The organism is Streptomyces sp. Da 82-17, assembly GCF_046098215.1.
In the GTDB taxonomy this organism is placed as follows: Bacteria; Actinomycetota; Actinomycetes; order Streptomycetales; family Streptomycetaceae; genus Streptomyces.
The window spans coordinates 55,297-109,645 of record NZ_JBJURH010000014.1 but is presented as its reverse complement, the minus strand read 5'-3'; the positions used below and the strand labels follow the sequence as shown (position 1 = coordinate 109,645).

Below are 54,349 nucleotides of genomic sequence, written 5' to 3'. Positions count from 1 at the left end.
ACGGTCGGAGCGGTCGAAGGAGAGCGGATGACTGAGCACAGCGGACAGGTCGCGCACAACGCCCGGGTCTGGAACTACTGGCTCGGCGGCAAGGACCACTACGACGTGGACAAGGAGGTCGGCGACCGCGTCACCTCCATGTACCCGAGCATCGGCCAAGTCGCCCGCGCCGACCGCGAGTTCCTCGGCCGCGTCGTCACGTACCTCGCGGGGGAGGCGGGCATCCGCCAGTTCCTCGACATCGGCACGGGCCTGCCCACGGCGGAGAACACCCACGAGGTCGCCCAGCGCATCGCCCCCGACTCCCGCATCGTCTACGTCGACAACGACCCGACGGTCCTCGCCCACGCCCGCGCGCTGCTCACCAGCTCCCCGGAGGGCGCCACGCAGTACGTCGACGCGGACGCGCACGACCCGGACGCGATCCTGCGGGCCGCCACCGAGACACTCGACTTCGACCGCCCGGTCGCCGTGATACTGCTCGGCATCCTCAACTTCGTCCTGGACACCGAGAAGGCCACGGACATCGTCCGGCGCCTCGTGGCCGCGGTCCCGTCCGGCAGCTACCTGGTGGTCACGCACCCGACCCTGGAGCTGGGCGGCGCGGGCAACGCGGAGGCCATGGCGTTCTGGAACGAGAACGCCAAGCCCCCGATCACCGCCCGCACCGGCCAGGAGATCGCCGCGTTCTTCGACGGCCTCGAACTCCTCCCGCCCGGCCTGGTCTCCTGCAGCCGCTGGCACGCGGAGCCGGGCACGGAGCCGGAGCAGGTCGCGCAGTACGGGGCGGTGGGGCGCAAGCCGTGATCCCGCGTGGTCCGTCGGGGGCGCCGTCGACCGGGGCTCGGTACCTGGGGGCTCCGCCCCCAGACCCCCGGATCATCGGCCTTCGGCCTCGTCCTCAAGCTCCCCCAGCCGCTGGCCGGGAGGTGCCCCCAGACGGGCTGTTTCTGAGCCGCGCGTACTCCTCGGCCATCGCCTCCACCGTCCACCGCGCGTTCAGCCCGCTCGGGTTGGGCAGCACCCACACCCCGCTCCCGCCGACCGTCCGCTCCTGCGGCCCGATCCGGGCCTTGCGGTCGCCGAAGGCCGCGCGGTAGGCGGTCACGCCGACGACCGCGAGCCACTCCGGCCGCAGCCGCGCCACCTTCGCCTCGAGGAGCCGCCCGCCCTCGACGTACTCCTCCAAGGACAGCTCGTCGGCGCGGGCGGTGGCGCGGGCCACGACGTTCGTGATGCCGAGCCCGTACGACAGCAACTCCCGCTGTTCGTCCGGGCGGAGCTGCCGCGGCGTGAAGCCGGAGCGGTGCAGCACCGGCCAGAAGCGGTTGCCGGGACGGGCGAAGTGGTGGCCCGTCACCGCCGTCATCAGGGACGGGTTGATCCCGCAGAACAGCACACGCAGGCCTCCCGCCCGCCCACTGCCGCCCTCGACCGAGGCGCTGCGCGCCACCTCGCCATCTGGGACGACGTCCGGAACGACGCTGTCGCGGGCGGCCTCGAGTTCGTCCCGGCCGGGGAGCGTCAGAGGATCGCCCCCGGCGCGTACGCGGCGGCCTCCGGGTGCTGCTTCACGATCTCCTCGACGCGGGCCACGACCTGCGCCACCTGACCGGCCGCCGCACCCGTGAAGGACAGCTTGTCCGCCATCAGCTCGTCGAGCTGCGCACGGTCGAGCGGGATACGGGAGTCCGCGGCCAGCTTGTCGAGCAGTTCGTTGCGCTCGGCGCCCTGCTCGCGCATCGCCAGGGCGGAGGCGACGGCGTTCTCCTTGATCGCCTCGTGCGCCTCCTCGCGGCCCACGCCCGCACGCACCGAGGCCATCAGGACCTTCGTGGTGGCGAGGAACGGCAGGTAGCGGTCCAGCTCACGGGCGACGACGGCGGGGAACGCACCGAACTCGTCGAGCACCGTCAGGAACGTCTCCAGGAGGCCGTCGAGCGCGAAGAACGCGTCCGGCAGCGCCACCCGGCGGACCACCGAGCAGGACACGTCGCCCTCGTTCCACTGGTCGCCCGCCAGCTCGCCGGTCATCGACGCGTACCCGCGCAGGATCACCATCAGGCCGTTGACGCGCTCGCAGGAGCGGGTGTTCATCTTGTGCGGCATCGCCGACGAGCCGACCTGGCCCGGCTTGAAGCCCTCGGTGACCAGCTCGTGCCCGGCCATCAGGCGGATCGTCTTCGCCAGCGACGACGGCGCCGCGGCGAGCTGCACCAGCGAGGTCACGACCTCGTAGTCGAGGGAGCGCGGGTAGACCTGGCCGACCGAGGTGAAGGCCTGCGCGAAGCCCAGGTGCCCGGCGATCCGCTGCTCCAGGTCGGCCAGCTTGTCGGCGTCGCCGCCGAGCAGGTCCAGCATGTCCTGCGCGGTGCCGACGGGGCCCTTGATGCCGCGCAGCGGGTACCGGCCGAGCAGCTCCTCCAGGCGGCCGTACGCGACGAGCAGCTCGTCCGTGGCCGTCGCGAAGCGCTTGCCGAGGGTGGTGGCCTGGGCGGCGACGTTGTGCGAGCGGCCGGCCATGACCAGCTCGCCGTACTCGCCGGCGAGCTTGCCGAGGCGGGCCAGGACGGCGACCGTGCGGTCCCGCATCAGCTCCAGGGAGAGGCGGACCTGCAGCTGCTCGACGTTCTCCGTCAGGTCGCGGGACGTCATGCCCTTGTGGACCTGCTCGTGCCCGGCGAGGGCGTTGAACTCCTCGATCCGGGCCTTCACGTCGTGCCGCGTGACCTTCTCGCGCTCGGCGATCGAGGCGAGGTCGACCTGGTCGAGGACCCGCTCGTAGTCGTCGAGGGCGGCCTGCGGCACCTCGATCCCGAGGTCCTTCTGGGCACGCAGCACGGCCAGCCACAGCTGGCGCTCCAGCTTCACCTTCTGCTCGGGGGACCACAGCGCGGCGAGCTCGACGGAGGCGTAGCGGCCGGCCAGGACGTTGGGGATGCGGGGCTTTGCAGTCACAGTCGGCCAGTTTACTGGCGCTTTCTGCAGGTCCACGCCCCGGTCCCGTTCGTCGGAACCTACGAGGGCCCCGACCGGGCCGTCGGGGTGCTCACTCGCGTCAGAGTCAGGCGCTCACTCGAGAGTCAGGTGCTCACTCGCGCCACACCGGCCCCTCCGCGTACGGGAACGAAGCCTGCCACTCCTCGTCCGTGGCCGGATGGTCGGGTTCCAGGCGGAGCCGCCGGACCCGCTCGACCGGCAGGATGCCCGCGAGCTGCGCCGGGTCGAGCTGCCCCTTGACGTGCAGATGGGCACGGCCGCCGAGGTCGGCGAGGGCGCGGGCCTCGTGCAGGTCGGAGACCGGGAAGTAGAGGCCGCCGCTCTCGTCGAGGTGGGCGATGACCTCCTGCGCGTAGCGGGCCGTGTCGTACCGGGGCCAGGCGGCGGCCAGCTGCATGCGGATGTCCATCCGCTCCCGCTCGCGCAGGCCCGCGAGGTAGTCGATCGCCATGTCGTCGGCGACGGAGGACGCGGTGATCGCGAGGATGTACGCCCGGTCGTCGGAGACCGTGCGCGGATCGGGCAGCATCTCCAGGACGATCGGGCCGATCCAGCCGAGCGCGCGGGCGCCCGCGGGGTGCGCCGGGTTCACCATCTGCTGGGTGGCCCGCTGCACCAACTGCCGTACCTCCGGGTCGATTTCGCTGACGTGCTCCAGACAGGCCGCGGCGAGCAGCTTGCTGTGCCGGGCGTGCGCGGTGCGCAGGCCCGGGCGGCGGGAGACCATGCCGCGCAGCAGCTCGGCGACCTCGTTCGGCCGGGACAGCGAGACCGCCATCCGCACCACGTCCTCCCACTCGGTGAGGTGGGAGTGGTCGAGCAGGACGCCGAAATCGTGCTGCTGCACCATCGCGTCGGCGGCGAGATAGTCCTGGAAGGTGCGGTGGATGAAGTCCACGGAACCGGCGGTCGGCTCGCGCAACAGGCCCGTGCGGTTGAGGAGATGACGGTAGATCGTCTCCGCGTCGCCCTGCCGGGCCGCGGCCGGCACGGCGGGCAGATGCCGGTGCAGGATGCCGACGGCGGTGTCCCGGTCCATCTCCGACTTGCCGTTGACCAGCATCCAGTGCGCCAGCTTCTGCAGCAGCTGGATCTTCGGCTGCCGGTTGAGGGAGATCCCGTCGTCCGGCACGACCCGCTGCCGGTCCCGCAGTTCGAGCAGCATCGACATGGCCGCGTCGTACAACTCCTTGCGTCCGCTGGGGAGATAGCCGCGCAGATGCCGGTGCAGCGCGCAGAGCAGTCCGCACATCAGCGGGTTCGTGGCGAGCCGGCCGAGGTCGCGGGTGAGGCGCAGCGCGTCGATCAGCGTCTGCTCGTACCGGGCGAGGACCGCCGGGTCGGCGCCCGGTTCCTGGCCCGCGGCGGCGTGCCAGCGGGTGACGAACGCGCCGACCTCGTCCCGGCTCATCGGGGCGAGCTGCACCTCGGCGAACTCCTCGGCGGCCAGCCAGTCGTCGGGTACGGCGGAGGGGCGGGTGGTGACCAGCCAGACGTTGCCGGGGTAGAGCGCCGCCCAGTCGCGCAGGGTGTCGCGCAGGCGGTCGCGGGCCGGCTCGGGCGCCTCGTCGACGCCGTCGATGAGCAGCAGCCCGCGCCCCTGTCTGAGCACCCGGTCCGCCCAGCCGTCGGGCTGCGCGTCGGCCCCCGGGTAGCCGCTCACGTCGAGGAACTCGCCCGGCACGGGCGGCGCCTCGCGGCCGAAGCGGCGCACCGGAAGCACGAACGGCACCCGCCCGCGCAACCCCGCCAGCTGCTGCGGCAGCTCGCCCTTGGCGGTGGCGACGGCCAGCCACTGCAGCAGCGTCGTCTTCCCCGAACCGGCCACTCCGCGCACCAGGATGCGGCTCCGCCCGGCCAGCGCCCGCGACACCGGCACCGGCGTCGCCGACCCCTGCGGACCGCCGCCGGGCTCGCAGCGCAGACCGAGGTACGTGGTGTCGAGCGGCCAGGAGTCCGGGGCGTTGGCGAGGTCTATGCCGAAGATCGTCAGCCGGTTGTGCAGGATCGCCGTGTCCCGCCCGAAGCGCTCCTCGAACGCGGCGTCGGCCGCCCCCTGCGACGGCACGCGCGCCTCCAACTGCTCGTACCGCTTGCAGAGTTCGGCGAGGAACGCGCCGTGCTCGACGAGGGTCTTCGGCACGGCCTGCGAGCGGTCGGTGAGGAACTCCAGGACGTGCCGCGCGGTCACCTCCAGGAGCAGCGCGTACAGCAGCGCCCCCTCCTCGGACAGCTCCCGGTCCGCGTCCGGGACGAGCGAGCGGAGGTGCTGCGCGAACCCGTCGGCCTGCAGTTCCACCGCCTGCACGTCGCTCACCTCGGCCGCCGCGAGCGCGTCCAGGGCCCGGGCGAGCGCGTCCGCGACCCGCGGGTCCTCGTCGGGCCGCACGGGCCGCTCCCCGGGCCCGCCCACGGCCTGCCGCACGAGCTGCGCGCCGAGGGCACGGGCGTCGCGCCGCGCGGCGAGCAGCTCCGGGACGGGAACGGGCACGGGTACGGGGGCGCGGTCGGCTTCCGAGGGCGCCCCCTCGGCGAACAACTGCCGCACGAGCGTGCCGACGAACGGCTGGGTGAGACGACTGAGGACGAGCGCGGGATCCACCTGCGTACCCCCGACAACTGGTGTTCCGGTGACGGCTGTCGGGTGGCAGACGGCTGAGCGCGCGGGAGAGTTCCCGCACGCGGCGGATCGACACAATCCCTTCGCAACGGCGCCGCGAAGCCCGGGCCCTTCGCAAGGGCCCGCGAAGCCCGGGCAGGCCTGCGGCCGTGAGGTCAGTCGGTGATCCGGCGCCAGCCGGTGACCGGGCCGGGCGCGGCGTCGTCCGCCGGGCTGATCCAGAACGCCCTGCCCTCGGCGGGATCGAACTGGGCGCCGTTGCGTCCGTCGCCGGAGGAACGGCCGGTCAGGCGGCGGCCGATCCACGGCACGAGGTGCTCCCGCGCGAACCGGGCGTCAGCCACCCGCCGCTGCGCCCAGCGGGGGCGCACGGCGGCGGGCAGGGGCGTACGCCAGTCCTCCTCCGCCGCGTACCCGAGCGTCTGCCACACCGCCTCCGCGACCCGGCGGTGCCCCTCGGCGGTGAGGTGCAGCCGGTCCACGTCCCACAGCCGCTGGTCGCCGAGTACGGGCGCCCCGTACAGGTCGACGACCAGCGCGCCGTGCCGTGCCGCCAAGGTGTCGATGTGCGCGAACAGCTCCTCCATCCGCGGCCGGAACCGTTCCAGCACAGGGCCCTGCCGGCCGGGGGAACGCATGAGGACGAGCTGCTTGCAGGCGGGCGCCAGCTTCTCCACGGCCTCGTCGAGCAGCGCCCGTACGCGGCCCATGTCGCACTTGGGGCGCAGGGTGTCGTTGAGCCCGCCCACCAGGGTCACGACGTCCGGCCGCAGCGCGGCCGCCGCGTCGGCCTGCTCGGCGGCGATCTGCCCGATGAGCTTGCCGCGCACGGCGAGGTTCGCGTACCGGAACCCCGGCTGCACGGCCGCCATCCGCGCGGCGAGCAGATCGGCCCAGCCGCGGTACGAGCCGTCGGGCAGCCGGTCCGACATCCCCTCGGTGAAGGAGTCGCCGACCGTGACGAGACTGGTGTATGTGGCATTCATCTCCATGACGAGCCCGATGCTATCCGCCCACCCACCTACCCGTACTCCCAGGTAGCCCCACCACTCCGGGGGCGGTACGGGGGCTCCACCCCCGACGAGGACGAGCGGCCCCAGCCACAACCCCGGCGGCTCCGCCCCCGAACCCCTGCTCCTCAAGCGCCGGAGGGGCTGGTTGATCGCCGGAGGGCTGATGGGTGCGAGGCGGGCGGGCCTCAGCTCAACCCCGGAACCCGCACTGCACCGACACGGTGGCTCCGCCCCCCGGACCCCTGCTCCTCAAGCGCCGGAGGGGCTGGTTGGCACCGGAGGGGTTGGTCGGGGCGAGCGGGCCCCAGCTCAACCGAACCATCACGCACTGACATGGTGGCTCCGCCCCCGGGCCCCGCTCATCAAACCCTGGAGGGCGTGGTTGGTCGCTGCAGGGGTTGATGGGGGCGAGCGGCCCTCAGCTCACCCCTGCCCCGAACGGTTGCCCTGCGGACGCGGAGGCTCCGCCCCCGGGCCCTCACTCCTCAAGCGCCGGAGGGGCTGGTTGATCGCCGGAGGGGCTGATGGGGGGGGCGGGGCGGGTCCCGGCTCAGCCCCGCCCGCGAACCGTGGCGCGCCGAGGTGGGGGCTCTGCCCCGGGATCGCTGTTCCTCAAGCGTCGGAGGGGCCGGGCGGTCGGGGTGAGCGGTCCCGGCGCAGACCGCGGCCTGAACCGGTGCCGTGCCGTGTCGACGTGGTGCCGACGTGGGCTCCGCCCCGGGACTCTTGCTCCTCAAGCGCCGGAGGGCTGATGGGAACGAGCGGGTCGCCCCGACCCACCCCGACCGTGGCGCGCTGACGCGGAGGTTCCGCCCCCCCCGGTCCCCCCCGGTCCCCCTCCCTGCTCCTCAAACGTTGCAGGAGGTGGTTGGTCGCCGGGGGAGCTGTTGAGGGCGAGCGGGTCCTGGCTCAGACCCGGCCTGAACCGGTGCCGTGCCGACACGGAGGCTGGGCCTCGGGTCCCTGCTCCTTAAGCGCTGGACGGGCTGGTTGGCCGCCTGAGGAGCCGGTCGGGCATCGGGTGGCCCTAGCTCAGGCCGCCATCCCGTCGCCGTGCCCGCGCGGGGCTCCGTCTACGTGCCGGGCAGCCTCAACTCACGTCCTGCTGGACGTCGGTGGGGTACGCCCTACAGCCGTGTCATGTCGCGGAGCCAGGGCGTCCGTGGGTCCCGGGGAGTGTCCGCCCGCCTCTGCGGACTCGCCTGCCGGGCCGTTGGGGGCCCGAGGGGCACCGCAGCACCCCCTGAGCCCGTCCGGTCGTCCGGCGATTGAGGACGAGGCCCCCGACGCGGATCCGCTCAGCTCAAGTTGCGTTCCCCGCCCCGGAATTCCCCCGCGACGAGCTCCAGGCGGTGGCCCTTGAAGGTGGCTCGTAGGCGGCGGTCGTGGGAGACGACGATCAGGGTGCCGGGGTAGGACGCGAGGGCCTGGTCCAGGTCTTCCGCGAGGGCGGGGGAGAGGTGGTTGGTGGGCTCGTCGAGGAGCAGGAGGTCGGCGGGGCGGGCGACGAGGCGGGCCAGTTCGAGGCGTCGGCGCTGCCCCACCGACAGCCCCTGCACCGGAACGTTCAGGTCCGCCTCCCGGAACAGGCCGAGCGCGAGGAGCTGTTCCGCGTACTCCTCCGGCGCCCCGCCGAACCCCGCCGCGAAGGCGTCGAGGAGCGACCGGCGGGCACGGCTTGAGCCCATACCCGCATCCGAATTCGAAGCCGAATCCGCACCGAGACCCACCCCCGCAACCGACCCCTCGAAGCCGACCTCCTGGCCCAAGTAGCCGATCCGTACCGGGCGTTGGAGTTCGCCGCTGTCGGGGGTGAGCGTGCCGGCCAGAACCCGCAGCAGGGTCGACTTGCCCGCGCCGTTGGGGCCGGTGATCAGGAGGCGGGCGCCCGGGGCGAGGCCGAGGCGGTCGACGGTCAGGCGGTGGTCCACCGACACGTCCGTCAGCTCGACCGGCAGCAGGAACGGATGGTCCCCGCCCTCCGGCGCCGCCGTGAAACGCAGTGGGTCCGGGGGCCGCGGCACCGGATCCGCCCGCAGCCGCCGCAGCCGCTCCCGCGCGTTCCGTACGACCCCCGACACCTGACCCTCGACCGACCGCTGGTGCTTGGAGAACTTCGCGAACGTGCTGCTGTCCCGCATCCGCCAGCCCGAGGAGAGCCGGTCCGCCGCGCCCTCGGCGATCTTCTCCTGGCGCTCCAGCTCGTCCCGCCACTCGCGGTAGCGCTGCTCCCAGCGCTGTCGGGCCGCCGTGCGCTGCGCGAGATAGCCGGACCAGCCGCCGCCGTACCGGTCGACGCTGTTCCGGTCGCCGTCGACCTCGACGATCGCGTCCGCGACCCGGTCGAGGAACACCCGGTCGTGGGTGACCGCCACCACCGTGCCGCGGTGGCCGCGCAGCCGCTCCTCCAGCCAGTCGAGGGCGGCCGCGTCGAGGTGGTTGGTGGGCTCGTCGAGCAGCAGCAGCTCGGGCGCGGCGGCGAGGACGCAGGCCAGCGCGAGCCGCGCGGCCTCCCCGCCGGACAGCGAGCCGAGGGTCCGCTCCCGCCCGAGGTGCGCGGCGCCCAGCCCGTGCAGGGCCGCGTCGAGCCGGGCGTCGGCCCGGTAGCCGTCGCGGGCCTCGAAGGCGGCCACCAGGTCGGCGTACGCGGTGAGTTCGGCCGGGCCCGCCGAGCCGAGGGACTCCTCGGCGAGCCGGATCCGCCGCTCCAGGTCGCGCAGCTCGGCGAGCGCGTCGTCCACCGCGTCCTGCACGGTGGCGTGCGGGGGCAGTTCGAGGGTCTGTGCGAGATACCCGGTGCCGCCGTCCGCGACCACCCGCACCTCGCCCTCGGCGGGCACGGCGCGACCGGCGATCAGGCGCAGCAGCGTCGACTTCCCGGAGCCGTTCTCGCCGATCACGCCGACGTGCTCGCCGGGCCGCACGGACAGCGAGACCCGCTCCAGGACCGGCCGCTCGGGATACCCGAACGACACGTCCCGCAGCACCAGTTGACTCACCCGTACCCCTCTCCCGTACACGGACTGCCCGGTTCCAGCGCGGTGCGGCCGGGCCCCCGGCGGCCGGGGCGACCTCCGCTCCGGCCGCCGGCCCGCCGTACGCCGGCCGCCGTACGCAGTGACTCTCCCGTACGACGGCCGCTCCCGCCCACGGCAACGCGCCCCGGGACGTCCCGCCGGTCAGGCGGGCTGGCCGAACAGCTCCCGCAGGACGTCCTCCATCGTCACGAGCCCCGCGAGCCGCCCGTCCTCGCCGAGGACCGCGGCCACGTGCGTGCGGCTGCGGCGCATCGCGGTCAGCACGTCGTCGAGCGGCGTGGCCTCCCGTACGCGGGCGATCGGGCGCATGTCGCGGACCTGGAACGGCAGGTCGCGCGGCGACGCGTCGAGGGCGTCCTTGACGTGCAGATAGCCCACGATGCGGCGGCTCTCGTCGACGACCGGGAACCGGGAGAACCCGGACCGGGTCGACAGCTCCTCCAACTGCTCGGGGGTGACGCCGACCTCCGCGTACACCACCTGCTCCAGCGGCAGCACCACGTCACGGACCGGGCGGCGGCCCAGTTCGAGCGCGTCGTGCAGGCGCTCCTGCGCGCGGTCGTCGATCAGGCCCGCGGCGCCGGAGTCCTTCACGAGCCGGGCCAGCTGGTCGTCGGAGAACGTCGCCTCGACCTCGTCCTTCGGCTCGACCCTGAGCAGCTTGAGCAGGGCGTTCGCGAACGCGTTGATCGTGAAGATCACCGGGCGCAGGGCCCGCGTGAGCGCCACCAGCGGCGGGCCGAGGAGCAGCGCGCTGCGCACCGGCTCGGCGAGCGCGATGTTCTTCGGGATCATCTCGCCGGTCAGCATGTGCAGGTACGTGGCCACGGCCAGCGCGATCACGAACGACAGCGGGTGCACCAGGCCGTGCGGCACGCCCACCGCGTCGAAGACCGGCTCCAGGAGATGAGCGATCGCCGGCTCGGCGACGATGCCGAGGACCAGGGTGCACAGCGTGATGCCGAGCTGGGCCGCCGCCATCAGATGGGAGACGTGCTGCAGGCCCCACATGACGCTGCGGGCCCGCCGGTCGCCCTCCTCGGCGTGGGGCTCGATCTGGCTGCGGCGCACCGAGATCAGCGCGAACTCGGCGCCCACGAAGAAGGCGTTGACCACGAGGGTGGCCAGGCCGATCAGGAGTTGGATTCCGGTCATCGCGCGCCCTCCCCGTCGACCGACGTGCTAGGTGTGCCCGTCGCGGCTGCCGACGCGGGGCCGTGCCCGGGCAGTTCCTGCGGCGCGTGCAGCAGCAGCCGGGCCGCCCGGTGTCCGCTCGCGTCGACGACGTCGAGCCGCCAGCCGTCGACCTCCACCACGTCCCCGGTCGCCGGGATCCGCCCCAGCTCGCAGGCGACGAGCCCGGCCAGCGTCTCGTACGGGCCCTCCGGCGCGCGCAGGCCTATCTTCGCGAGCTGGTCGGTGCGGGCGGCGCCGTCGGCGGAGTACAGCCTGCGGCCGTGCTCGTCGACGCCGGCGGGCGCGAGGTCGGGGGTCTCGTGCGGGTCGTGCTCGTCGCGGACCTCGCCGACGACCTCCTCGACGATGTCCTCCAGGGTGGCGACGCCGGCGGTGCCGCCGTACTCGTCGATGACGACGGCCATCGTGCGCTTGCCGGAGAGGCGGTCCAGGAGCCGGTCCACGGTGAGCGTCTCGGGCACGAGCAGCGGCTCGCGCAGCAGCTCGGCGACGGGGAAGCGGGGCCTGCGCTCGGCCGGGATCGCCAGCACGTCCTTGATGTGCGCGACGCCGACGACGGAGTCGAGGTTGCCGCGGTAGACGGGGAAGCGGGACAGGCCCGTGGCGCGGGTCGCGGACGCGACGTCCTCGGCGGTGGCCTGGATGTCCAGGGCCATCACCTGCACGCGCGGCGTCATCACGTTCTCCGCGGTGAGGTCCGCCAGGTTGAGCGTACGGACGAACAGCTCGGCCGTGTCCGCCTCCAGGGCGCCCTCCTTCGCCGAGTGCCGGGCGAGGGCGACCAGCTCCTGCGGGCCGCGCGCGGACGCCAGCTCCTCCGCGGGCTCCAGGCCGAGACGGCGCACGGAGCGGTTCGCGGTGTTGTTGAGATGCGTGATCAGCGGCTTGAACGCGGCACTGAACCAGCGCTGCGCGGTGGCCACCCGCTTGGCGACGGCCAGCGGCGAGGAGATCGCCCAGTTCTTCGGCACGAGCTCGCCGACGACCATCAGGACGACCGTGGACAGCACCGTGCCGAGCGTCAGGGCGACGCCGTCGGCGGTGCTCTTCGACAGGCCGAGGTCGTCGAGCGGGCCGGACAGCAGCGTGCCGATCGACGGCTTGGCGAGCATGCCGATGACCAGGCCGGTCACGGTGATGCCGAGCTGGGCGCCGGACAGCTGGAAGGTCAGGCTGCGGACGGCCTTGAGGGCGCTGTCCGCACCGCGCTCGCCGTCGGCGGCGGCACGCTCCAGGCTGCTGCGCTCGACGGTGGTGAGGGAGAACTCGGCGGCGACGAACACGCCGCAGGCCAGGGTGAGCAGCAGCGCGGCACCGAGCAGGAGCAGTTCGGTCATCGGGTCACCTCCGTCCCATGATCGGGCAGGGTGGGGACGACCGCGCGGTGTCGTCGGTATGCGCAACTGGGAGGCTCGCCCATGGGCGGACGCTCACACCTTTCCTTCGGGTACGGGTGCTCCGCGCGCGGTACGTGCGGAGACGGAGACTCCAGAGTAAAGGATCAGCAAAGGAAGCGGCGGGGCCGAGCGGCCGTCGCCCCCTGACCTGCTGCTATCCCCGGCCCGCGAGCGGCTTCACCCAGCGGCGCCAGTGGTCCTCGCGGTGGTATCCGGCCGCGGCCCACGCGTGCTGCGCGCGTTCGTTCGCCTCCAGGACCATCGCGTCCCCGCGCCGCCCGCCGAGCGCCACGAACCGTTCCTCGGCCGCCGCGAGCAGCGCCGTCGCGACGCCCCGCCTGCGGTGCGAGGGCAGCACGGCCAGCCGGTACAGGCTGCACCGCCACCCGTCGTAGCCCGCGATCACGGAGCCGACGAGCGCACCGTCGGCCTCCGCGAGCAGCAGCGCCCCCGGGTCGCGCGCGATCAGCCCGGTGACCCCGGCCTCGTCGTCGCTGACGCTCGTCCCCTCGGCGGCCTCCTTCCAGAAGGCGAGGACGTCGGTGGCGTCGGCGGTCTCGGCGGTGCGGATACGGATCGTCAGAGCGCTCATGATCGCCAGCGAAGCACGCGCCGCTCGGCCCCCGCGAGGAATTCCGCAGATCGAGACGCCGGACGCCGGACGCCGGACGCCGGGCAGGGCAGGCCTTGTCGGCGCTAGCGTTCCGGCGCTAGCTTGAAGGGGTGGCCAAGACTCAGTTGAACGTACGCGTGGACGAGAACACCGCCCGCGCCGCCCGCGAGCGCGCCCTGGCCCGCGGCATGAGCGTGAACCGGTACATCGAGGAGCTGGTCCGCCAGGACGTCGGCGAGGTCGGCCAGACCTTCGTGGACGCGGCGGCGGACTTCATGAAGCAGTACGAGTCGGTGTTCGCGCAGGAGTTCGCGGTCGCCGACACCCCCGACTCCGGCCCGGGCGCCGCCCCGAAGCGTTCCGAGGGCAGCCGTTGAGCCTGCGGATCGACCTCGCCTGGCTGCTGATGATCGCCGAACAGAAGACACCGTCCGACCCGCAGGTCGCGGACTGGGGCTCGCTCGTCGCCGCGGTCGCCCGGCACGAGGCGGAGATCTTCGGCGTGCCCGTCTACGACGACCCGCACACCCGCGCCGCCGCCCTGCTGCAGCAGCTCCTGCACATCCCGGCCCTGGAGCGGGCCAACGCGATGTTCGCCTCTGCGGTCGCGTACGGCTATCTCGTCGCCGACGGCCAGAAGGTCGTCACCTCGCCCGAACAGGTCCGCGACCTGGCCCGACTCGTCAAGGACGGCACGGCCGACGTCCACGCGATCGCGGACGAGCTCCGCCGGTGGACCGACTGAGCGCTATCCGTCTCCCAGCGGTTTCCGTGCCGTGCCGAGCACGCAGTACGACGAGGGCAGCTTCGGCCCCCGCGCCGGCACGAGCAGGCGGTGGTACGAGGTCACCTCGAAGCCCGCCGACCCGATCGCGGCGAGCGGATCCCGGCCCACATGGCAGCCGCCGAAGAGCCGCGGCCACACCGTACGGTCGAGGCCCTGCTGCACGGCCTGCATCGCGCGGCCCTCCGGCGCCCGCCCGTGCTCGAAGAACCGCAGCTCACCGCCCGGCCGCAGCACTCTGCGCAGCTCGGCGAGCGCGCGCGGCACGTCCCGCACGCTGCACAGCACCAGCGACAGGACGGCCGCGTCGAACGCCTCGCTCTTGACCGGCAGCGCCTCGGCCGCACCCGGCACGACGTCCACCGGCACCTCGGCCCGCAACGCAGCCTCGACCGCGTGCCGCCGCAGCACCTTCTCCGGCTCGATCGCGACGACCTCGGAGACGGTGTTCGGGTAGCGCGCGAAGTTCAGGCCGTTGCCCGCGCCGATCTCGATCACCCGCCCGGACAGCCCGGCGAGCAGCTCGTCCCGCCGGGGCCCGATCACCGACTCGGCGGCCTTGCTCTGCCAGGCGTAGAACCGGGCGAAGAGCGGATGGTGAACGCTGTCGTTCGCGGGCGGGCAGAGACGCGGAAGCATGGCGAACCTCCTCGACAAGGACTCACTCCGCATTCTCCCCGCCCAGCCCTCCCCGAAAGCCCCGACAGGGGCGCGGGGCTGTGACATCAGCGGCTCCGCCGCGGGGCGCGACCAGCCACGACGGTGGGAAAGCCGAACGACAGCCCCGGGGCCTGGGGCGGAGCCCCGGGGCGGTCCGCAGGACTTCAGGGAAGGGGCGGGGCGGGGAAGAACCACCCCGGCGCAGCCACCCGGAACCGCTCGGGCGCGAGCGCCCCCGCCCCCTCCGGAACCTTCCCCAACAGCGGTGCGCCCGCCGCCACGGGCAGATCATCCACATTGCACCGCTCCGCAAGCCCCGGCACGGCGGGCCAACTCCCCACCACCACCCCGGCCTGCTCGATCCCGCGGGCCCGCAACGCCTCACCGGTGAGCGCCGTGGCGTTCAACGTGCCGAGTCCCGCCGCCGCGACGACAAGCACCGGCGCCCCGAGCAGCCGCGCCGCGTCCGCCAGCGTCCCGCCCTCCGCGTCGAACCGTACGAGCAGTCCGCCCGCGCCCTCGACGAGGACCAGGTCGTGCTCGACGGCCAGCTTCTGCGCCGCGTCCGCGACCTCGTACGGCCGTACCGGCGGCAGTCCGGCGCGGCGCGCGGCCGTGTCGGGGGCCAACGGCTCGGGGTAGCGGGCGAGTTCGAGCGCGGTCACCGCGTCGCCGGCGAGCCGCACCACCTCGTCCGCGTCGCCCCGCTCGTCCGCCGTCACTCCGGTCTGTGCCGGTTTGAGTACGGCCACCGAACGGCCCTCGGCGAGTGCGGCGGCGGCGAGCGCGGCCGTCGTCACCGTCTTGCCGACCTCGGTCCCAGTCCCGCTGACCACCAGAATCGTCATCTCAACCCGCCTTCGCCGCAGCGCCGACCGCCCGGCAGATGCGGTCCACGTCCGCGTCGCCGGTGATGAACGGCGGCATCGTGTAGATCAGGTCGCGGAACGGCCGCAGCCACACGCCCTCCGCGACCGCCGCCCGGGTGGCCGCCGCCATGTCCACCTCGTGGTCGAGCTGGACGACGCCGATCGCGCCGAGCACCCGCACGTCCCGCACGCCCGGCGTGCCCGTCAACTCGCCGAGCCCGAGGGTGAGTTGGGACTCGATCCGCTTCACCTCGGCGAGCCAGTCCTGCCCGAGCAGCAGCTCGATGGACGCGCACGCCACCGCCGCCGCCAGCGGGTTGCCCATGAACGTCGGCCCGTGCGCGAGCACCGGCACCTCGCCCCGCGAGATCCCGTCCGCGACCCGCGCCGTGCACAGCGTCGCCGCGAGCGTCAGGTAGCCGCCGGTCAGCGCCTTGCCCAGGCACATCACATCGGGTGTGACCGACGCGTGGTCGGCGGCGAAGAGCGCGCCCGTACGCCCGAAGCCCGTGGCGATCTCGTCGAAGACGAGCAGCACGCCGTGTTCGTCGCACGCCTCCCGCAGCACCCGCAGATACGCGGGGGAGTGGAAGCGCATGCCGCCCGCGCCCTGCACCACCGGCTCCACGATCACCGCGGCCACCTCGTGCGCGTGCCCGGCGATCGACTTCCGCAACTGCTCCGCGTACGACTCCTCGTACGCGGCGGGCGGCGGGTCGGCGAAGATCTGCCGGGGGAGCGCGCCCGACCACAGCTCGTGCATGCCGCCCTCGGGGTCGCAGACCGACATCGGCTGCCAGGTGTCCCCGTGGTAACCGCCGCGCCAGGTCAGCAGCTTGTGCTTCTCGGGCCGGCCGAGCGAGCGCCAGTACTGCAGGCACATCTTCACGGCCACCTCGACGGACACCGAGCCCGAGTCGGCCAGGAAGACATGCTCCAGACCTTCGGGCGACATGTCGACAAGGTGCTTCGCGAGCCGTACGGCGGGCTCGTGCGTGAGCCCGCCGAACATCACATGGCTCATCCGGTCCAGCTGACCGCGCGCCGCGTCGTTGAGCACCGGGTGGTTGTAGCCGTGGATCGCCGACCACCACGACGACATGCCGTCCACCAACTCGCCGCCGCCGTCGGCCAGTCGGAGCCGCACGCCGGAGGCGGACTCGACCAGGAGCGGCTCCTGCCGGCCCGGCATCGGACCGTACGGGTGCCACACGTGGCGGCGGTCGAGGTCGAGCAGGTCCTGCGTTCCGTACGAAGGGCGTGCAGGCTCAGGCATTGGGCGCCAGGTCCGTGCCCGCCCCGCGACGGCGCACCGCCACCAGATCCGTACGCGCCTCGTCCGCCGCCGCGGTCTCGGCGGGTTCCTCGGCACCCGGGCCGCAGGGGCCGCAACCGCCGGCGCCCTCGTGGGACCCGCACCCCGAGTCCGCGTGCGAACCGCAGCCCGAGGCGCCGTGTGCGCGCCGGTGCTCCGGCAGCGTCACCTTGTCGGCGCCCTCCACCTCGAACCCGGCGTCGGCGATCATCTCCAGGTCGGCCTTGCCCGCCTGGCCCTCACTGGTCAGGTAGTCGCCCAGGAAGATGGAGTTGGCCAGGTGCAGCGCCAGCGGCTGGAGCGTGCGCAGATGCACCTCGCGCCCGCCCGCGAGCCGTACCTCCACGTCCGGGCAGACGAACCGGACCATCGCCAGGATGCGCAGCGCCCGCTGCGGCGTCAGGTTCCACTCCTTGGCGAGCGGCGTGCCCTCGAACGGGATCAGGAAGTTCACCGGCACCGAGTCCGGGTCCAGCTCGCGCAGCGAGAACACCACGTCGACCAGGTCCTCGTCGCTCTCGCCCATGCCCGCGATCAGCCCGGAGCACGCCGAGAGCCCGGCCGACTGCGCCTGCTGCACGGTGTCCACCCGGTCCTGGTACGTGTGCGTGGTGGTGATCTCGCCGTACGTCGACTCGGAGGTGTTGAGGTTGTGGTTGTACGCGTCGGCGCCCGCGGCGCGCAGCCGTTCGGCCTGGCCCTCGGAGAGCAGACCGAGGCACGCGCAGACCTCGACGTCCTCGTTCTGTTCCTTGATCGCCTCGATGGTCTTCGAGACGCGGTCCACGTCCCGGTCCGTCGGCCCGCGGCCGCTCGCCACCAGACAGACCCGCTTCGCGCCGCCCGCGACTCCGGCTGCGGCCGCCTCGGAGGCCTGGTCGGGCTTCAGCCAGGTGTACTTGAGGATGTCCGCCTTCGAGCCGAGCCGCTGCGAGCAGTACGAGCAGTCCTCGGGGCACAGGCCGGACTTGAGGTTGACCAGATAGTTGAGTTTCACCCGCCGCCCGAACCACTGGCGGCGCACCTTGCCCGCCGCGGCCACCACGTCCAGGAGTTCGTCGTCGGTCGTCGCCAGGACGGCGAGCGCCTCTTCACGGGTCGGCAGTTCGCGCCTGAGTCCCTTGTCCACCAGCGTGTTCAGCAGGTCCATGGAGTGAGATCCTCGCTTACGGCAGGGCCCGCGGCCAAGTAGGAACCTCACAATAGGGCGGCCGTGGGGTGTGGGTATTGCCACACCCTGACCGGGCCTTTCGGCAACTAGTGTCTGTTGACTGCAGACAAAGCGACCGGGACGATCAAGGCGAGCGGAACCGGGCGGTCCACGCCCCGCACGCGCGCCGCGCGAGGGATGGCCGATGCACCGCCAGGAGACCCACGACCGCAGCGCCGCAGACGCGTTCGGCGGTCCTCGTCGCGATCCCTTCGGCTGGCTCGACGAGCAGTCCGAACGCCGCCGCGCCGCCGGACTCGTACGCAGGCTCAGGCCCCGCGCGGCCGACAGCGAGCAGCTCGACCTCGCGAGCAACGACTACCTCGGTCTCGCCCTGCACCCCGAGGTCACCGAGGGGGCGGCCGCGGCGGCCCGGCGCTGGGGCGGCGGCGCGACCGGCTCCCGCCTGGTCACCGGCTCGACCGCCCTGCACGCCGAACTGGAGCGGGAACTGGCCGAGTTCTGCGGTTTCGAGGCGGCGCTCGTGCTGTCCTCCGGGTACGCCGCGAACCTCGCCGCCGTCACCGCGCTCGCCCCGCACGGCGGCCTGATCGTCTCCGACGCCGGCAACCACGCCTCGCTCATCGACGGCTGCCGGCTCGCCCGCGCCGCCACCTCCGTCGTCGCGCACGCCGACCCGGACGCGGCCCGCAAGGCCTTCGACGGCCACGACAGCCACGACGGCCCGGCGGTCGCCGTCACCGACTCGGTGTTCTCCGTCGACGGCGACGCGGCCCCGCTGCCCCAACTCGCCGACGTCTGCCGCTCGTTCGGCGCCGCCCTGATCCTCGACGACGCGCACGGCCTCGGCGTCCTCGGCGACGGCGGCCGGGGCGCTGCGCACGCGGCGGGCCTCGCGGGCGCACCCGACGTGGTCGCCACCCTCACCCTGTCCAAGTCGCTCGGCAGCCAGGGCGGCGCGGTCCTCGGCCCGGCCCGGGTGATCGACCACCTGGTCAACACGGCCCGTACGTTCATCTTCGACACCGGCCTCGCCCCGGCCGCCACCGGCGCCGCCCTCGCCGCACTCCGGCTGCTGCGCCGAGAACCCGAACGCGCCGCCCGCGCCCGGTCGGTGGCGGGCGCCCTGCACGCCCAGCTGACGGCGGCCGGCCTGACGACGGTGCGCCCGGACGCCGCGGTGGTCTCGGTGCACGCGCCCACCCCGGACGAGGCGGTCGCGTGGGCTGCGGACTGCCGTACGGCGGGGCTTGTCGTGGGCTGCTTCCGCCCGCCGTCCGTGCCCGACGGGATCTCCCGCCTCCGCCTCACGGCCCGCGCCGACCTGACCGACGCTCAAGTGACGGACGCGGTGCGCACGATCGTGCGCACCGCGCCCGCGGGTGCCTTCAAGGCCTGACCGCTAAATGCCGCGGGACCCCTCGCCTCGGACGGCGGCGAGGAAGGAGTCCCAGGCGGCGGCCGTGAACAACAGGGCCGGCCCCGACGTGCGCTTCGAGTCGCGGACGGCCAGCCGGTCGGCCAGCGGGCCCCGGCGGATCGGGGCGGTCTCCACGCAGTTGTTCATCCCGGTGCTGCGGCTGCTGCGCCGCCAACGGGCGTCGTGCGGTGCGCTGTTCAACGAAGTGCTGGTGGGTACGTACCGAGGCAGAGCGGGCATGGTGCCTCCTTACGTGCCATCACCGATCCCGGCGATGAATTCCAGGCTGTCATCGGGCGGAAGCGCGTGTTCTCCCAGCGAGTCGAAGGCCTCGCTGTAGGCCTGGAGGTCTTCTTTCCGCTCCAGATAGAGGCTACTCACCAAGTGGTCGAGAACGACCACGTCCAGATCGGCGATGTTCGGAAACGAGAAGATGACGAAAGGCCCCGTCAACCCGATGTGCGCCCCGGCCGCGAACGGCAGCACCTGAAGCCGTACGTGCGGCAGCCGCCGCGCCGTCTCCACGAGGTGCCTCAACTGCCGTGCCATCACGCCGTATCCGCCGACGGGACGGCGCAGGACGGCCTCGTCGAGGACCGCGCTCAGCTGAAGCGGCGGGTCCCCGCGGAGCACCTCCTGCCGGGCGAGCCGGATCTCCACGAGCGTGTCCACCTGGTCGTCCGGCAGCCCGTCGAGGGAGGCGCGGGTGACCGCCCGTGCGTACTCCGGCGTCTGCAGCAGACCCGGCACCACGGAGGTCTCCAGCGTACGAAGACGGCAGGCCTGCGCCTCCAGGCTGATGAAGTCCCGGTACGCGGGCGGCAGTAGGCCCTTGTAGGCGTGCCACCACTGCTGCCGCGCGCCCCGCTCGCCCTCGGCCCCGCCCGCCAACGCCTCCAGAAGCGCCCGGAGTTGGGCGTCGGCCACCTCGTACGCGTCGAGGAGCAGCCGTACGTCGGCCGGCTTCGCGGCGCTGCGGCCGGTCTCGATACGGCTGACCTTCGACTGGTGCCAGCCCACCCGCAGCGCTGCCTGACCGCTGGTGAGGCCCGCGCGGTCCCGCAGCGCCCGCAGCTCCGAGCCGAGCTTGCGACGCCGCACGGCGGGTCCGTACTGCATGGCCGACTCCTCCCCGGCGGCTGCGGCGGGCCGTGCCGCCGACCCGGTCGTCGGCGCACCTCGATCCGCCAGTCTGCCGTCTGGCGGCCAAATACGGTCTTCCGTCGCAGAGTTCACCGCTTTGAGCGACAGATATATGCATATCTTGGGGGATCGGCACGTCGGGCCGCCGGGGAGTGGCAGTCTGGCGCGGAGCACCATTCCGGGTCCGTCGGACATTCGGTGACCCCAGGTCTGCGCACAGGCCTGAAACCAGGTCGTCGACCGCGTGCCGGATGCCGGCCCCGGTGGGAAAGGGACAGCGTCGCCATGGCAGATCACAAGGAAGCCTCCGTCACTCTGCCGAGCGATCCCGCCTCGGTCTCCCGGGCACGGGCATACGTGACGGAGGTGCTGGCCGACTGGGGCCTGCCGGACGGCGCGGAGATCGCCGACACGGTCCGCCTGATCGTCTCCGAGCTGGCCACCAACGCGGTGCAGCACACCCTCGGGCAGTCGCCGACGTTCACGGTCGACGTCGAGCTGGAGCGGGACGAGCAGCTCCGCATCGGCGTCACCGACAGCCATCCGCGCCTGCCGAGGCGGCTTCCGGCGGCGGTTCAGCAGGACAACGGCCGCGGCATGGTCATCATCCGCTGGCTCGCGGCGGAGTGCGGCGGCAGGCTGTCGGTCAAGCCCACGGAGGAGGGCGGCAAGACGGTGTGGATCGCCCTGCCGTGGACGGCCCCGGTGCAGAGCTGACCGCTCCTGCCGCCTGTACCTGCTGTGCTTCCTGCTACTTCGGCGGGGTCTCGTCCTCGCGTTGTCGGCGTGCGCCCCCGGTGTTGATCATCCGCGGCAGCACGCCCCACAGCCCGACGCACAGCACGAACGTCCCCACGGCGCAGATCACCCCGACCGTACGCCCCGCCACGACGTCCACGACGAGCAGCACCGAGCCCGTCAGCGCGAGCACGAGCACCGCCATGCCGATCGCCGCGAGCCGTGAGGAGACCTGCACGATCTGCGGCTTGGCGTGCTTCTGGAACAGCACGCGGTGCACGGCGGCCGGGGCGGTGAAGAGCGCGGCCGCGGTGACGGCGAGCAGCAGCGTCGCGACGTACGTGCCCCGCTGCACGGAGTCGAGCGAGGGGAAGCGGGGCGTGAACGCGAGGGTCAGCAGGAACGCGAAGAGGATCTGCACGCCGGTCTGCGTGACCCGCAACTCCTGCAGCAGCTCACCGAAGTTGCGGTCGGCCCGCTCGAACAGCGTCTCGTTACGGGAGTCGTCCCTGGATTCATCGGCCATGGCGGACGAGTATCCCGGCTGCCGGGGCGCATCCCTGGGAATGCACCCCGGCCAGGGCGTTTTGAGGCCGGGAGGTCGCGGGAGGGGGGCGAGGCCGCTGGGTGTGGGAGGCCACGGGGTGCGCGTACCGGGGGAGGTTCCCGCCGGTGCGCGCTCGGGGCTAGTGCACGCGCCCGTACGAGACGCTGCTCGTCCAGATCTTCTGCAGGCGCACCACGTCGCCCGTCTTCGGGGCGTGCCAGATGCGGCCCTTCCCGGCGTAGATACCGACGTGGTAGACGCTGCGGCCGGAGTGGAAGAAGACGAGGTCGCCGCGTTCACGGCGGTCCGCGGCGACGCGGCGGGTGCGGTTGAACTGCTGGGCCGCCGTGCGCGGCAGCTTCTTGCCGGCCTTCTTGAAGGAGTAGAGGGTCAGCCCGGAGCAGTCGAAGCGGCGTGGCCCGGTGGCGCCCCAGCGGTAGGGGGAGCCCTTCTTGGCCGCCGCGACCTGCAGGGCCCGCGCCGACACCGAGGCGGCCTCGGCCTCGGTGACGGCTCCGGGAGTGAGTGCGGTACCGCCCACCGCGGCGAGCGTGAGGGCCGATGCGGTCCCGGCTCGGGAGAGCAGGGAGGGGATCCGAATTCGCGCGGTCATGCGCAACCCTTCGTCAGCCGCCTGTGAAGGATGACCTGTCGGATTCGGGCCAACGAAGAATGCCCGGCCGCGGCGTGCGCCGCGGCTTCACCCCAAGGGGTCCCGGGCCGTGGAGTTCGGCCTGGTGCCCCGTCGTGCTCGGGTCCTCCACTCCTGCCGGTCCACCGTCGTCGACCTGGCATCCGGGCGGCGGCAGGACTCGGCGTCCGCCCGGACCGCCCCGCCGCTGCGGCGGGGGCTTGTCGTCGCAGGGATCCTCACGCACACACCACGTCAAAACCGTGCAGATTCGAGCAGAATCCGTGTCATGTGACTCTCGTCACATTTGCACTATTTGGGTTGGTCAGGGATTTTCGCCGATCGAGTGATCAAGGGCCTTGAGGCTCGTACCAGCAGCGGAAGAGATCATCGCGCCGCACCTGCCCTTCCGGGTTCGCAACTGGGCGGGTGCGTAGGCGAGATCGGTGCCTAGGCCATCCGTGCGAGCCCAACTGGTAGTGCCGTGAGGCCGAACGGACGACCCGCGCGTCGACGCCACGTCAACTCGCGGACTGCGGCGGCACTGTGACGCGTTCCGCTCTTCGCTCGCCGTCCAGGATGCGCAGGGCTCGGGCCAGCGTGGCGGCGTGCACCTCGGTCTCGCCGCGCTGGTGCATCAGCGTCAACGCGTCCCGCAGCGCGGTGGCTTTGGCGACCAGGGCCTGGGCGGCGCGCAGTCCTCCGTATGTGTGCTGCGCCCGCGCCGGGTTGATCCGGCCGACCAGGTCGACGACTTCGAGGTAGCGGTCGATCAACTCGCCCTCGGCGCGCGTCAGGGCGGGCAGCTCCGGCAACTCCGGCGGCAGCATCCCGGCCCTCACTCCCCGCCCGGCGCGAGGAGGGTGGAGCGGCGGCTGTCGATGATCCGGTCCACCAGTCCGTACTCCTTCGCCTGCGTGGCGTCGAGGATCGTGTCCCGCTCGATGTCCGCGGAGATCTGCTCGCGGCTGCGGCCCGAGTGCCGGGCGAGCATCTCCTCCAAGAGGGCCCTGGTGCGCTGGAGTTCGTCCGCCTGGATCGCCAGGTCGCTGGTCTGGCCGTGGATCGGCTCGGTGAACTCCGGCTGGTGGATGAGGATTCGGGCGCCGGGCAGCATCGAGCGCTTCCCCGGCGTCCCGGCCGCCAGCAGCACGGCCGCGGCCGACGCGGCCTGGCCCATGCAGACGGTCTCCACGTCACAACTGACGTACCGCACCGTGTCGTAGACGGCCGTCATGGCGCTGAACGAGCCGCCCGGCGAATTGATGTAGAGCGAGATGTCCTGGTCGGGAGCGCTGTGCTCCAGATACATGAACTGGGCCATCACATCGTTCGCCGCCGTGTCGTCGATGGGTGTGCCGAGGAAGACGATCCGCTCTTCGAGCAGCTTCGAGTACGGGTCCTGCGTGCGCGTCCCCGCGCTCGTGCGCTCGGTGAACTCCGGCAGGACATGGCGTGCGTACGGACGGTTCGTTCGGTGCATGACGGACTCCCTCGTGCTCCTGGTGCTCCCTCGCGGAGCGGAACGCTCTGTAAAAAATGTACAGGACGTACGTGACGTTATGATGGGGTCATGGCCTACGAGATTCCGGTGACGCAAGCCCGCGCTGAGCTCGCCGACCTGATCAACCGCGTGGTGTACGGCGGCGAGCGCGTGGTCGTCACCCGGCACGGCAAGCCGCTCGTGGCCCTGGTCTCGGCGGACGACCTGCGCCGCTTGGAGGAGCTGACAGCGGTCTCCGAGGCGGCGGCGGAGGAGCAGGTGATCAGCTCGGTCTCGTCCCTCGGCTCGGCGACGCCGTCCGCTCCGGGCGAACGCCAGCGGTTCGGCATCGCAGCGGAGCACCGCGGGCCGACAGCGTCCTAGCCCGTCGTACGCGGAAGGGCGCAGGCGAAGAGGCGTACGCGGAGGTCGTACGCAAAAGACCGCGTGCCCCCGTCCGCTACAGCGGGGGCACGCGGTCGTTCTGTGACGGCGGCTTGTCGTCGTGAGGCCAGTCGGCGTCGTCGTGGGGTCAGTCGGCGCGCGGCTCGCTCCTCCCGCGGCCCAGCAGCGCGCCGAGCAGCACCAGGAGCAGGCCCACGCCCGCCCAGACCGAGAGCGTCAGAGCCGGCGCCGCCGCCTGCGCCCCGTCGAAGAACGACACCGAGCGCACCAGCGTGCCGCCCGCACCAGGCGGCAGCCACTGGCCGAGCGCGCCCGCGGGCTCCGGCAGCAGCTCGGGCGCCGAGCCGACACCGGAGAACGGGTTGCCGATCAGGACCACCGCCAGGGCGCCGAGCGTCAGACCGGCCCGGCCCAGGACCGCGGCAAGTCCCGCCACCGCGGCGCTCACCGCCAGATTCGTCAGGGCCAGCACCCCGGCCTCCGTCCACCAGTCGCCCGTCAACGCACCCAGCCAGCTGTGCGTCAGCGCGGCCGCCACGATGCCGACCAGCGCGGCGGCGCCGACCAGAGCGAGCACCGCCCGTACGCCCCGCAGACCCAGCAGCGTCACGACCGCGCCGGCCGCGACCCCCGCCAGGGCCATCGGCAGCACACTCGCGCCGAGCGCCGCCCCGCGCGGGTCCCCGGGCGGGGCCGCCACCACGTCGTCGACCTGCAGCGGGGCGCCCTCCGGGGCCTGGGCCGTGGCCGCCTGCTGCAGCAGTTGCGCGACCACGGGGCTCGCGGCCGACGCGGTCAGCAGCTTCGGCCCGCGCTCGGTGGCGACGATCGCCCCGTACACGTCCCGGTCCTCGATCGCGGAGCGCGCCGCCGCCTCGTCGTCATACCGATGGACGTCGAACGCCCCCTCCTTGCGCTCCAGTTGCTGCTCGATGCCCGCCACCGCGGCGGGGGCTCCCGCGACCGCGATCGGCAGGTCGCGCGGAGCGGTGCGGGCGGCGGGCCAGGCGAAGGCCCACAGGGCGAGCGCGACGACGGCCGGTACGAGAACGAGGACCGCGATCAGTCGCCTCGTGGGACCGGGGGCCGGGCTCGGGGCCGCTGTGGACGTCGTGCCGGGGGTGAGGGTGGCGGACATGGCGGACGCCTCTCGCATAGAGAATGATCGTTCGTTTTACGTCGTGTGGCCACTGTCCCGCCGCCTCCGTTTCTTGTCAAGAATGAATATTCGTTTTAGCTTGAGCGCATGGCTCGCGTATCCCAGGAACACCTAGACGCCCGCCGCCGGCAGATCATCGACGGCGCCATCCGCTGCTTCACGCGCAACGGATTCCACGCCACGTCGATGCAGGACGTGCTGCGCGAGGCGGGACTCTCCGCGGGGGCCGTGTACCGGTACTTCAGCGGCAAGGAAGAGCTGATCGCCGCGATCGTCGGCGAGGCCTTCGGGACGATAAGGGGCGCTTTCGAGGACGCCGCGAAGCAGGACCCGCCGCCGCTGCCGGACAAGTTGCTCGCGCACGTCCTGGACACGGTCCTCAACGGGCGGGTCGGCGGCGGCAGCATCGAGTTCCCGCGTCTGGTCATCCAGGTGTGGGCGGAGACGCTGCGCAACGAGCGGCTCGCGGCGCCGCTGCAGCAGGGCTTCGTCGACATGCGGGCCGCCTGGGCCAAGCTGGTCGACGCCTACTGCGAGGCGGGGCTGCTGCCGAAGGACGTCGAGGCGGACGCCGTCGCGCGCACGATGATGGCCATGGCGCAGGGGTTCATCGCCCAGCAGGCGCTGTTCGGGGACGCGAAGGTCGAGCAGTTGGAGAGCGGGCTGCGGGCGCTCATGCGGATGGACGTGCCGTAGGGCTGGCTGTTCCGTAGGTCTGGCGGTCCCATGCGGCTGCCTGGCCCGTGCAGCTGGCTGTCGCGTACGCCTGGCTGTCCCGTACGCCTGGCCGCTTTGTAGGCCGGCCTGGTCCGTAGACCTGTCTCAGGTTAGGCAGTGCCCAAGATCAGTTAACGCGCAGGAAAAACTTCGGCATTAGCGTGCAATGTCTTCCGGCGGGACGCTCAAGCCCGAGTCAACAAGATGTTGCAGGCAACTAGTCTCCGCCTGCGTCCTGGCGGAGGCCTGCGCCGCTGCAGCCTCCTCGGCCCGGACGATGCCGGTCACGCCTGCCCGCACGCAGGCGGACCCTGACGGACTGTGAGGTGCACGCGTGCAACTGACCCCGCACGAACAGGAGCGACTGCTCATCCACGTGGCCGCGGACGTGGCCGAGAAGCGAAGGGCACGCGGGCTGCGCCTCAACCATCCGGAGGCGGTCGCCCTCATCACGTCGCACGTCCTCGAAGGCGCCCGCGACGGCCGTACCGTCACCGAACTCATGTCGTCCGGCCGGAAGTTGCTGAGCCGCGACGACGTGATGGAGGGCATCCCCGAGATGCTGCACGACGTGCAGGTCGAGGCGACGTTCCCCGACGGGACGAAGCTCGTCACCGTCCACGAGCCGATCGCCTGACGGGGGAGCAGCCCAGCCGATGTCCGCTTCTCCTTCCCCCACCTCTTCCGTTTCCGCGGTTTCCTCCGCAGCTCCGGACGCGCCCGCCCGGCCGCTCGTGCCCGGCGAGATCCTGTACGCCGACGAGCCCGTTCTGCTCAACGAGGGCCGTCCCGTCACCCGCCTCACCGTGCTCAACACCGCCGACCGGCCCGTCCAGGTCGGCTCCCACTACCACTTCGCCGAGGCCAACCCGGGCCTGGACTTCGACCGTTCCGCGGCGCGGGGGCTGCGCCTCGGCATCGCCGCGGGCACCGCCGTCCGCTTCGAACCCGGCATCCCCGTCGACGTCGAACTCGTACCCCTCGCCGGGCTGCGTCGCGTACCCGGCCTGCGCGGGGAGACCGGAGGTGCCCTCGATGGCTGAACTGACCCGCGCCGCGTACGCCGATCTGTTCGGCCCGACGACCGGTGACCGGATCCGGCTCGCCGACACCGACCTGCTGATCGAGATCGAGGAGGACCGCAGCGGCGGGCCCGGACGCTCCGGCGACGAGGCCGTGTTCGGCGGCGGCAAGGTGATCCGCGAGTCCATGGGCCAGTCCTGCGCGACCCGGGCCGAGGGCACGCCGGACACGGTGATCACCGGCGCCGTGATCGTCGACCACTGGGGCATCGTCAAGGCCGACATCGGCATCCGGGACGGCCGGATCACCGGCATCGGCAAGGCCGGCAACCCGGACACGATGGACGGGGTGCACCCGGATCTCGTCATCGGCCCGGAGACCGAGGTCATCGCGGGCAACGGGCGGATCGTCACCGCCGGGGCCATCGACGCGCACGTCCACTTCATCTCGCCGACCCTCTTCGACACCGCGCTCGCCGGCGGCATCACCACCCTCGTCGGCGGCGGCACCGGTCCCGCCGAGGGCAGCAAGGCCACGACGATCACGCCCGGCTCCTGGCATTTGGGCCGGATGTTCGCCGCGCTCGACTCGACGCCGCTCAACATCGGCCTGCTCGGCAAGGGCAACACCATGTCCGCCGACGCCATGCACGCCCAACTCCGCGGCGGCGCACTCGGGTTCAAGATCCACGAGGACTGGGGCGCGACCCCGGCCGTGATCGACGCCTGCCTGAACGTGTGCGAGGCGTCCGGCGCCCAACTCGCCATCCACACCGACACGTTGAACGAGGCTGGTTTCGTCGCCGACACCCTCGCCGCGATCGCCGGGCGCTCCATCCACGCGTACCACACCGAGGGTGCGGGCGGCGGGCACGCGCCGGACATCATCACCGTGGTGTCCGAGCCGAACGTGCTGCCCAGCTCCACGAATCCGACCCGGCCGCACACCGTCAACACCGTCGAGGAGCACCTCGACATGCTGATGGTCTGCCACCACCTCAACCCGGCCGTCCCCGAGGACCTGGCCTTCGCCGAGTCCCGGATCCGGCCGTCGACGATCGCCGCCGAGGACGTGCTGCACGACCTGGGCGCCATCTCGATCATCTCGTCCGACTCGCAGGCGATGGGCCGCATCGGCGAGGTCGTCCTGCGCACCTGGCAGACCGCGCACGTGATGAAGCGGCGCCGCGGCTTCCTGCCGGGCGACGTCCGCGCGGACAACCGTCGCGTACGCAGGTACGTCGCCAAGTACACGATCAATCCGGCCGTCGCCCAGGGCCTCGACCACGAGATCGGCTCCGTGGAGAGCGGCAAGCTCGCCGACCTCGTCCTGTGGGACCCGGCGTTCTTCGGCGTCAAGCCGCTGCTCGTGCTGAAGGGCGGGCAGATCGCGTACGCGCAGATGGGCGACGCCAACGCCTCCATCCCGACGCCCCAACCGGTCCTTCCACGGCGGATGTTCGGCGCGCTCGGCTCGGCGCCCGCGGGGAACTCGCTGAACTTCGTCACGCAGTCCGCCCTCGACGACGGACTGCCCGAACGACTCGACGGCCTCGGCGTCCGCAAGGAGTTCGCGCCCATCGCGAGCACGCGCGGCGTCACCAAGGCCGACATGCGGGAGAACGATGCGATGCCGCGCGTCCATGTCGACCCGGACAGCTTCGCCGTCACCGTCGACGGCGAGCTGATCGAGGCCGCGCCGGCCGTGGAACTGCCCATGGCCCAGCGGTACTTCCTCTTCTGAGCGCCGCCGAGGAGCCGCCCCACATGAGCAGAGCAACCTTGCTGGTCCTGGCCGACGGCCGCTTTCCCGCCGGCGGACACGCGCATTCCGGCGGGGCCGAGGCCGCCGTCGCCGCCGGCCGGATCACGGACGCGGCCGGGCTGGAACAGTTCTGCCGCGGCCGTCTGCACACCGCCGGTCTCGTGGCCGCCGCCCTGGCCGCGGCGGCCGCGCTCGGCGTCGATCCGCTGCTGCTCGACGAGGCCGCGGACGCCCGCACCCCGTCGGCCGCTCTGCGTGTCGCCGCACGGAAGTTGGGCCGCCAGATGATGCGGGCGGCCCGCGCCACCTGGCCGTCGGCCGAGCTCGACGCGCTGGCCGCCGAGCGTCCGAAGGGCGCGCACCAGCCCGTGGTGCTCGGGCTCGCCGCGCGCTCGGCCGGGCTCGGGCCGGAAGACGCGGCGCATGTCGCCGCGTACGAGTCGGTGAGCGGGCCCGCCACCGCCGTCGTACGGCTGTTGAGCCTCGACCCGTTCGACGCGACGGGTGTGCTGGCCCGGCTCGCGCCCGAGCTCGACCGGGTTGCGGCATGCGCCGGTTCGGCCGCGCAGCGCGTCCCGGGCGAGGGCACGGATGCCCTGCCCGCGGCTTCGGCGCCGCTGCTCGACATCGGCGCCGAGGCCCACGCGGCGTGGCCGGTACGGCTGTTCGCGTCGTAGCACCTTCCCTTCCTCCCCTTTCTGTGTTCGGCCCCACCTCTGGAGCACGCCATGCATCTCGACCACTCCCACACGTCCGACGGTCCCGCTGCCGTCAGCGCCGATGCCGTACGGCCCGACGGGCGGCGGCGTGCCCTGCGGATCGGGCTCGGCGGACCGGTCGGTTCCGGGAAGACGGCGACCGTGGCCGCGCTCTGCCGGGCGCTGCGCGACGAGCTGTCCCTGGCCGTCGTCACCAACGACATCTACACCCGCGAGGACGCCGCGTTCCTGCTGCGCGAGGCCGTGCTGCCGCCGGAGCGGATCGCGGCCGTCGAGACCGGGGCCTGCCCGCACACCGCCATCCGCGACGACATCTCCGCCAACCTGGAGGCCGTCGAGGATCTGGAGGACGAGGTCGGGCCGCTGGACCTGGTGCTCGTCGAGTCCGGCGGCGACAACCTCACCGCGACGTTCTCCCGCGGTCTGGTCGACGCCCAGCTGTTCGTCATCGACGTGGCGGGCGGCGACGACATCCCCCGCAAGGGCGGGCCGGGCGTGACCACGGCCGACCTGCTCGTGGTCAACAAGACCGACCTGGCCCCGTACGTCGGCTCCGATCTGCAGCGCATGGCCCGGGACGCGAAGGAGCAGCGGGCCGAACTGCCGGTCGTCTTCCAGTCGTTGCGCTCCGACGAGGGCGTGTCCGAGGTCGCCGCCTGGGTGCGCGCCCGACTCGCCGCCTGGACCGCCGCGTGAGCGTCCTGGCGGGGGAGTCGGCACCGGTCGGGGGGGGTGTGCCCGTGCTCGGGGGCCTGGCTGCGCCCGAGCATGCCGGGGGCTCCGGTGCGGGGAGCCCGCCTGAGGGTGCGGGCCTTCGTCCGGTCGACCCGGCCCGCGCACAGGAGGCCTTGCCGGAGGCCGGCGGTCTGCGCGCCGCCGCGCGGATCCGTGCTGAGGCGGACGGGCGCGGGGCCGTGAGGCTCCCGGTTCTTGAGGGCGAAGGGCCGCTCGCCGTACGGCGGATCCGCAGCGCCGGGCAGGAGGCGCGTGTCGCCCTCGTCGGCGCGATGAGTGCCCCGCTCGGCGGCGACCGGCTGACCGTCACCGCCGAGGCCGGCCCGGCGGCGCGCCTCGACGTGACCTCGACGGCCGCCACGATCGCCCTCCCTGGCCAGTCCGGGCGACCCGCCCACTACGACGTGCGCCTTCACGTCGAGGAGGGCGCCGAGTTGCGCTGGCTTCCCGAGCAGCTGATCTCGGCGTACGGCAGTGAGCTGCGGGTGACGACGAGGGCCGAGGTGGCCGCGGGGGCACGGTTGTTGCTGCGTGAGGAGCAGGTGCTCGGGCGGGCGGGCGAGCGGCCGGGGACGCTCACCAGCAGGCTGACGGTGCGCTGCGAGGGGCGGGTGCTGCTCGACCAGGACCTGGCCTGCGGGCCCGGCGCCCCGGGCGGCTGGGATGGGCCGGCCGCCCTCGACGGCCATCGGGCGCTCGGTCAACTCGTCGTCGTACGACCGGAGTTGGCGGACTCGCCCGTGCGGCCGCAGATGCTCGGCGAGCTGGCCGCGCTGACCCCGCTGGCCGGACCCGGGCTTCTCGTGACGGCGGTGGCGCCCGATGCGTTGCGGCTGCGGAGGGTGCTGGACCAGGCGCTGGAGTCGGTGGCGTGGTGAGCTTCCCCCGCCCGGACTCCCTGCCCGGTTCCCGAACACCACAGTCCGGAACGCCGTGGTCCGGAGCACCACGGTCCGGAACGCCGTGGTCCGGAGCGCCACGGTCCGGAACGCCGTAGTCCGGAAAGCCGTAGACCAGAACGCCGTGGTCCGGAACGCCGTGGTGTCGAACACCACGTCCCTGACCGACCGCTGAGCAAAAACCGGCCACCGGTTATCGGATTGGCAAAGAACATCTGTCCGATCTGTTGTCAGGTACCCCCCAGGCGCAAAGATCCCCCGGAGAACTCGTAACGACCACAACGATTCTGGGGGAGGTACCACTTGAGACGCACAGCAGTGCTCGGCTCGGCCGGCACTCTGATCGCGGGCACCCTCATAGCCGGCGCGATGGCGGCGCCGGCGGCCAACGCCGACAGCGGTCCGCGCATCGTGTCCGAGGAACGGGGCGTGGCCCTGGCGGCGGCGCGCGCGGCCAAGACGGGGATCGACTGGAAGGACTGCCCGGCGGACTGGGGGCTCGCGAAGCCCGTCCAGTGCGGCTGGGTCAGCGTCCCGCTCGACTACTCCAAGCCGAACGGGAAGCAGATCAAGCTGGCCGTGGACCGGGCGAAGAGCACCGGCACCGCGGACGAGCGACAGGGCTCCCTGGTCTACAACCCGGGCGGACCCGGCGGCTCCGGCATGCGCTTCCCGCTGCGCATCGTCAACAAGTCCCCGCTGTGGCAGAAGACCGCCAAGGCCTACGACTTCGTGGGCTTCGACCCGCGCGGCGTCGGCCACTCGGCGCCCATCTCCTGCATCGACCCGCAGGAGTTCGTGAAGGCGCCGAAGCTCGACCCGGTGCCGGACTCCGAGGCCGACAAGCTCGCGCAGCGCAAGCTCGCCGCCGAGTACGCGGACGGCTGCAAGGAGCGCAGCGGCGAGATGCTGCCGCACATGACCACCCCCAACACCGCCCGCGACCTGGACGTGATCCGCGCCGCGCTCGGCGACCGGAAGCTCAACTTCCTTGGGGTGTCGTACGGCACGTACCTCGGCGCGGTCTACGCCACGCTGTTCCCCGACCATGTGCGGCGCATGCTCGTCGACAGTGTCGTGAACCCCTCCCGGGAGAAGATCTGGTACCAGGCCAACCTGGACCAGGACGTCGCCTTCCAGATGCGCTGGGACGACTGGAAGGAGTGGGTCGCGAAGAACGACGCCACCTTCCACATCGGCGACACCCCCGAGAAGGTCGAGGAGCAGTGGCTGAAGCTGCGCGCCAAGGCCAAGAAGGAGCCCATCGGCGGCGTCGTCGGCCCGGCGGAGCTCATCGGCTTCTTCCAGGGCGCGCCGTACTACGACTCCGCCTGGGTGCCCACCGCCGAGGTGTGGAGCAAGTACCTCGCCGGTGACGAGCAGGCCCTCGTCGACGCCGCGGGCCCGGACCTCTCCGACACGGCGGGCAACATCGCCGCGGAGAACGGCAACGCCGTCTACACGGCCGTGGAGTGCGCGGACGCCCAGTGGCCCACGGACTGGGCGACCTGGGACCGCGACAACACGGAGCTCCACAAGGACCACCCGTTCATGACCTGGGCCAACGCCTGGATGAACCTGCCGTGCGCCACCTGGGGCGTGAAGCAGCAGACTCCCGTCGAGGTCAAGTCCGGCAAGGGTCTGCCGCCGGTCCTCATCGTGCAGGCCGAGCGGGACGCGGCGACGCCGTACGAGGGCGGTGTCGAGCTGCACAAGCGGCTCGCCGGCTCCCGGCTGATCACCGAGAAGAACGCCGGTTCGCACGGTGTGACCAACCTGGTCAACCCCTGCATCAACGAGCGGGTCGACACCTACCTGCTCTCCGGCAAGACCGACAGCCGCGACGTGACGTGCGAGCCGCACGCCACGCCCAAGCCGTAACCCCTCACGGGGAACGGCGGTTCGGCGCCGAGGGGTGGGCGGAGGCAACTCCGCCCACCCTTCCGTCAGTTGACACATGGTCCCCCCCCCCAGACCGGTCACTCGTCCTCGGTCATTCCTCGCTGCGCTGCGCGAGCCACGCGTCCTCCGCCGCGTAGTCGAACAGGTCGCCCATCGGGTCGTACGCCGCGGCCATCGCCGGGAACGCCGCCCGCCAGTCACCGCCCGGCGCGTCCGCCAGCCGGCGGCGCAGCCACTCCACCGTCTCCGGCAGCGCATCGGCGTAGCGCGTCACCGGTCTGTAGCCCAACTCGGCCTGCGCCGCGGACATGTCGAGCACCATCGGATGCGGCAGCGACCACGGTGTGCTCCCCACCTCGGGGCTCGGCGGCGCACCCGGGACCAGTACCGTCTCCGTCTCCACGCCCAGCAGCGTGTCGACCATCGCGCCGATCTCCGCGACCGTGGGCGCCTCGGAGTCCCCGGCGTTGAGCACTCGCGCCCCCGGCGCTTTCGCCGCCAGCCGGATCAGCTCCGCGATGTTGTGCACGCTCACCGGCTGGAACCGGCTCGTCCCGTCGTACGCCAGGACTCTGCGGCGGCGGCCGTCCAGGGCGCGCTTGACGAAGTACAGCTCGCGCGGCGTCCGGCAGTGCGGCCCGTACACCGCGCCCGCGCGCAGCACCGTCGTCGGCAACTGCTCGGCTGCGGCGCGGAGTTCGTCCTCCAGGGCCACCTTGCGCCCGCCGTACTCCTCGCCCGGCGCGATCCGCCCGCACGACTCCGGCACGGGCATCGGATAGTGCGGGAAGCCGTCCGGCTCGGACTGCGTGAGGAAGCTGCGGCCCCGCTCGTCCTCGTAGACCGCCGCGCTCGACACCACCACCGCCGAGCCGATGCGGTCCGCCAGGCCCGTCAACTGTCGGGCATGGCCCCGGCCGTACGCCACCATGTCCACCACGACGTCCACGCCGTCCCCGACCAGGGCCGTGAGCGCCGCGTCGTCCTCGCGGTCCAGGCGGGCCGCACGCACCGAGTCCGGCCACGCTGCGTCACGGGTCGCGCCCCGCGACGCCGCCGTAACCTCCCAGCCGTCCTCCGCGAGGGCGCGCACCGCCGCCCGCCCGATCTGCCCGGTCGCCCCGATCACCAGCGCTTGAGTCATGCCGCGACCGTACGACGACCGACGGCCTCGATCACAGGGGTATCTGCTGACAGCAGATCGGGCGGCGCGCAGGTGTGCACGAGGCGTAATCTTCGGACGTCCGGGTACGGAGTGGCGCCTCGGCGCCGGACGTGCGCGGCACGTCAGCGCGCGGTGATGCGGAGGCTCAACGCCCGGGCAGCTTGGGGAACTTGCGGCCGGACTGGCGCTCCTTCTCGGCCTGCGCCTCCGCCTGCTCCTCGGCCTTGACGACGGCCGCGTACCGGTCCACGTACTCCTGGTCGGAGAGCCCCAGGATCGCGTACATGATCTCGTCCGTGACCGCGCGCAGGACCGCCTTCTCGCCGTCCATGCCCTCGTACCGGGAGAAGTCCAGGGGCTCGCCGAAGCGGATCGTCACACGCTGGAAGCGGGGCAGCTTCTGGCCGGGCGGCTGTGCCTCGAACGTGCCGATCATCGCGCAGGGGATCACCGGCACCTGTGCCTTCAGGGCCATCGCGGCGACGCCGACCTTGCCCTTGTAGAGCCGGCCGTCGTGCGAGCGCGTGCCCTCCGGGTAGATGCCGAGCAACTCGCCCTTGCCGAGCACCCCGAGGCCCTCGCGGATCGCCGCCTGGCCGGCCTCCTTGCCCGAGCGGTCCACCGGGATCTGGCCCACGCTGTGGAAGAACGCGGCCGTCAGGCGGCCCTTGACGCCGGGACCCGTGAAGTACTCGGCCTTCGCCAGGAAGGTGATCCGGCGCTTGATGATGGCCGGCATCAGGAAGTGGTCCGAGAACGACAGATGGTTGCCCGCGACGATCGCGGCGCCGTCCTCCGGAATGTGCTCCAGACCCTCGATGCGCGGCCGGAAGATCAGCCGGAGCAAGGGCCCCAACAGCACATACTTGAGCACGTAATAGAACACGGGGTCCCTCATTTTCCCGGGGGCCGCACAGCGGCGGTGTTACTGCAGGTCATGTGTGGTGTGAGGGTGAGAAGTGTATGTGCGGACGCCCGCGGGCGTAACCACTTCCGGCCGTACAGGTGCCCGCCCGGCACCGCGGGGCGGGATGCGGCACCGCGGCCGCGCGGGTCCGTGCCCGGCGCGGCCGCGGTGCGGCGAGGCGGTGTCAGCAGGTGTCGCACTGCTGGGGAAGGGTGTCCCAGAAGGACGTGTCGGCCCGGTCGACCGAACCGTCGGCGACCGCCTTGATGGTGGCCTCCATCGTGAGCACCGACTGCTGGATCAGATAGCCGTTGGACTTCTGGCCGAGCACATACGGCTCGTACTCGTGGTCGCTCATGCCGCGCATCTCGAACAGCAGCGTGGCGATGCCGTACTCGGCCGCCATGCCGTTGCGGCCGATGGTGTTCGCCGAGCCGCCCGCGTAGCGGCCGATGTGGCCCCAGCCGGTGCGGTCGACGTTCTGGTAGACGACCGAGCCGAGCCGCTTCGACCTCTCCACCAGTTCGGGCGACACGTCCGGCGTCGTCGGGTACAGGATCGAACCGGACACCAGGTCCCCGTCCACGCGGGACTGGGTGCCCTGGTGGTGCATGTCGATCGCGTAGTCCACGTCGTACTTGCCGAGTACGTTCCGGTGCAGCGCCTGCGTCTCGGGCTGCTCCTTGGCCACGTGGTCGCGGTTGAGGTCGACCTCGTTGGCGTTGTAGCGGGTCAGGTGGCGCTCGCCCTTGGCGAGGTAGCCGTCGAGCGGGAAGTTCACGTCGCCCATCGCGCCGTCCGCGTTGAACATCGGCACGAACAGGACGTTCACGTCCTTGAGCAGCGCCGCCTTGGACGGCGAGCCGAGGGACTTGATGGTGTGCAGCATCGCCTCGGTGGTCAGCTGCTCGTTGCCGTGCTGCTGCGCCAGGTACAGGATCGTCGGGTTGTCCGGGTCGCTGACGTACTTGGCCAGGTGGATGTCGCGGCCCTTGACGGTCTGCCCGATGACCTCGAGCTTCATGGCGTCCTGTCGGGCGTCCTGGTCCTTCAGGAAGCGGGCCACGTCGTCGTACGTGGACAGGATCGAGGTGTTGACCGTCTCGTTGCCCTGGTAGTCGGGGCCCTCCCCGACCGCGGCGGCGTTGCCGGTGAACAGCGTCCCGGTCAGCAGGAGCGCGCCGGTGAGCGCCGCGGTGGCCGTGCGGGCGGATCTGGGGAAACCACTGAACCTGCGCATGAATGTGTCCCTGATGTCGTGGGCCGGGGGGCGGCTGGCGGGCGAGCCTAATGATCAACATGAAATCCCGTCAATGCCCTTGTATGTCCCGGCAGTTGCCGCGGAGGCCGACAAGAGCCGGAAAAAGTCCCGACAGTGCGTGGTTGTTGCAGGTTGAACGGCCATGCGCTGTCGGAACGGGTGCGACAGGAGCAACGCACCGTTCACAGATGTCGCCCCGGCTGCTTAGAGTGGCGCTCGCCACCCCTCGGAAGTGCCTGACGACACCTGAGGAGCAGTGAATTGTCCGCTCGAAGATGGATCGCCGCGCTCGCCAGTACAGCCCTGATCGCAGGTCTCTCCACCGCTGCCGCCCACGCCGGCGACGGCGCGATCCCGCCCGGGTCGCACTGCGGCACCGAAGCCTCCGGTTCCGGCAACGAGGGCTTCGTCGACCACGCCCAACTGACCTCTGCCCTCAAGCAGTTGGAGACGAGCACCGGCGGCACCGTGGACGTGGAGGTGGCCGGTTACTCCAATCAGGGCCGCGCGATCCACACCGCGCGTGTGGGCGAGGGCGACAAGGTCGTGTACGTGCAGACGCAGATCCACGGCAACGAGATGCACGGCACCGAGGCGGCCCTCGAACTGCTCAAGCGGTGGGGCTCCGACAGCCCGGCCGCCAAGGAGTTGCGTAAAAAGGTCACTGTGGTGGTCGTTCCCCGCCTGAACGTCGATGGGGGCGAACTCGACCGGCGGCAGAACGACATGACCTGGGACGAGGCCGTCGCCGACTTCCCGCAGCTGGCGGGCGCCTCCCCGGCCTGGAACTACAACGCCCGGGTCGGCGGCTTCGACGTCAACCGCGACTTCAACCCGAACCTCGACTACGTACCCGCCGCCGCGGACTTCCCCGGCAACAGCGCCGACACCGGCTGGTACATCACGCCCGAGGCGCAGACCTCCCGGAACGTGTACCGGTCCCTGGAGCGGGAGTTCGGCACCGTCGACTTCTTCGTCGACCTGCACAACCAGTGGTCCTGCTACGCGACCGACGACATGGAGAGCATGTCGCCGCTGTCGATCTCCGCCAAGTTCATCGACGACCCGTCGGCGTTCGGCGACTGGCCCAAGTTCGACATGGCGGCCTCGAAGCGGGCCAACGTCGCCGTCTACCAGGCACTGCAACGGCAGGGCGACTCCGCCTTCGGCGACCTGACCCTCTACCCGCAGTCCACGAACCTGCCCGGCACCGCGCTCGGTTCGTACCAATTGCGGGGATCTGCCGCGGTTCTCTTTGAGACGTCCTCGCAGACCCAGTACGACGGCATGAAGCGCAACGGCATGCTCACGCAGATGGTCGAGACAGGCCTGGGCGGCCTCGTCGACGCCGTCGCGGACGGTTCGGTGAACTCCCTCGACACCGCCGTCTACGACTCCATCCCGGAGCGCGTCACGCTGCCCTCCGACGGTCCGGGGCTCTGACGGTCCAGGTCTTCGACGGTCCAGGTCTCTGACGGTCCAGGTCTCTGAGGGGCAGGCTTTCCGGCTGCCCCGGCGCCCGGCGGTACCGCCTCCAGCGGTACCGCCCTCCGGCCTGCCCTGGGCCGACGATGGCGGCCTGCGAGGGGCTCCAGGGGTCACCCCGACGAGTTCAGGGTCACCCTGAGGCAACCCTGAATGTCCCTCATCCTTCCCTGACAACTGCCAGAAATCTTTGACCCGTTCACCGGACGACTGCACCGTGGTGTGAGGCGGGCCGCCGAGCGGCAACTCGACGGCCCGTGCACGACCGAGCCGACTCGCGCGGTCATCAGCCACGACCCGCGCGGGCCTTTCCCCCTGCGTAGAAAGCGGGTTCGTCATGCCCAGTCCTGCACCGTCCACTGTAGTCGCGGCCTCCAGCAGCTACTCCGTCGCCATCGCCGACTCCGAAGAGCAGATCCGCGCCGCCCAGCGCCTGCGCCACCAGGTCTTCGCCGGCGAGATGGGCGCCCGCCTGCACACGCCGCTGCCCGGCCACGACGTCGACGACTTCGACGCCGTGGCCGACCACCTCGTCGTCACCGACCCGGACGGCCAGGTCGTCGGCACGTACCGCCTGATACCCCCGGGCCGGACCCCGCGCCTGTACTCCGACGGCGAGTTCGACCTCACCGACCTGTCCGGCATCCGCTCCCAGCTCGTCGAGACCGGCCGCTCCTGCGTCCACCCCGACCACCGCAACGGCGCGGTGATCAACCTGCTGTGGGCGGCCCTCGCCCGCTATCTGCTGCTCTCCGGGCACAAGTACCTCGGCGGCTGCGCCTCCGTGCCGCTCGGCGACGGTGGCCGCGCCGCCAGCAGCGCCTGGCTCCTCGGCAACGGCAAGCACGCCTCCCCGCCCGAGCTGCGCGTCCACCCGCACCGCCCCTGGCACCCCTCCGGGCCGCTCGACGGCCCGGCCCGCCCCGCCGACCTGCCCCCGCTGCTCCGCGGCTACCTGCGGCTCGGCGCCTGGATGTGCGGCGCCCCCGCCCACGACCCGGAGTTCGACGTCGCGGACTTCTACGTGCTGCTGCCCATGGACCGCATCAACGACCGCTACCGCCGGTACTTCCTGGGGGAGGGCCAGTGAACGGACCGCTCGCCGCGTCCGCCTCCACTCCGGTGGCAGCCACTGCCTCCACCCCGGTGGCCCCGGCCGCCTCCGCCCCCTCCGCCGTCCCCGCGGTGGCGCCCGCCGCCTCCACACCCGTGGCGCCGCCCGGCGCACCCCTCGTACCGCCGCCCCCGCAGAGCCCCTGGTTCCCGGCCTCGCCCTGCACGCCGCGCTGTGCCCGGCCCGAGGCGCCGCCCGTGCACCCACTGGTCACGGCCCGGCGGTACGCGGTGTTCGGGCAGGTCGTCGCGGGCGCCCTCGCCTCCCCGGCGGCGACCCGCGACGGCCTCGCGGTACGCGACCGGGCGCGTGCCCTCCTCGACTCGCTCGGCGTGCGCCTGGACGCGGGCGACACCCCGCTGTCCGTCGCCGGAACCGGCACTCTCGTAGTGGCCGACCACATCTCCTGGCTCGACATCGTGGCGCTGCTCGCCTGCGAACCGGTCACCCTCGTGGCCAAGCGCGAGGTGGGCCGCTGGCCCGTCGTCGGCCCGCTCGCCCGCCGCGTCGACACCTGCTTCATCGACCGCGGCTCCCTGCGCGCCCTGCCCCGAGCTGTCGGGCGCGTACGGGAGTTCCTCGCCGCGGGCCGCACCGTCGCCGTCTTCCCGCAGGGCACCACATGGTGCTCGGCCGCGGGCGGCGCCTTCCGGCGGGCCATGTTCCAGGCCGCCATCGACGCGCGCGTGCCCGTCCGCCCCGTGACCCTCGGCTACCACCAGCACGGCAGACCCACCTCGGTCGCCGGCTTCCTCGGCGATGAGGGCTTCGTCCCGTCCCTGCACCGCGTGGCCACGGCAGGCGGCCTCTCCGTACGCGTACGGGCGCACGCCCCGCTCGCCACCGGTCCCGGCACCGACCGGCGGGACCTCGCGGCGGCCGCCGAGGAGTCGGTGTTCCGGGACCAGCCGAGGCGCCATGGCTGACTGGCTGGACCCTTATGTGGCGTTTCTGCAGGGCCTGTTGGACTCGCCCTGGCTCTGGCTCGTCATCTTCGGCACCGCGGCGCTGGACGCACTCCTTCCGTTCATGCCGAGCGAGGCGACCGTCGTCGCCGCGGCCGTCCTCATCGGCGCCGACCCCGGCCGCCTCGCCCTGCTCACGGCACTCGCCGCCGCGGGCGCGCTCGCGGGCGACCTCGGCGGGTACGGAGTGGGGCGCCGCGCCGGACCGCGCCTCACCGCACTGCTGCTGCGCGGCGACAAGGGCAGACGCCGCCTCGCCGCCGCGCACGCCCTGGTCGCCCGGCACGGCGCCCTGCTCGTCGTGGCGGGGCGGTACGTGCCGGGCGGGCGCGTCGTCACGGGGCTCAGCACGGGCGCCGCGCGCTATCCCGTGCGCCGGTTCCTCCTCTTCGACCTGCTCGGGGCGAGCCTCTGGGCGGTGCTCAGCGTCGCCGTCGGCCGCATCGGCGGCGCCGCCTTCGCCGACCGGCCCGTGTACGGCCTGCTGCTGTCCTTCGGTGTGGTCGTGCTCCTGACGCTCGCGGGGGAGTGCGTGCGTCGCTGGGGTCGCAGGCGACTGGCGTTGCGCAAGCCGACTGATGAGTCAGTCATCATCGCAACACCGCCGGACTGCACGCTCGAAACCCAGTAATGGCAAGGAAACGTCGGGGGATCGGCGGGATGGCGGAGGACAGCCGGAGAGCCGATCGCGAAATCTCTGTTGCGGTTATCTCAACACCCGGGTACGGTCTACGACCATGCAGCAGGAACCGGGAAGCCGAGTCGGCGACAACGGCGGCGAGGTCGCCAAGCGCGTCCGCGACGTGATCGCGGCCGTCGGCGTCAGCCAGCGCGAGTTCGCGCGCCGCATCGTCATGGACCCGTCCAAGCTGTCCCGCTCCCTCAGCGGCGCCCGCCGCTTCACCGTCGCAGAGCTGGCCCGCGTCGCCGACACCGGCAACGTCGACGCGGCCTGGCTGCTCGGCTCCGGCGCCCGGCCCGACCAGGAGCGGGCCGGCATCGAGACCGGCGTCGTCCGAACCGCTCCGCGCGCCCGGCGCGCAGGCAGCGCCGCCCCCGCACCGGCCGGCGGCGGGCGGCCCCTGCAGATCGTCCGTGAAACCGTCCGGCTGATCGCCGAGCGAGGCTTCCACGCGGTCCGCGTCGCCGACATCGCCGAGGCCTGCGCCACCAGCACAGCCGCCATCCACTACCACTTCCCGGGACGCGACGACCTCCTCGAAGCCGCCGTGCGCTGGTGCATGGACGAAGACACCGCCCGCCGTGCCGCGCACATCGCGGAAGCCGCCGATGTGGCCGGAGAACTGCGGCAGTTGATCGAACTGCAGACCCCGCACACCCGCCAACAGCGCCGCCAATGGAGCGTCTGGCTCGACCTCTGGGCGGAGGCCGCCCGCTCCACGGTCGTCGGCCGGCTGCACGTCGAGTACTACAGACAGTGGCGCGAGACAGTCGCCGACGTCATCCGCAGAGGCGTCGCCGCCGGAGCCTTCCGCCCCGTCGACCCGGAGACCGCCGCGCTCACCCTCACCGCCCTGATCGACGGCCTCGCCTCCCAGGTCCTCGCGACCACCCCCGGCGAACCCGGCACCAGCGCGGACGACATGCAGCGCGCCCTGCTCGCCCACGTCGAGACGACCCTCGCCGCGCACTGAGCAACACCCGGACCCGCACCCCATACGCAGGCACGCGTCGCCAGCACAGGCACAGGCACAGGCGTACGCACAGGCACACGCACCCGTACGCGCACTGAGCACCCGTACACAGCACCCGTACACACAAAAGCGCCCAAGAGCTTCGCCCCACCCCGTCATGTCCCGTACCAGAAAAGGGAGTTCAGCATGCCCATGAACCAGGACGTCATCATCACCGCAGCGCTCACCGGCGCCGGCGACACCGTCCGCAAGAGCCCGCACGTGCCCGTCACGCCCGAGCAGATCGCCAAGTCCGCCGTCGAAGCCGCCGAAGCCGGCGCCGCCGCCGTGCACATCCACGTCCGCGACCCCGAGACCGGCGCCCCCTCGCGCGACCCGCGGCTCTACCGCGAGACCGTCGAGCGGATCAAGGAGACCGGCACCGACGTCATCATCAACCTCACCGCCGGCATGGGCGGCGACCTCGTCGTCGACCCCGCCCAGCCGCTGGAGAAGCTCGGCGAACTCCCCGGCACCGACCTGGTCGGCGGCCTCGACCGCCTCCCGCACGTCGACGAACTGCTCCCCGATATCTGCACCCTCGACTGCGGCTCCCTCAACTTCGGCGAAAACCTCTACGTCTCCACCCCCGAAATGCTCCGCCAGGGCGCCAAGCGCATCCAAGAGCTCGGCGTGCGGCCCGAGTTGGAGATCTTCGACACCGGCCACCTGTGGTTCGCCAAGCAGCTCCACGCCGACGGCCTGCTCGACGACCCCACCGTCTTCCAGCTCTGCATGGGCATCCCGTGGGGCGCGCCCGCCGACCCCGGCGTCCTCCAGTCCATGGTCAACATGCTGCCCGAGAACGCCCAGTGGGCCAGCTTTGCCATCGGCCGCATGCAGATGCCGTGGGTCGCCCAGTCCATCCTGCTCGGCGGCCACGTCCGCGTCGGCCTCGAGGACAACCTCTACCTCGGCAAGGGCAACAAGGCCACCAACGCCCAACTCGTCGAGCGCGCCGTGCAGATCACCGAGTCCATCGGCGCCCGCGTCGTCACCCCGGACGAGGCCCGCGTGAAGCTCGGCCTCAAGCCCCGCGCCTAACCACCCCCGGAACGAGCCGTGCCGCAACGCGCGCCGACTGCGCCCGGTCGCGCCGGCACGGCGGAGCCGCCCACGCACCGCCACGCGCCCCCCCAAGAGCGCGCCCAGGCAAGCCCGCCCGCTCACGCACCCCCTGAAGGACCCCGCATGACCGCGATCAACACCCCCGCCGCCCCCTGCGCCCCCGAGGACGTCACCCGCGTCGCCTGCATCGGCGCCGGCGTCATCGGCGGCGGCTGGGTCGCCCACTTCCTCGCCTGCGGCTACGACGTCACCGCCTGGGACCCCGCCCCCGACGCCGAGGCCAAGCTCCGCCGCCTCGTCGACGCCGCCTGGCCCGCGCTCACCCAGCTCGGCCTCGCCGACGGCGCGTCCCGCGACCGGCTCACCGTCGCCGCCGCCCTCGAAGAAGCCGTCGCCGACGCCCAGTTCGTGCAGGAGAGCGCCCCCGAGAAGCTGGAGCTCAAGCGCGACCTGCTCGCCCAGCTCGACGCCGCCGCCCCTGCCGGAGTCGTCATCGCCTCGTCCACCTCCGGATACCCGATGACCGACATGCAGACCACCGCCGCCGACCCCGGCCGCCTGGTCGTCGGCCACCCCTTCAACCCGCCGTACCTCATCCCGCTCGTCGAGGTCGTCGGCGGCGAGCAGACCGCCGAACACGCCGTGACCTGGGCCTCCCGGTTCTACGACGTGGCCGGCAAGTCCGTGATCACCATGAAGAGCGAGGTGCCCGGCTTCATCGCCAACCGCCTCCAGGAAGCCCTCTGGCGCGAAGCCCTGCACATGGTCGCCAACGGCGAGGCCACCGTGCAGGAGATCGACGACTCCATCACCGAAGGCCCCGGCCTCCGTTGGGCGTTCATGGGCCCCATGCTCACCTTCGCGCTCGCCGGCGGCGAAGGTGGAATGGCTCACATGCTGGACCACTTCGGCCCCTCCCTGAAGTCCCCCTGGACCCGACTTGAGGCCCCTGAGCTGGACAAGAAGCTGTACGACGCCGTCGTCCAGGGTTGCGACGAAGAGGCCGGGGAACGCACCATCGCGGATCTGGTGGCCGAACGCGACCAGGGCGTCATCGACGTCCTGCGCGCAACCGGCCGCCTGCCGCAGCAGCGTGCCCAGAACGCCGATCAGCACCAGGAGAACGCATGACCACCACGACCGAGCAGACCCTGCCTCTGCTGCACCGCACGGTCCGGCCGGAGTGGATCGACTACAACGGCCACATGAGCGAGGCGTTCTACGTACTCGTCTTCGGACACGCCACCGACGCCATGATGATCGAGGCCGGACTGCACTCCGCGTACCGCGAGTCCAGCGGCTGCTCGCTCTACACCGTGGAGTCGCACATCCGGTACCTCAACGACGTGCCCGAGGGAGCCCACCTCGCCGTCCGCACCCGGATTCTCGGCGCCGCCGCGAAGAAGGCGCACTTCGTGCACGAACTCTTCGTCGTGGACGAGGCCGAGGCCGACATCCCCGAGGGCGCCGAACCCGTGGCCACCACGGAACTCCTCGCCCTCCACGTCGACCAGCAGGCCGGCCGCACCACGCCGTTCCCGGAGGACATCCACACCCGGCTGACCTCCCTCGTCGTGGAAGCCCCGGACTGGGCGGGCCGCGCCATCGCCCCGGTCGCCTGACCCACCCGACTCGTACGGGCCCTGCCCCCATCCCCCTGGGGCAGGGCCCGTACGGCTACCCGAACGCGCCCAACCCGCACACCCCCTGCGCGTACCCCCGCACAACCGCCCCCGCACCCACCCGTACGACTGATCGCCCGGCGTGGCTCCCCGCCGACCTGCGGTGCGACGGCTGTCCTGCCCTCCGGTTCCCCTCAACCGCCACGGAGGTCCGGATGCACCCGCGCCGTACACGCCCCCTACTAGCCACAGCCGTAGCCCTGCTCGCCACCGCGCTCGCTCCGGTCGTGACCGGACCCGGACCCGCCCACGCCGAGCAGCAGCCGAAGCCGCAGCCGAGGACACACCCTCCGACGGCAGCACAACCCCAGCCCGGCAACCCCGGCCTGCTCCTCACCGTCTCCGGCTCCGCAGGTACCTGGATCCGCGGCGTACGACTGCACTGCACCCCCGAACCCGGAGGGCGGCACCCGAAGCCCGTCGAGGCCTGCGCGGCCCTGGACGCGGCCGAGGGCGACCTCGACGACCTGGCCGGACAGCCCGCCCCCTGCACCCTGGAACACGACCCGGTCACAGCGTCGGCGACCGGCACCCACCGCGGCCGACCCGTGGACTGGCACCACACCTACGCCAACCTGTGCGTGTTCAAGGCCCACACCGGCCCGGTCTTCGACTTCTGACGGGCCCGCGAGAGCACCCTGGAGACCGAACTCAGGGCGAAGGATTCGACAGCGCCACCGCCGCCGTGATCAGGCCGAGCACGATCCAGCCGAACCACAGCCAGCCGTTGCTGCCGAGGGCGACCGTGTAGCCCGTCACCGCGACGAGCGCTCCGACGGTGGCCACCCCCATCGTCTTCGTCGAACTGGGCATCTTCGTGGAACTGGGCATCGCAACACCCTCCTCACCCCCGAGCGGACACCCGGCCGGTGTCCACCGGTGACCTGGAGCCATGGTCTCGCGCCCGGCCCCGGTTCCGCCAGCGTCCGAACGAGAAGGCCCCCGGAACTGCACGTTCCGGGGGCCTTCTCGAGCCATGCGCCAAGCCAAGCCGGCCAAGCAGGGAGCCGTTACTGCCCGCGCGCGTGCAACGACGCCAGATACGCGTTGTACGCCTCCAGCTCCTTGTCGCCGTCCCGGTCCGCCGCGCGGTCCTTGCGCCGGGCCTCGCGCTCCTCCGACTTCCGCCACTGGAACAGCAACGCCACCAGCACCACCACGGACGGGATCTCACTGAACGCCCAGGCGATGCCGCCGGCCGCCTCCTGGTCGGCCAGGGCGTCGAGGCCGAGCGAGGCCGGCGGGTTCATGTACGTACCGACCATCGGCTGGGTCGCCATCATCAGGGCGATGCCGAAGAACGCGTGGAACGGCATGCCCGCGAACAGCTCCAGCATCCGCATCACATAGCCGGGCCGGTGCGGTCCCGGGTCGACGCCCATGATCGGCCAGAAGAACACCAGGCCCACCGCGAGGAAGTGCACCATCATCGCGATGTGCCCCGGCGTCGACCCCATCAGGAAGTCGAAGAGCGGCGTGAAGTACAGCGCGTACAGGCTCGCGATGAACAGCGGGATGGTGAACGCGGGGTGCGTGACGACCTTCATGTACCGGCTGTGCAGCAGCATCAGGAGCAGCTCGCGCGGCCCCTTGCGGCCCTGGCCCGCGACCGGAAGGGCGCGCAGCGCCAGCGTGATCGGGGCGCCGAGGAGCAGCAGGATCGGCGACAGCATGCTGATCACCATGTGCTGCACCATGTGCACGCTGAACATGACCATGCCGTAGTCGTTCAGCTTGGTGCACATCACCAGGGCGACGGTCAGCACACCGATCAGGAACGAGATCGCGCGGCCAACCGGCCAGGAGTCGCCGCGGCGCCGCAGCCGCACCATGGCCCATCCGTACAGGCCGAGCGCCAGCAGGCAGCCCACCAGGAAGAACGGGTCCGAAGAGAACTGAAGGGCTCGGCCCAGCGTGAACGGCGGCAGATCCATCGTCATGCCGTGCCCGCTGTGATCCATCCGCTGCTCCTGATTCGTGCCGGTTGTCCGAACCAGAGTAGAACCGCCCCCGGCCAGGACTTCGGCCGGGGGCGGTTCGGGGCAGCTGAGGACAGGAGCGATCAGAGGACGGTCTCGGCCTCCGCGTACCGGTCCTCGGGCACGGTCTTCAGGGTCTCGACGGCCTGCGCGAGCGGCGCCATGACGATCTCGGTGCCCTGCAGCGCGGTCATCATGCCGAACTCCCCGCGGTGCGCGGCCTCCACGGCGTGCCAGCCGAACCGGGTCGCGAGGACGCGGTCGTACGCGGTGGGGGTGCCGCCGCGCTGGACGTGGCCGAGGATCACCGGGCGGGCCTCCTTGCCGAGGCGCTGCTCCAGCTCGACGGAGAGCTGCCGGGCGATGCCGGCGAACCGCTCGTGGCCGTAGATGTCCTTGCCGCCCTCGTCGAACTCCATCGAGCCGGCGCGCGGCTTGGCGCCCTCGGCGGCGACGACGATGGCGAACTTCTTGCCGGCCTCGAAGCGGGCGCCGACCTTCGCGGTCAGCTCCTCGATGTCGAAGGGCCGCTCGGGCACGACGATCGCGTGGGCGCCCGCCGCCATACCGGAGTTGAGGGCGATCCAGCCGGTGTGCCGGCCCATGACCTCGACGATCAGGACGCGCTGGTGCGACTCGGCGGTGGTCTTCAGGCGGTCGAGCGCCTCGGTGGCGACGCCGACCGCGGTGTCGAAGCCGAACGTCACGTCGGTGACCGCGATGTCGTTGTCGATGGTCTTCGGGACGCCGACGATGGGCAGTCCGGCGTCGGAGAGCAGCCGGGCCGCCTTCAGCGTGCCCTCGCCGCCGATCGGGATGATCGCGTCGAGCCCGAGCTCCGCGACGTGGCCCTTGGCCCGCTCGACGCCGTCCCGCAGATGCGCGGGCTGGACGCGGGAGGAGCCGAGGATGGTGCCGCCGCGGGCGAGGATGCCGGCCACCGCGTCGAGGTCGAGCTTGCGGTAGTCGCACTCGAGCAGGCCCTTCCACCCGTCGTGGAAGCCGATGACCTCGTCGCCGTGGTCGGCGACGGCACGGTGCACGACCGAGCGGATGACCGCGTTGAGGCCGGGGCAGTCGCCGCCGGAGGTGAGGACACCAATACGCATGACCCAAGAACCCTTGCAACGTGGGCGGATGACCGGACCACGTCGTCCGGTTGATTCTGCGTCACCCTACTAGTGCGGAGCGACCGCGCCGAATCCGTTCCACGGGCCGGTCACCGCCCCAGGTGACAAAAACGCCTCAGGGGCCGTGAAGGCCCCTGAGGCGTCCGCTCAAGCGTGCTGAGGCCCGCTCAGGCGGGCCGACCGACCCCGCTCATGCGGTGGTCAGCCCGCTCATGCGGGCTGGGTGGCGGCGGCGATCCGCTCGTCGCGCAGCGCCTCGTACCAGCGGTCGTCGACCTGCGGCAGCGCGTTCACATCGAGCGCGAGCCGCAGCAGCATGTCGGCGATCTGCGGGTTCCGGGCGAGCACCGGGCCGTGCATGTACGTGCCGAACACCGTGTCGTTGTACGCGCCCTCGGTGCCGTCGCCGGTGCCGTTGCCCTTGCCGAGGCGGACGCGGGCGAACGGGCGGGCCGTCGGGCCGAGGTGCGTGACGCCCTGGTGGTTCTCGAACCCGGTCAGCTGCGGCAGGCCGAGCGGCTCGTCGATGTCGGCGAGCACGTCACCGACGCAGCGCTCGCCCTCGCCGCGGGTGGAGACCACGTCGAGCAGGCCGAGGCCGGGCTCGCGCTGGCCGAGGTCGTTGATGAACTCGTGGCCGAGGATCTGGTAGCCCGCGCACACCGAGAACACGATCGCGCCGTTGGCGACCGCGCGGCTCAAGTTGCCGTCGCGGCGCAGCCGTTCGGCGGCGAGCCGCTGCGGACGGTCCTCGCCGCCGCCGATCAGGTAGATGTCACCGGAGGTCGGCACCGGCTGGTCGCTGCGTACGTCGTGGCGCTCCACGGGCACGCCGCGCTGGTTGGCCCGGCGCTCCACGACGAGGGCGTTGCCCTGGTCGCCGTAGGTGCTGAGCAGGTCCGGGTAGACCCACACCAGACGAAGACTGTTGTCGCTCATGCTTCTTCGGTCCTTAAAAGCCTTGGCCTTGGGGGAAAAGCCTTGGGATGCGGGTCAGTTGCCGACGCGGCGGCGCAGGTCCTGGAAGGCGGTGTAGTTGGCGATCGCCTCGATCCGTCCGGGCGGGGCCAGCTGCACGGCCTCGTCGACGCTGTCGCAGACCCGGAACTCCAGGCCGGCCACCTCGAGGCGCACGGCCAGGTCCAGCTTGCGGTCGCCGATCACGAAGATCGGGTGGCCGGCGAGGCGGGTGTAGTCGACGTCCCAGAGCCAGGAGGTGTCGGTGCCGTCGGCGCCGCGCGCGTTCACCGAGAGGATGACCGGGGTGGGCGGCGGGTCGATCAGGGAGAACGTCTCGAGCCAGCCGGCCGGGTTCTTGGCGAGCAGCAGCCGCAGGTCGCGGTTCATGAACTGCACGACGTCGTACCGCCCGGCGACCGCCTGCACCTTGTACATCCGCTCCAGGGCGACCTGCGGCGGGACGCCGAAGGCGGCGGCGACGGCGGCGGAGCTGGTGGCGTTGGCCTTGTTGGCGCGGCCGGGCAGCTGCAGCTGGATCGGCCAGGCCGAGCCGTGCGGGTCGAGGACGTGGTCGCCGCTCAGCGCCCAGCTCGGCGCGGGGCGGCGGAAACCGCACTCGCCGCAGAACCAGTCGTCGCCGGGGCGCTGCATGACGCCGCCGCAGGACGGGCACGACCAGGCGTCGTCCTTCCACTCCTGGCCGGCCGCGACCCACACCACGTTCGGCGAGGAGGAGGCGGCCCACACCACGAGCGGGTCGTCGGCGTTGGCGATGATGGTGGCCTTGGAGCCGGCGAGGCCCTCGCGCCACCTCTCGGCGAGCATGCGGGTCTCGGCGGCCCGGTCGAGCTGGTCGCGGGAGAGGTTGAGCAGGGCGATGGCCTTGGGGGCCACGTCGCGTGCGACTCCGGCGAGGTACTTCTCGTCGACCTCGATCACGCCGAACTTGGCGTCCGAGCCGCCGGCGAGTGCCGAGGTGATGCCCGCGGGCATGTTCGCGCCGAGCGCGTTGGACACCACGGGGCCGGCTGCGCCGAGCGCCTCCGCGATGAGCCGTGTGGTGGTGGTCTTGCCGTTGGTCGCCGAGACCAGCACCACGTCGAGGTGCTGGGCGAGCCGGCCGAGCAGATCCGGGTCGAGCTTCAGGGCCACGCGGCCGCCGATCACCGATCCGCTGCCGCGGCCCGCGGCCCGCGAAGCCGCCGCGACCGCCTTGCCGGCCGTCACGGCCAGCTTGGCCCGCGGCGTCAGCGGGTCTGCACCACCCGGGTTTGCTGCCATCGTCCTTGTTCCTCCTTGCTTCCGGCGCCGCGCCTGCCCCCGGCACTGGTCGCCTCAGCCTATCGAGATCCCCGCCGGTGCCTGAACTGCGGCACCGTGACGCCGGCCGCAATACACCGGAACGTACCCTTGACGGCTATGCGACACGGATCGATCCCGGGCAGTTCCGGGCGCGTACGGCCCATGACCCTGCTCGGCGACCCCGTGCTGCACGGGCCCTGCGAGGACGTCACCGACTTCGGCCCCGAACTGTCCCGGTTGATCGAGGACATGTTCGCGACCATGTACGCGGCGGACGGCGTGGGCCTCGCCGCCAACCAGATCGGCGTCCCGCAGCGGGTGTTCGTCTACGACTGCCCGGACGACGAGGACCGCCGCCACCTCGGGCACGTGGTCAACCCCCGCCTGGTGGCCGCCGACGGGGACACGGTACGCGGCCCGGAGGGCTGTCTGTCCCTGCCGGGTCTGGAGGCGCAGACTCCGCGCTTCGACCGGGCCGTGATCGAGGGCCTGGACCGCCGCGGCGAGCCGGTCCGCATCGAGGGCACGGGCTGGTTCGCCCGCTGCCTCCAGCACGAGCACGACCACTTGGAGGGTGCGGTCTACCCGGACCGGCTGGGGAGTTGGCGCCGAGGCAGGGTTCTGCGGGCTGCACGCCGCGCACGGTGGGCCGCCCCGCCCCGATAGGGGCGCAGGGAACTGCGCGCCCGGCCACGACGGCGGGAAGGCCGACCGACAGCCGCTGCAAGCTTTCGGGAAGGGGCGGGGAGGGGATCGAAAGACCTGCGCCGAGCCGACCGTGCCCGTCAGAACCCCGGACCACCCTCACGATCCCCCGCGGCAGCGAGCCGCCCCCACAGCAGATCCGCCAGATCCCGCACCAACTCGGCGCGGGCGCAAGGCCGTTCGCCGAGCCACCAGTCGCCCGCGGCGTGCATCATGCCGACGATGCCGTGCCCCCAGACGCGCGCGAGCCGTTCGCTGTCCTCGCCGAGGTCGACCCGCTCGGCGATCACCTCGGCCAGCTCCTCGCCCAGCCTGCGCAGCAGCGGAGCGGAGTGCCGGCCCACGTCGAAGCCCTGCTCGCCGGGCGAGGCCGAGTCGGCCGGGTGCATCAGGAACCGGTAGACCTGCGGCGCGCCCTCGATCGCCGCGAGGTACGTGTCGAGGGTGTTCTCGACCCGGGCCCGGCGGTCGGACGGGGCGTCCAGGGCGGCGCGCAGGGAGGCGAGGAGCGCGTCGGTGTGACGCTTGGCGAGGGCCGCGTAGAGCCCGCCCTTGTCGCCGAAGTGCCGGTACAGGATGGGCTTGGTGATGCCCGCCTCGGCGGCGATGGCGTTCATCGACGCACCCGGGCCGTCGCGCAGCACGACCCTGTCCGCGGCCTCGAGCAGCTCCCGCTTGCGGCGCTCCGCCGCCTGGGCCTGCTCGGTCCGTTCTGTCGTGTCCATGGTGTTACTCCCCGCCCATGCGATTCCGTGACGCAACGCGCAACGTAACACCCCGCCGGTTCGAGGCCTCGAACGCATCGAACGCCGCCATGGAGTTGACACGCGCTACTGACGGGTAACAGACTCTTGTTACCGCAAGTAACAAGGTGTTGAAGGTGTGGAGGGGACGGGCATGGCCGAGTTCACCATGGACCTGAACGACGAGCAGAAGGAGGTCCGGGACTGGCTGCACGGCTTCGCCGCCGATGTGATCCGTCCGGCCGCCGCCGAGTGGGACGAGCGCGAGGAGACCCCCTGGCCCGTCATCCAGGAGGCCGCCAAGCTCGGCATCTACTCCCTGGACTTCTATGCCCAGCAGTTCTTCGACCCGACCGGCCTCGGCATCCCCATGACGATGGAGGAGCTGTTCTGGGGCGACGCGGGCATCGCCCTGTCCATCGTCGGCACCGGCCTCGCCGCCGTAGGCGTCCTCGCCAACGGCACCGAGGAGCAGATCGGCACCTGGGTCCCGCAGATGTACGGCGACGCCAATGACGTGAAGGTCGCCGCCTTCTGCTCCTCCGAGCCGGACGCGGGCTCCGACGTGGCGTCGATGCGCACCCGCGCCGTGTACGACGAGGCCAAGGACGAGTGGATCCTCAACGGCACGAAGACCTGGGCGACCAACGGCGGCATCGCCAACGTCCACGTCGTCGTCGCCTCCGTCGACCCCGAGCTCGGCTCCAAGGGCCACGCCTCGTTCATCGTGCCGCCGAACACCGAGGGCCTCTCGCAGGGCCAGAAGTTCCAGAAGCACGGCATCCGCGCCTCGCACACCGCCGAGGTCGTCCTGGAGAACGTCCGCGTCCCCGGCCACTGCCTGCTCGGCGGCAAGGAGAAGCTGGACGACCGCCTCGCTCGCGCCCGCGAGAAGGCCAAGAAGGGCGGCGAGCGCGTGAAGAACGCCGCGATGGCCACCTTCGAGGCGTCCCGCCCGGCCGTCGGCGCGATGGCGGTCGGCACCGCGCGTGCGGCGTACGAGGAGGCGCTCGAGTACGCGAAGACGCGTGAGCAGTTCGGCCGGCCGATCATCGACAACCAGGGCGTCGCCTTCCAGCTCGCCGACATGCGCACCCAGATCGACGCCTCGCGCCTGCTCGTCTGGCGCGCCTCGTGGATGGCCACCACGGGCAAGAAGTTCGAGAACGCCGAGGGCTCGATGTCCAAGCTGTACGCGAGCGAGACCGCCAAGAAGGTCACCGCGCAGGCGATCCAGATCCTCGGCGGCAACGGCTACACCCGCGAGTACCCGGTGGAGCGCATGCACCGCGACTCCGCGATCTACACGATCTTCGAGGGCACGAGCGAGATCCAGCGCCTCGTCATCGCGCGGACGCTGTCGGGCATGCCGATCCGCTAGACCCGGCCCGCCGGGCCTCGTTCCCGCGCGTACGTGACAGCCCCCGCCCGATCCCTCGGGCGGGGGCCGTTGTGGCGCGTGGCTCAGGTGTTGGGGCGCTTGCCGTGGTTCGCGCCCTTCTTCTTGCGGGCCCGGCGCTTGTTTCCTCGCTTGGACATGGCGGCGGCTCCTTGCCGTACGTGCCGACATTCCGGTCGATATCGGCGTGCTGGCCAGTCTAGGAACGGGTCGTCCGACGCCGCATGTCGATGAGTTCCGGAGGCCGGGGGAGTCGGTAGGGGTGGACCAGGTGAACCCTCCGTCCGAAAGGTCTGTGCTCATGTCCTTCACCCATGTCCTCGCAGTGGCCCCGGTACGCGACGTCGACGCCGCCGTCGCCTGGTACGAGCGCCTGCTCGGCCGGCCCGCCGACGCCCGCCCCATGCCCGGCCTCGCCGACTGGCACATCGCGCCGTACGCGTGGCTGCAGGTGTTCCAGGCGCCGGAGCAGGCCGGGAGCACGCTCGTGAACCTCGTCGTCGACGACCTCGACAAGACCCTCGCCGACCTCGCCGCCCGCGAGATCACGCCGGGCCCGGTGCAGACGGGTGCGCAGCGCGTGCGGTTCGCGGCCGTCGAGGACCCGGACGGCAATCGCGTCACACTGATCGAGAACCCGGTCGCCTGAGCCGTTCCGGCAGGTGAGCGGGCGTGCAGCGGGCGTTGTCAGTGGGTCCCCCTAGCATCGGAGACCGGTGGCCAGAGCGGCCGGCCTCACGGGGGAGGGGACTGAGATGCGCAAGCCTGTCGACGGCGAAGTGAGCGTCCACTACGGACAGATCTACGTGTTGAGCGACGGGGACGGTGACCTGCCGGACCTGCACGACGCGTTCGCGGGCCAGTCCGCGGGCCTGTGCGGCGCCGCCGTCCCCGGAGCGCTCTGGCTGGTCACCGGCCTCCACACCAGGGACGTGGGCTTCACGGTCGAGGTGCACGACGGCCCGGCCCCCGAGCCCGGCCCGGAGTGGGAGGAGGTCGTGGAGGTGTCCTACCGCCCGCACTCGGACCGGGCCCAGCTGGAGGAGTGGGGCGGCTCGTCCACGTACGAGCTGGGGCTGCGGGCGGTCGACCACCGGGTCCGGTACTGCGCGCAGGGCATGGACGCGGCCGGCGAGCTGGACACGCGGATCGACGAAGAGCAGGCGGACCGCTATCTCCTGCAGTTCTGGCCCGCCCCGCCGGAGCCGGACCGCATAGTGCGGCAGACCGCGGAGGTCGCCCGGTACTGGCACGGCTTCGCCCGCGAACGGTGCAACTCCCGCTCTGCGTGAGGCAGTTCGGGGTCAGTCGTCGCGCAGCGGGTAGGCCTTGTGGTCCTGCCAGGCGGTGCCGTCCCAGACGATCAGGTCGACGGCCCTGACGCGGACCGTCAGCGGCAGTTGCGGGGCGAGCTCCGCCTCCAGCGCGTCGTAGGCGGCGCGCCACGTGTCCGGGCCCGCGTCGTTGGCGAGCGTCAGATGCGGGGCGAGAGCCGTCTCGCCGAAGATCCCGCGGTACGGCACGGCCTCCGGCCAGGTCGCCGTGAGCTCCTTGGTGAGCGCCGTGACCGGCTCGTGCGGCCACGGGTCCAGGTACAGCACGCCCGGGTAGCGGCCGAACTCCGCGAAGGTCAGCTCGAACGCGCTGTGCCCGCCGAACAACGCCCCGAGCCGCGCGTCCGTGCCCGCGTCGAGACGGCACACGGGGAGGAACGGGTAGAGCACGGTGACATGCGCGGGAAAGGGCGCCCGCACGAGGTGATCGGCGGCAGGCACCTTGATGGTGAGCGCGGTGTCGCCGGGCTGGTCGGGCCAGCCTCGGGGGGTGT

General features: G+C 72.1%; 57 protein-coding genes (1 of these 57 cut by a window edge). 27 read left to right on the top strand and 30 right to left on the bottom strand.

The window, feature by feature from the left end:
* Positions 1-27: 27 nt before the first annotated feature.
* Positions 28-807 (top strand): SAM-dependent methyltransferase, encoded by a 780-nt coding sequence (locus tag ACIDOF_RS23495; protein WP_409008024.1) that lies wholly within the window; start codon positions 28-30, stop codon positions 805-807.
* A gap of 94 nt (positions 808-901) precedes the next feature.
* On the opposite strand, the gene mug is transcribed toward ACIDOF_RS23495, so the two are convergent.
* The 8 genes from mug to ACIDOF_RS23455 all read right to left on the bottom strand — a co-directional run bounded on the left by mug (position 902) and on the right by ACIDOF_RS23455 (position 12,857).
* Entirely contained in the window at positions 902-1,453 is a 552-nt protein-coding gene (gene mug / locus ACIDOF_RS23490; protein WP_409008023.1) for a G/U mismatch-specific DNA glycosylase, read from the bottom strand.
* 71 nt (positions 1,454-1,524) lie between these two features.
* Entirely contained in the window at positions 1,525-2,958 is a 1,434-nt protein-coding gene (gene purB, locus ACIDOF_RS23485; protein ID WP_409008022.1) for an adenylosuccinate lyase, read from the bottom strand.
* Positions 2,959-3,091: 133 nt separating this feature from the next.
* Complete coding sequence (locus ACIDOF_RS23480; protein WP_409008021.1) at positions 3,092-5,602, bottom strand: NACHT domain-containing protein; 2,511 nt, start codon at positions 5,600-5,602, stop codon at positions 3,092-3,094.
* 173 nt (positions 5,603-5,775) lie between these two features.
* Entirely contained in the window at positions 5,776-6,612 is an 837-nt protein-coding gene (locus ACIDOF_RS23475) for an SGNH/GDSL hydrolase family protein (RefSeq protein ID WP_409008020.1), read from the bottom strand.
* 1,319 nt (positions 6,613-7,931) lie between these two features.
* Complete coding sequence (locus ACIDOF_RS23470) at positions 7,932-9,632, bottom strand: ABC-F family ATP-binding cassette domain-containing protein (protein ID WP_409008018.1); 1,701 nt, start codon at positions 9,630-9,632, stop codon at positions 7,932-7,934.
* Positions 9,633-9,812: 180 nt separating this feature from the next.
* Entirely contained in the window at positions 9,813-10,826 is a 1,014-nt protein-coding gene (locus ACIDOF_RS23465) for a hemolysin family protein (RefSeq protein WP_409008017.1), read from the bottom strand.
* Complete coding sequence (locus tag ACIDOF_RS23460) at positions 10,823-12,205, bottom strand: hemolysin family protein (protein WP_409008016.1); 1,383 nt, start codon at positions 12,203-12,205, stop codon at positions 10,823-10,825. Before ACIDOF_RS23460 ends, ACIDOF_RS23465 begins: the two co-directional genes overlap by 4 nt.
* A 214-nt stretch (positions 12,206-12,419) precedes the next feature.
* Positions 12,420-12,857, bottom strand: a complete 438-nt coding sequence (locus ACIDOF_RS23455; RefSeq protein WP_409008015.1) for a GNAT family N-acetyltransferase — start codon at positions 12,855-12,857, stop codon at positions 12,420-12,422.
* A gap of 131 nt (positions 12,858-12,988) precedes the next feature.
* Here ACIDOF_RS23455 and ACIDOF_RS23450 point away from each other — a divergent pair, with 131 nt between their 5' ends.
* Both ACIDOF_RS23450 and ACIDOF_RS23445 read left to right on the top strand, forming a co-directional pair.
* Positions 12,989-13,255 (top strand): toxin-antitoxin system HicB family antitoxin, encoded by a 267-nt coding sequence (locus ACIDOF_RS23450; RefSeq protein WP_409008014.1) that lies wholly within the window; start codon positions 12,989-12,991, stop codon positions 13,253-13,255.
* The gene (locus ACIDOF_RS23445; RefSeq protein WP_409008012.1) at positions 13,252-13,623 is read left to right on the top strand and encodes a fic family toxin-antitoxin system, toxin component; all 372 of its coding nucleotides are present in this window, start codon (positions 13,252-13,254) and stop codon (positions 13,621-13,623) included. The genes ACIDOF_RS23450 and ACIDOF_RS23445 overlap by 4 nt, the downstream gene beginning before the upstream one ends.
* Before the next feature lie 3 nt (positions 13,624-13,626).
* Here the strand turns inward: ACIDOF_RS23445 and ACIDOF_RS23440 are convergent, their stop codons facing one another.
* From ACIDOF_RS23440 to bioB, 4 genes are all read right to left on the bottom strand, one after another.
* Positions 13,627-14,301, bottom strand: a complete 675-nt coding sequence (locus ACIDOF_RS23440) for a class I SAM-dependent methyltransferase (RefSeq protein ID WP_409008011.1) — start codon at positions 14,299-14,301, stop codon at positions 13,627-13,629.
* A 185-nt stretch (positions 14,302-14,486) separates the two neighbouring features.
* Positions 14,487-15,170: a dethiobiotin synthase gene (gene bioD / locus ACIDOF_RS23435; RefSeq protein WP_409008010.1), complete on the bottom strand. Its 684-nt coding sequence runs from the start codon at positions 15,168-15,170 to the stop codon at positions 14,487-14,489.
* 1 nt (position 15,171) lies between these two features.
* The gene (locus ACIDOF_RS23430) at positions 15,172-16,467 is read right to left on the bottom strand and encodes an adenosylmethionine--8-amino-7-oxononanoate transaminase (protein ID WP_409008009.1); all 1,296 of its coding nucleotides are present in this window, start codon (positions 16,465-16,467) and stop codon (positions 15,172-15,174) included.
* Positions 16,460-17,656, bottom strand: coding sequence for a biotin synthase BioB (bioB, locus tag ACIDOF_RS23425; RefSeq protein ID WP_409008008.1), 1,197 nt, complete (start codon positions 17,654-17,656; stop codon positions 16,460-16,462). Before bioB ends, ACIDOF_RS23430 begins: the two co-directional genes overlap by 8 nt.
* Before the next feature lie 205 nt (positions 17,657-17,861).
* On the opposite strand from bioB, the gene ACIDOF_RS23420 reads away from it, so the two are divergent.
* Positions 17,862-19,076, top strand: a complete 1,215-nt coding sequence (locus tag ACIDOF_RS23420) for an 8-amino-7-oxononanoate synthase (protein WP_409008007.1) — start codon at positions 17,862-17,864, stop codon at positions 19,074-19,076.
* Positions 19,077-19,079: 3 nt separating this feature from the next.
* Here the strand turns inward: ACIDOF_RS23420 and ACIDOF_RS23415 are convergent, their stop codons facing one another.
* Together ACIDOF_RS23415 and ACIDOF_RS23410 are read right to left on the bottom strand one after the other, a co-directional pair.
* Positions 19,080-19,337 carry a DUF397 domain-containing protein gene (locus ACIDOF_RS23415; RefSeq protein ID WP_409008006.1) on the bottom strand — a complete coding sequence of 86 codons (258 nt, stop codon included), beginning with the start codon at positions 19,335-19,337 and terminating at the stop codon, positions 19,080-19,082.
* 9 nt (positions 19,338-19,346) lie between these two features.
* Positions 19,347-20,216 (bottom strand): helix-turn-helix domain-containing protein, encoded by an 870-nt coding sequence (locus ACIDOF_RS23410; protein ID WP_409008005.1) that lies wholly within the window; start codon positions 20,214-20,216, stop codon positions 19,347-19,349.
* 309 nt (positions 20,217-20,525) lie between these two features.
* On the opposite strand from ACIDOF_RS23410, the gene ACIDOF_RS23405 reads away from it, so the two are divergent.
* A complete protein-coding gene (locus ACIDOF_RS23405; RefSeq protein WP_409008004.1) occupies positions 20,526-20,957 on the top strand; it encodes an ATP-binding protein in 432 nt (143 codons plus the stop codon).
* A gap of 34 nt (positions 20,958-20,991) precedes the next feature.
* Here ACIDOF_RS23405 and ACIDOF_RS23400 read toward each other — a convergent pair whose 3' ends face one another.
* The 4 genes from ACIDOF_RS23400 to ACIDOF_RS23385 form a co-directional block, all read right to left on the bottom strand.
* The gene (locus ACIDOF_RS23400; RefSeq protein ID WP_409008003.1) at positions 20,992-21,504 is read right to left on the bottom strand and encodes a DUF6328 family protein; all 513 of its coding nucleotides are present in this window, start codon (positions 21,502-21,504) and stop codon (positions 20,992-20,994) included.
* Between the two features lie 160 nt (positions 21,505-21,664).
* A complete protein-coding gene (locus tag ACIDOF_RS23395) occupies positions 21,665-22,138 on the bottom strand; it encodes a C40 family peptidase (RefSeq protein ID WP_409008002.1) in 474 nt (157 codons plus the stop codon).
* A 539-nt stretch (positions 22,139-22,677) separates the two neighbouring features.
* Positions 22,678-22,986, bottom strand: a complete 309-nt coding sequence (locus ACIDOF_RS23390; RefSeq protein ID WP_409008001.1) for a hypothetical protein — start codon at positions 22,984-22,986, stop codon at positions 22,678-22,680.
* Between the two features lie 8 nt (positions 22,987-22,994).
* A complete protein-coding gene (locus tag ACIDOF_RS23385) occupies positions 22,995-23,639 on the bottom strand; it encodes an ATP-dependent Clp protease proteolytic subunit (RefSeq protein WP_409008000.1) in 645 nt (214 codons plus the stop codon).
* A gap of 90 nt (positions 23,640-23,729) precedes the next feature.
* Between ACIDOF_RS23385 and ACIDOF_RS23380 the strand changes: the two genes are divergently transcribed.
* Positions 23,730-24,023 (top strand): type II toxin-antitoxin system Phd/YefM family antitoxin, encoded by a 294-nt coding sequence (locus tag ACIDOF_RS23380; RefSeq protein WP_409007999.1) that lies wholly within the window; start codon positions 23,730-23,732, stop codon positions 24,021-24,023.
* Between the two features lie 148 nt (positions 24,024-24,171).
* On the opposite strand, the gene ACIDOF_RS23375 is transcribed toward ACIDOF_RS23380, so the two are convergent.
* Positions 24,172-25,182, bottom strand: coding sequence for an ABC transporter permease (locus ACIDOF_RS23375; protein ID WP_409007998.1), 1,011 nt, complete (start codon positions 25,180-25,182; stop codon positions 24,172-24,174).
* 108 nt (positions 25,183-25,290) lie between these two features.
* Between ACIDOF_RS23375 and ACIDOF_RS23370 the strand changes: the two genes are divergently transcribed.
* The 8 genes from ACIDOF_RS23370 to ACIDOF_RS23335 all read left to right on the top strand — a co-directional run bounded on the left by ACIDOF_RS23370 (position 25,291) and on the right by ACIDOF_RS23335 (position 32,941).
* Complete coding sequence (locus tag ACIDOF_RS23370) at positions 25,291-25,899, top strand: TetR/AcrR family transcriptional regulator (RefSeq protein WP_409007997.1); 609 nt, start codon at positions 25,291-25,293, stop codon at positions 25,897-25,899.
* 355 nt (positions 25,900-26,254) lie between these two features.
* Entirely contained in the window at positions 26,255-26,557 is a 303-nt protein-coding gene (locus ACIDOF_RS23365) for an urease subunit gamma (RefSeq protein WP_409007996.1), read from the top strand.
* 19 nt (positions 26,558-26,576) lie between these two features.
* A complete protein-coding gene (locus tag ACIDOF_RS23360) occupies positions 26,577-26,963 on the top strand; it encodes an urease subunit beta (protein WP_409007995.1) in 387 nt (128 codons plus the stop codon).
* Entirely contained in the window at positions 26,956-28,686 is a 1,731-nt protein-coding gene (locus tag ACIDOF_RS23355; RefSeq protein WP_409007994.1) for an urease subunit alpha, read from the top strand. The genes ACIDOF_RS23360 and ACIDOF_RS23355 overlap by 8 nt, the downstream gene beginning before the upstream one ends.
* Before the next feature lie 23 nt (positions 28,687-28,709).
* A complete protein-coding gene (locus tag ACIDOF_RS23350) occupies positions 28,710-29,384 on the top strand; it encodes an urease accessory protein UreF (protein WP_409007992.1) in 675 nt (224 codons plus the stop codon).
* Positions 29,385-29,435: 51 nt separating this feature from the next.
* Positions 29,436-30,122: an urease accessory protein UreG gene (gene ureG, locus ACIDOF_RS23345; RefSeq protein ID WP_409007991.1), complete on the top strand. Its 687-nt coding sequence runs from the start codon at positions 29,436-29,438 to the stop codon at positions 30,120-30,122.
* Positions 30,123-30,340: 218 nt separating this feature from the next.
* Positions 30,341-31,039: an urease accessory protein UreD gene (locus tag ACIDOF_RS23340; protein ID WP_409007990.1), complete on the top strand. Its 699-nt coding sequence runs from the start codon at positions 30,341-30,343 to the stop codon at positions 31,037-31,039.
* Between the two features lie 324 nt (positions 31,040-31,363).
* Positions 31,364-32,941, top strand: coding sequence for an alpha/beta hydrolase (locus ACIDOF_RS23335; RefSeq protein WP_409007989.1), 1,578 nt, complete (start codon positions 31,364-31,366; stop codon positions 32,939-32,941).
* Positions 32,942-33,053: 112 nt separating this feature from the next.
* On the opposite strand, the gene ACIDOF_RS23330 is transcribed toward ACIDOF_RS23335, so the two are convergent.
* The 3 genes from ACIDOF_RS23330 to ACIDOF_RS23320 form a co-directional block, all read right to left on the bottom strand.
* Complete coding sequence (locus ACIDOF_RS23330) at positions 33,054-34,106, bottom strand: NAD-dependent epimerase/dehydratase family protein (protein WP_409007988.1); 1,053 nt, start codon at positions 34,104-34,106, stop codon at positions 33,054-33,056.
* Positions 34,107-34,272: 166 nt separating this feature from the next.
* Positions 34,273-35,013, bottom strand: coding sequence for a lysophospholipid acyltransferase family protein (locus ACIDOF_RS23325; protein WP_409007987.1), 741 nt, complete (start codon positions 35,011-35,013; stop codon positions 34,273-34,275).
* Positions 35,014-35,218: 205 nt separating this feature from the next.
* The gene (locus ACIDOF_RS23320; protein WP_409007986.1) at positions 35,219-36,274 is read right to left on the bottom strand and encodes a M14 family zinc carboxypeptidase; all 1,056 of its coding nucleotides are present in this window, start codon (positions 36,272-36,274) and stop codon (positions 35,219-35,221) included.
* 282 nt (positions 36,275-36,556) lie between these two features.
* Here ACIDOF_RS23320 and ACIDOF_RS23315 point away from each other — a divergent pair, with 282 nt between their 5' ends.
* The 9 genes from ACIDOF_RS23315 to ACIDOF_RS23275 all read left to right on the top strand — a co-directional run bounded on the left by ACIDOF_RS23315 (position 36,557) and on the right by ACIDOF_RS23275 (position 44,923).
* Positions 36,557-37,738, top strand: a complete 1,182-nt coding sequence (locus tag ACIDOF_RS23315) for a M14 family zinc carboxypeptidase (RefSeq protein WP_409007985.1) — start codon at positions 36,557-36,559, stop codon at positions 37,736-37,738.
* A 379-nt stretch (positions 37,739-38,117) separates the two neighbouring features.
* Positions 38,118-38,870 (top strand): GNAT family N-acetyltransferase, encoded by a 753-nt coding sequence (locus ACIDOF_RS23310; RefSeq protein WP_409007984.1) that lies wholly within the window; start codon positions 38,118-38,120, stop codon positions 38,868-38,870.
* Positions 38,867-39,820, top strand: a complete 954-nt coding sequence (locus tag ACIDOF_RS23305) for a lysophospholipid acyltransferase family protein (RefSeq protein ID WP_409007983.1) — start codon at positions 38,867-38,869, stop codon at positions 39,818-39,820. Before ACIDOF_RS23310 ends, ACIDOF_RS23305 begins: the two co-directional genes overlap by 4 nt.
* Positions 39,813-40,490: a DedA family protein gene (locus tag ACIDOF_RS23300; RefSeq protein ID WP_409007982.1), complete on the top strand. Its 678-nt coding sequence runs from the start codon at positions 39,813-39,815 to the stop codon at positions 40,488-40,490. The genes ACIDOF_RS23305 and ACIDOF_RS23300 overlap by 8 nt, the downstream gene beginning before the upstream one ends.
* 106 nt (positions 40,491-40,596) lie before the next feature.
* Positions 40,597-41,514 (top strand): TetR family transcriptional regulator C-terminal domain-containing protein, encoded by a 918-nt coding sequence (locus ACIDOF_RS23295; protein ID WP_409007981.1) that lies wholly within the window; start codon positions 40,597-40,599, stop codon positions 41,512-41,514.
* A gap of 186 nt (positions 41,515-41,700) precedes the next feature.
* Complete coding sequence (locus ACIDOF_RS23290; protein WP_409007980.1) at positions 41,701-42,597, top strand: 3-keto-5-aminohexanoate cleavage protein; 897 nt, start codon at positions 41,701-41,703, stop codon at positions 42,595-42,597.
* 147 nt (positions 42,598-42,744) lie between these two features.
* Positions 42,745-43,752, top strand: a complete 1,008-nt coding sequence (locus ACIDOF_RS23285) for a 3-hydroxyacyl-CoA dehydrogenase NAD-binding domain-containing protein (RefSeq protein WP_409007979.1) — start codon at positions 42,745-42,747, stop codon at positions 43,750-43,752.
* Positions 43,749-44,243 carry a thioesterase family protein gene (locus ACIDOF_RS23280; protein ID WP_409007978.1) on the top strand — a complete coding sequence of 165 codons (495 nt, stop codon included), beginning with the start codon at positions 43,749-43,751 and terminating at the stop codon, positions 44,241-44,243. The genes ACIDOF_RS23285 and ACIDOF_RS23280 overlap by 4 nt, the downstream gene beginning before the upstream one ends.
* A gap of 215 nt (positions 44,244-44,458) precedes the next feature.
* Positions 44,459-44,923: an SSI family serine proteinase inhibitor gene (locus tag ACIDOF_RS23275; protein WP_409007976.1), complete on the top strand. Its 465-nt coding sequence runs from the start codon at positions 44,459-44,461 to the stop codon at positions 44,921-44,923.
* 31 nt (positions 44,924-44,954) lie between these two features.
* Here the strand turns inward: ACIDOF_RS23275 and ACIDOF_RS23270 are convergent, their stop codons facing one another.
* From ACIDOF_RS23270 to ACIDOF_RS23250, 5 genes are all read right to left on the bottom strand, one after another.
* Positions 44,955-45,134: a hypothetical protein gene (locus tag ACIDOF_RS23270; protein WP_409007975.1), complete on the bottom strand. Its 180-nt coding sequence runs from the start codon at positions 45,132-45,134 to the stop codon at positions 44,955-44,957.
* A gap of 179 nt (positions 45,135-45,313) precedes the next feature.
* A complete protein-coding gene (locus ACIDOF_RS23265; protein ID WP_409007974.1) occupies positions 45,314-46,264 on the bottom strand; it encodes a cytochrome c oxidase assembly protein in 951 nt (316 codons plus the stop codon).
* Positions 46,265-46,365: 101 nt separating this feature from the next.
* Positions 46,366-47,391 carry a 6-phosphofructokinase gene (locus ACIDOF_RS23260; RefSeq protein WP_409007973.1) on the bottom strand — a complete coding sequence of 342 codons (1,026 nt, stop codon included), beginning with the start codon at positions 47,389-47,391 and terminating at the stop codon, positions 46,366-46,368.
* Between the two features lie 231 nt (positions 47,392-47,622).
* The gene (locus ACIDOF_RS23255) at positions 47,623-48,351 is read right to left on the bottom strand and encodes a type 1 glutamine amidotransferase (protein WP_409007972.1); all 729 of its coding nucleotides are present in this window, start codon (positions 48,349-48,351) and stop codon (positions 47,623-47,625) included.
* A gap of 54 nt (positions 48,352-48,405) precedes the next feature.
* The gene (locus ACIDOF_RS23250; RefSeq protein ID WP_409007970.1) at positions 48,406-49,653 is read right to left on the bottom strand and encodes a MurT ligase domain-containing protein; all 1,248 of its coding nucleotides are present in this window, start codon (positions 49,651-49,653) and stop codon (positions 48,406-48,408) included.
* 138 nt (positions 49,654-49,791) lie between these two features.
* Here ACIDOF_RS23250 and def point away from each other — a divergent pair, with 138 nt between their 5' ends.
* Positions 49,792-50,340 (top strand): peptide deformylase, encoded by a 549-nt coding sequence (gene def, locus ACIDOF_RS23245; protein WP_409007969.1) that lies wholly within the window; start codon positions 49,792-49,794, stop codon positions 50,338-50,340.
* 119 nt (positions 50,341-50,459) lie between these two features.
* Here the strand turns inward: def and ACIDOF_RS23240 are convergent, their stop codons facing one another.
* Positions 50,460-51,104: a TetR family transcriptional regulator gene (locus tag ACIDOF_RS23240; RefSeq protein WP_409007968.1), complete on the bottom strand. Its 645-nt coding sequence runs from the start codon at positions 51,102-51,104 to the stop codon at positions 50,460-50,462.
* 172 nt (positions 51,105-51,276) lie between these two features.
* Here ACIDOF_RS23240 and ACIDOF_RS23235 point away from each other — a divergent pair, with 172 nt between their 5' ends.
* The gene (locus ACIDOF_RS23235) at positions 51,277-52,503 is read left to right on the top strand and encodes an acyl-CoA dehydrogenase family protein (protein WP_409007967.1); all 1,227 of its coding nucleotides are present in this window, start codon (positions 51,277-51,279) and stop codon (positions 52,501-52,503) included.
* Between the two features lie 83 nt (positions 52,504-52,586).
* Here the strand turns inward: ACIDOF_RS23235 and ACIDOF_RS23230 are convergent, their stop codons facing one another.
* Positions 52,587-52,661: a 50S ribosomal protein bL37 gene (locus ACIDOF_RS23230; protein ID WP_372460710.1), complete on the bottom strand. Its 75-nt coding sequence runs from the start codon at positions 52,659-52,661 to the stop codon at positions 52,587-52,589.
* A gap of 161 nt (positions 52,662-52,822) precedes the next feature.
* On the opposite strand from ACIDOF_RS23230, the gene ACIDOF_RS23225 reads away from it, so the two are divergent.
* On the top strand, positions 52,823-53,170 hold the full coding sequence (locus ACIDOF_RS23225; protein WP_409007965.1) for a VOC family protein: 348 nt from the start codon (positions 52,823-52,825) through the stop codon (positions 53,168-53,170).
* Between the two features lie 106 nt (positions 53,171-53,276).
* Positions 53,277-53,813, top strand: coding sequence for a hypothetical protein (locus ACIDOF_RS23220; RefSeq protein ID WP_409007964.1), 537 nt, complete (start codon positions 53,277-53,279; stop codon positions 53,811-53,813).
* 12 nt (positions 53,814-53,825) lie between these two features.
* On the opposite strand, the gene ACIDOF_RS23215 is transcribed toward ACIDOF_RS23220, so the two are convergent.
* Positions 53,826-54,349: the 3' portion of a 2'-5' RNA ligase family protein gene (locus ACIDOF_RS23215; protein ID WP_409007963.1), read on the bottom strand. Its footprint extends 40 nt past the window's final position; 524 of the gene's 564 nt are visible here — the last part of the coding sequence; its start codon lies off the right edge, out of view — the gene reads right to left on this strand; the stop codon is at positions 53,826-53,828.

What these genes read in the sequence shown, in the direction of transcription:
- ACIDOF_RS23495 (WP_409008024.1), top strand. Translation starts at nt 28, where the DNA reads ATGACTGAGCACAGCGGACAGGTCGCGCACAACGCCCGGGTCTGGAAC.
- ACIDOF_RS23475 (WP_409008020.1), bottom strand. Translation starts at nt 6,612, where the DNA reads ATGGAGATGAATGCCACATACACCAGTCTCGTCACGGTCGGCGACTCC.
- ACIDOF_RS23465 (WP_409008017.1), bottom strand. Translation starts at nt 10,826, where the DNA reads ATGACCGGAATCCAACTCCTGATCGGCCTGGCCACCCTCGTGGTCAAC.
- ACIDOF_RS23460 (WP_409008016.1), bottom strand. Translation starts at nt 12,205, where the DNA reads ATGACCGAACTGCTCCTGCTCGGTGCCGCGCTGCTGCTCACCCTGGCC.
- ACIDOF_RS23455 (WP_409008015.1), bottom strand. Translation starts at nt 12,857, where the DNA reads ATGAGCGCTCTGACGATCCGTATCCGCACCGCCGAGACCGCCGACGCC.
- ACIDOF_RS23440 (WP_409008011.1), bottom strand. Translation starts at nt 14,301, where the DNA reads ATGCTTCCGCGTCTCTGCCCGCCCGCGAACGACAGCGTTCACCATCCG.
- bioD (WP_409008010.1), bottom strand. Translation starts at nt 15,170, where the DNA reads ATGACGATTCTGGTGGTCAGCGGGACTGGGACCGAGGTCGGCAAGACG.
- ACIDOF_RS23430 (WP_409008009.1), bottom strand. Translation starts at nt 16,467, where the DNA reads ATGCCTGAGCCTGCACGCCCTTCGTACGGAACGCAGGACCTGCTCGAC.
- bioB (WP_409008008.1), bottom strand. Translation starts at nt 17,656, where the DNA reads ATGGACCTGCTGAACACGCTGGTGGACAAGGGACTCAGGCGCGAACTG.
- ACIDOF_RS23420 (WP_409008007.1), top strand. Translation starts at nt 17,862, where the DNA reads ATGCACCGCCAGGAGACCCACGACCGCAGCGCCGCAGACGCGTTCGGC.
- ACIDOF_RS23415 (WP_409008006.1), bottom strand. Translation starts at nt 19,337, where the DNA reads ATGCCCGCTCTGCCTCGGTACGTACCCACCAGCACTTCGTTGAACAGC.
- ACIDOF_RS23410 (WP_409008005.1), bottom strand. Translation starts at nt 20,216, where the DNA reads ATGCAGTACGGACCCGCCGTGCGGCGTCGCAAGCTCGGCTCGGAGCTG.
- ACIDOF_RS23405 (WP_409008004.1), top strand. Translation starts at nt 20,526, where the DNA reads ATGGCAGATCACAAGGAAGCCTCCGTCACTCTGCCGAGCGATCCCGCC.
- ACIDOF_RS23400 (WP_409008003.1), bottom strand. Translation starts at nt 21,504, where the DNA reads ATGGCCGATGAATCCAGGGACGACTCCCGTAACGAGACGCTGTTCGAG.
- ACIDOF_RS23395 (WP_409008002.1), bottom strand. Translation starts at nt 22,138, where the DNA reads ATGACCGCGCGAATTCGGATCCCCTCCCTGCTCTCCCGAGCCGGGACC.
- ACIDOF_RS23390 (WP_409008001.1), bottom strand. Translation starts at nt 22,986, where the DNA reads ATGCTGCCGCCGGAGTTGCCGGAGCTGCCCGCCCTGACGCGCGCCGAG.
- ACIDOF_RS23385 (WP_409008000.1), bottom strand. Translation starts at nt 23,639, where the DNA reads ATGCACCGAACGAACCGTCCGTACGCACGCCATGTCCTGCCGGAGTTC.
- ACIDOF_RS23380 (WP_409007999.1), top strand. Translation starts at nt 23,730, where the DNA reads ATGGCCTACGAGATTCCGGTGACGCAAGCCCGCGCTGAGCTCGCCGAC.
- ACIDOF_RS23375 (WP_409007998.1), bottom strand. Translation starts at nt 25,182, where the DNA reads ATGTCCGCCACCCTCACCCCCGGCACGACGTCCACAGCGGCCCCGAGC.
- ACIDOF_RS23370 (WP_409007997.1), top strand. Translation starts at nt 25,291, where the DNA reads ATGGCTCGCGTATCCCAGGAACACCTAGACGCCCGCCGCCGGCAGATC.
- ACIDOF_RS23360 (WP_409007995.1), top strand. Translation starts at nt 26,577, where the DNA reads ATGTCCGCTTCTCCTTCCCCCACCTCTTCCGTTTCCGCGGTTTCCTCC.
- ACIDOF_RS23355 (WP_409007994.1), top strand. Translation starts at nt 26,956, where the DNA reads ATGGCTGAACTGACCCGCGCCGCGTACGCCGATCTGTTCGGCCCGACG.
- ACIDOF_RS23350 (WP_409007992.1), top strand. Translation starts at nt 28,710, where the DNA reads ATGAGCAGAGCAACCTTGCTGGTCCTGGCCGACGGCCGCTTTCCCGCC.
- ureG (WP_409007991.1), top strand. Translation starts at nt 29,436, where the DNA reads ATGCATCTCGACCACTCCCACACGTCCGACGGTCCCGCTGCCGTCAGC.
- ACIDOF_RS23330 (WP_409007988.1), bottom strand. Translation starts at nt 34,106, where the DNA reads ATGACTCAAGCGCTGGTGATCGGGGCGACCGGGCAGATCGGGCGGGCG.
- ACIDOF_RS23320 (WP_409007986.1), bottom strand. Translation starts at nt 36,274, where the DNA reads ATGCGCAGGTTCAGTGGTTTCCCCAGATCCGCCCGCACGGCCACCGCG.
- ACIDOF_RS23310 (WP_409007984.1), top strand. Translation starts at nt 38,118, where the DNA reads ATGCCCAGTCCTGCACCGTCCACTGTAGTCGCGGCCTCCAGCAGCTAC.
- ACIDOF_RS23300 (WP_409007982.1), top strand. Translation starts at nt 39,813, where the DNA reads ATGGCTGACTGGCTGGACCCTTATGTGGCGTTTCTGCAGGGCCTGTTG.
- ACIDOF_RS23295 (WP_409007981.1), top strand. Translation starts at nt 40,597, where the DNA reads ATGCAGCAGGAACCGGGAAGCCGAGTCGGCGACAACGGCGGCGAGGTC.
- ACIDOF_RS23290 (WP_409007980.1), top strand. Translation starts at nt 41,701, where the DNA reads ATGCCCATGAACCAGGACGTCATCATCACCGCAGCGCTCACCGGCGCC.
- ACIDOF_RS23285 (WP_409007979.1), top strand. Translation starts at nt 42,745, where the DNA reads ATGACCGCGATCAACACCCCCGCCGCCCCCTGCGCCCCCGAGGACGTC.
- ACIDOF_RS23280 (WP_409007978.1), top strand. Translation starts at nt 43,749, where the DNA reads ATGACCACCACGACCGAGCAGACCCTGCCTCTGCTGCACCGCACGGTC.
- ACIDOF_RS23275 (WP_409007976.1), top strand. Translation starts at nt 44,459, where the DNA reads ATGCACCCGCGCCGTACACGCCCCCTACTAGCCACAGCCGTAGCCCTG.
- ACIDOF_RS23270 (WP_409007975.1), bottom strand. Translation starts at nt 45,134, where the DNA reads ATGCCCAGTTCCACGAAGATGCCCAGTTCGACGAAGACGATGGGGGTG.
- ACIDOF_RS23265 (WP_409007974.1), bottom strand. Translation starts at nt 46,264, where the DNA reads ATGGATCACAGCGGGCACGGCATGACGATGGATCTGCCGCCGTTCACG.
- ACIDOF_RS23260 (WP_409007973.1), bottom strand. Translation starts at nt 47,391, where the DNA reads ATGCGTATTGGTGTCCTCACCTCCGGCGGCGACTGCCCCGGCCTCAAC.
- ACIDOF_RS23255 (WP_409007972.1), bottom strand. Translation starts at nt 48,351, where the DNA reads ATGAGCGACAACAGTCTTCGTCTGGTGTGGGTCTACCCGGACCTGCTC.
- ACIDOF_RS23250 (WP_409007970.1), bottom strand. Translation starts at nt 49,653, where the DNA reads ATGGCAGCAAACCCGGGTGGTGCAGACCCGCTGACGCCGCGGGCCAAG.
- def (WP_409007969.1), top strand. Translation starts at nt 49,792, where the DNA reads ATGCGACACGGATCGATCCCGGGCAGTTCCGGGCGCGTACGGCCCATG.
- ACIDOF_RS23240 (WP_409007968.1), bottom strand. Translation starts at nt 51,104, where the DNA reads ATGGACACGACAGAACGGACCGAGCAGGCCCAGGCGGCGGAGCGCCGC.
- ACIDOF_RS23235 (WP_409007967.1), top strand. Translation starts at nt 51,277, where the DNA reads ATGGCCGAGTTCACCATGGACCTGAACGACGAGCAGAAGGAGGTCCGG.
- ACIDOF_RS23225 (WP_409007965.1), top strand. Translation starts at nt 52,823, where the DNA reads ATGTCCTTCACCCATGTCCTCGCAGTGGCCCCGGTACGCGACGTCGAC.
- ACIDOF_RS23220 (WP_409007964.1), top strand. Translation starts at nt 53,277, where the DNA reads ATGCGCAAGCCTGTCGACGGCGAAGTGAGCGTCCACTACGGACAGATC.